The organism is Leucobacter alluvii, from assembly GCF_039530485.1.
Lineage (GTDB): Bacteria > Actinomycetota > Actinomycetes > Actinomycetales > Microbacteriaceae > Leucobacter > Leucobacter alluvii.
The window spans coordinates 272,076-329,746 of the sequence record NZ_BAAAOP010000012.1; the positions used below are offsets into that span (position 1 = coordinate 272,076).

48 protein-coding genes and 1 tRNA gene (2 of these 49 cut by a window edge) are annotated in these 57,671 nt (G+C 67.8%); 14 read left to right on the plus strand and 35 right to left on the minus strand.

The annotated features are described in order from the left end of the window. From mmsB to ABFX18_RS12550, 3 genes are all read left to right on the plus strand, one after another. Window positions 1–380, plus strand: partial view of a multiple monosaccharide ABC transporter permease gene (gene mmsB / locus ABFX18_RS12540; protein WP_211650156.1) — the 3' portion only. The gene continues 1,039 nt to the left of window position 1, outside the view; only the last 380 of its 1,419 coding nucleotides appear in the window; its start codon lies off the left edge, out of view; it ends in the stop codon at window positions 378–380. A gap of 36 nt (window positions 381–416) precedes the next feature. Further along, window positions 417–1,547 carry a substrate-binding domain-containing protein gene (locus ABFX18_RS12545; protein ID WP_090146844.1) on the plus strand — a complete coding sequence of 377 codons (1,131 nt, stop codon included), beginning with the start codon at window positions 417–419 and terminating at the stop codon, window positions 1,545–1,547. An 89-nt stretch (window positions 1,548–1,636) separates the two neighbouring features. After that, entirely contained in the window at window positions 1,637–2,884 is a 1,248-nt protein-coding gene (locus ABFX18_RS12550; RefSeq protein WP_090146843.1) for an AGE family epimerase/isomerase, read from the plus strand. A gap of 85 nt (window positions 2,885–2,969) precedes the next feature. Here ABFX18_RS12550 and ABFX18_RS12555 read toward each other — a convergent pair whose 3' ends face one another. The 6 genes from ABFX18_RS12555 to ABFX18_RS12580 form a co-directional block, all read right to left on the minus strand. Beyond that, window positions 2,970–4,001 carry a zinc-dependent alcohol dehydrogenase gene (locus ABFX18_RS12555; RefSeq protein WP_346058491.1) on the minus strand — a complete coding sequence of 344 codons (1,032 nt, stop codon included), beginning with the start codon at window positions 3,999–4,001 and terminating at the stop codon, window positions 2,970–2,972. Further along, window positions 4,001–4,759: an SDR family NAD(P)-dependent oxidoreductase gene (locus ABFX18_RS12560; protein ID WP_346058492.1), complete on the minus strand. Its 759-nt coding sequence runs from the start codon at window positions 4,757–4,759 to the stop codon at window positions 4,001–4,003. Before ABFX18_RS12560 ends, ABFX18_RS12555 begins: the two co-directional genes overlap by 1 nt. A gap of 70 nt (window positions 4,760–4,829) precedes the next feature. Beyond that, window positions 4,830–5,867, minus strand: a complete 1,038-nt coding sequence (locus tag ABFX18_RS12565; RefSeq protein ID WP_346058493.1) for an NAD(P)-dependent alcohol dehydrogenase — start codon at window positions 5,865–5,867, stop codon at window positions 4,830–4,832. Next, a complete protein-coding gene (locus tag ABFX18_RS12570) occupies window positions 5,864–6,607 on the minus strand; it encodes a beta/alpha barrel domain-containing protein (RefSeq protein ID WP_346058494.1) in 744 nt (247 codons plus the stop codon). The genes ABFX18_RS12565 and ABFX18_RS12570 overlap by 4 nt, the downstream gene beginning before the upstream one ends. Further along, window positions 6,604–8,061, minus strand: coding sequence for a xylulokinase (xylB, locus tag ABFX18_RS12575; RefSeq protein WP_346058495.1), 1,458 nt, complete (start codon window positions 8,059–8,061; stop codon window positions 6,604–6,606). Before xylB ends, ABFX18_RS12570 begins: the two co-directional genes overlap by 4 nt. Beyond that, window positions 8,058–8,702 carry an SIS domain-containing protein gene (locus ABFX18_RS12580; RefSeq protein WP_090146830.1) on the minus strand — a complete coding sequence of 215 codons (645 nt, stop codon included), beginning with the start codon at window positions 8,700–8,702 and terminating at the stop codon, window positions 8,058–8,060. Before ABFX18_RS12580 ends, xylB begins: the two co-directional genes overlap by 4 nt. 133 nt (window positions 8,703–8,835) lie before the next feature. Here ABFX18_RS12580 and ABFX18_RS12585 point away from each other — a divergent pair, with 133 nt between their 5' ends. Then, window positions 8,836–9,783 carry a sugar-binding transcriptional regulator gene (locus ABFX18_RS12585; RefSeq protein WP_346058496.1) on the plus strand — a complete coding sequence of 316 codons (948 nt, stop codon included), beginning with the start codon at window positions 8,836–8,838 and terminating at the stop codon, window positions 9,781–9,783. 55 nt (window positions 9,784–9,838) lie between these two features. On the opposite strand, the gene ABFX18_RS12590 is transcribed toward ABFX18_RS12585, so the two are convergent. The 3 genes from ABFX18_RS12590 to ABFX18_RS12600 all read right to left on the minus strand — a co-directional run bounded on the left by ABFX18_RS12590 (window position 9,839) and on the right by ABFX18_RS12600 (window position 13,614). After that, a complete protein-coding gene (locus tag ABFX18_RS12590) occupies window positions 9,839–10,912 on the minus strand; it encodes a substrate-binding domain-containing protein (RefSeq protein WP_090146826.1) in 1,074 nt (357 codons plus the stop codon). Window positions 10,913–10,994: 82 nt separating this feature from the next. After that, window positions 10,995–12,008, minus strand: coding sequence for an ABC transporter permease (locus tag ABFX18_RS12595; protein WP_090146824.1), 1,014 nt, complete (start codon window positions 12,006–12,008; stop codon window positions 10,995–10,997). Between the two features lies 1 nt (window position 12,009). Continuing rightward, window positions 12,010–13,614, minus strand: a complete 1,605-nt coding sequence (locus ABFX18_RS12600; protein WP_211650147.1) for a sugar ABC transporter ATP-binding protein — start codon at window positions 13,612–13,614, stop codon at window positions 12,010–12,012. A gap of 179 nt (window positions 13,615–13,793) precedes the next feature. Here ABFX18_RS12600 and ABFX18_RS12605 point away from each other — a divergent pair, with 179 nt between their 5' ends. From ABFX18_RS12605 to ABFX18_RS12625, 5 genes are read left to right on the plus strand one after another with little or no spacing between them, the layout of a single operon-like run. Beyond that, entirely contained in the window at window positions 13,794–14,753 is a 960-nt protein-coding gene (locus ABFX18_RS12605; protein WP_211650146.1) for a sugar-binding transcriptional regulator, read from the plus strand. Then, a complete protein-coding gene (locus ABFX18_RS12610) occupies window positions 14,750–15,520 on the plus strand; it encodes an SDR family oxidoreductase (protein ID WP_211650145.1) in 771 nt (256 codons plus the stop codon). The genes ABFX18_RS12605 and ABFX18_RS12610 overlap by 4 nt, the downstream gene beginning before the upstream one ends. Next, window positions 15,517–16,458, plus strand: a complete 942-nt coding sequence (locus ABFX18_RS12615; RefSeq protein ID WP_346058497.1) for a carbohydrate kinase family protein — start codon at window positions 15,517–15,519, stop codon at window positions 16,456–16,458. Before ABFX18_RS12610 ends, ABFX18_RS12615 begins: the two co-directional genes overlap by 4 nt. Before the next feature lie 22 nt (window positions 16,459–16,480). Beyond that, complete coding sequence (locus ABFX18_RS12620; RefSeq protein ID WP_010156155.1) at window positions 16,481–17,182, plus strand: response regulator transcription factor; 702 nt, start codon at window positions 16,481–16,483, stop codon at window positions 17,180–17,182. Window position 17,183: 1 nt separating this feature from the next. Continuing rightward, window positions 17,184–18,680 (plus strand): sensor histidine kinase, encoded by a 1,497-nt coding sequence (locus ABFX18_RS12625; protein ID WP_346058498.1) that lies wholly within the window; start codon window positions 17,184–17,186, stop codon window positions 18,678–18,680. 549 nt (window positions 18,681–19,229) lie between these two features. Here the strand turns inward: ABFX18_RS12625 and groL are convergent. From groL to ABFX18_RS12670, 9 genes are all read right to left on the minus strand, one after another. Continuing rightward, window positions 19,230–20,852, minus strand: a complete 1,623-nt coding sequence (gene groL / locus ABFX18_RS12630) for a chaperonin GroEL (protein ID WP_090146809.1) — start codon at window positions 20,850–20,852, stop codon at window positions 19,230–19,232. A 185-nt stretch (window positions 20,853–21,037) separates the two neighbouring features. After that, window positions 21,038–21,880 carry a LytR C-terminal domain-containing protein gene (locus ABFX18_RS12635; protein WP_200330011.1) on the minus strand — a complete coding sequence of 281 codons (843 nt, stop codon included), beginning with the start codon at window positions 21,878–21,880 and terminating at the stop codon, window positions 21,038–21,040. Between the two features lie 97 nt (window positions 21,881–21,977). Further along, window positions 21,978–22,790 carry a heme ABC transporter ATP-binding protein gene (locus ABFX18_RS12640; protein WP_346058499.1) on the minus strand — a complete coding sequence of 271 codons (813 nt, stop codon included), beginning with the start codon at window positions 22,788–22,790 and terminating at the stop codon, window positions 21,978–21,980. Then, window positions 22,787–23,857: a FecCD family ABC transporter permease gene (locus ABFX18_RS12645; protein WP_428833679.1), complete on the minus strand. Its 1,071-nt coding sequence runs from the start codon at window positions 23,855–23,857 to the stop codon at window positions 22,787–22,789. Before ABFX18_RS12645 ends, ABFX18_RS12640 begins: the two co-directional genes overlap by 4 nt. Window positions 23,858–23,958: 101 nt before the next feature. Further along, complete coding sequence (locus ABFX18_RS12650; RefSeq protein ID WP_346058685.1) at window positions 23,959–25,068, minus strand: heme/hemin ABC transporter substrate-binding protein; 1,110 nt, start codon at window positions 25,066–25,068, stop codon at window positions 23,959–23,961. After that, on the minus strand, window positions 25,068–26,009 hold the full coding sequence (locus ABFX18_RS12655; RefSeq protein WP_346058500.1) for an HtaA domain-containing protein: 942 nt from the start codon (window positions 26,007–26,009) through the stop codon (window positions 25,068–25,070). The genes ABFX18_RS12650 and ABFX18_RS12655 overlap by 1 nt, the downstream gene beginning before the upstream one ends. A gap of 48 nt (window positions 26,010–26,057) precedes the next feature. Then, window positions 26,058–28,925: an HtaA domain-containing protein gene (locus ABFX18_RS12660; RefSeq protein WP_346058501.1), complete on the minus strand. Its 2,868-nt coding sequence runs from the start codon at window positions 28,923–28,925 to the stop codon at window positions 26,058–26,060. 207 nt (window positions 28,926–29,132) lie between these two features. Next, window positions 29,133–30,422, minus strand: a complete 1,290-nt coding sequence (locus ABFX18_RS12665) for an HtaA domain-containing protein (protein ID WP_346058502.1) — start codon at window positions 30,420–30,422, stop codon at window positions 29,133–29,135. A gap of 185 nt (window positions 30,423–30,607) precedes the next feature. After that, window positions 30,608–33,211, minus strand: coding sequence for an HtaA domain-containing protein (locus tag ABFX18_RS12670; RefSeq protein WP_346058503.1), 2,604 nt, complete (start codon window positions 33,209–33,211; stop codon window positions 30,608–30,610). 269 nt (window positions 33,212–33,480) lie between these two features. On the opposite strand from ABFX18_RS12670, the gene msrB reads away from it, so the two are divergent. Next, window positions 33,481–33,918 carry a peptide-methionine (R)-S-oxide reductase MsrB gene (gene msrB, locus ABFX18_RS12675; RefSeq protein WP_200330023.1) on the plus strand — a complete coding sequence of 146 codons (438 nt, stop codon included), beginning with the start codon at window positions 33,481–33,483 and terminating at the stop codon, window positions 33,916–33,918. Beyond that, complete coding sequence (locus tag ABFX18_RS12680) at window positions 33,915–34,472, plus strand: nitroreductase family protein (RefSeq protein ID WP_090146788.1); 558 nt, start codon at window positions 33,915–33,917, stop codon at window positions 34,470–34,472. Before msrB ends, ABFX18_RS12680 begins: the two co-directional genes overlap by 4 nt. Here the strand turns inward: ABFX18_RS12680 and ABFX18_RS12685 are convergent. The 4 genes from ABFX18_RS12685 to secA form a co-directional block, all read right to left on the minus strand. Beyond that, window positions 34,469–35,410: a DMT family transporter gene (locus ABFX18_RS12685; RefSeq protein WP_346058504.1), complete on the minus strand. Its 942-nt coding sequence runs from the start codon at window positions 35,408–35,410 to the stop codon at window positions 34,469–34,471. The genes ABFX18_RS12680 and ABFX18_RS12685 overlap by 4 nt on opposite strands. Window positions 35,411–35,550: 140 nt before the next feature. Then, window positions 35,551–35,626, minus strand: a tRNA-Thr gene (locus ABFX18_RS12690). Window positions 35,627–35,662: 36 nt separating this feature from the next. Then, window positions 35,663–36,637, minus strand: a complete 975-nt coding sequence (locus tag ABFX18_RS12695; RefSeq protein ID WP_346058505.1) for a DsbA family protein — start codon at window positions 36,635–36,637, stop codon at window positions 35,663–35,665. 62 nt (window positions 36,638–36,699) lie between these two features. After that, on the minus strand, window positions 36,700–39,441 hold the full coding sequence (gene secA, locus ABFX18_RS12700) for a preprotein translocase subunit SecA (RefSeq protein ID WP_200330029.1): 2,742 nt from the start codon (window positions 39,439–39,441) through the stop codon (window positions 36,700–36,702). 125 nt (window positions 39,442–39,566) lie between these two features. Between secA and ABFX18_RS12705 the strand changes: the two genes are divergently transcribed. Beyond that, on the plus strand, window positions 39,567–40,379 hold the full coding sequence (locus ABFX18_RS12705; protein ID WP_346058506.1) for a polyprenol monophosphomannose synthase: 813 nt from the start codon (window positions 39,567–39,569) through the stop codon (window positions 40,377–40,379). 72 nt (window positions 40,380–40,451) lie between these two features. Here ABFX18_RS12705 and hpf read toward each other — a convergent pair whose 3' ends face one another. The 11 genes from hpf to truB all read right to left on the minus strand — a co-directional run bounded on the left by hpf (window position 40,452) and on the right by truB (window position 52,989). Then, a complete protein-coding gene (gene hpf, locus ABFX18_RS12710; RefSeq protein WP_090146780.1) occupies window positions 40,452–41,081 on the minus strand; it encodes a ribosome hibernation-promoting factor, HPF/YfiA family in 630 nt (209 codons plus the stop codon). Window positions 41,082–41,177: 96 nt separating this feature from the next. Continuing rightward, window positions 41,178–41,918, minus strand: coding sequence for a ComF family protein (locus ABFX18_RS12715; RefSeq protein ID WP_346058507.1), 741 nt, complete (start codon window positions 41,916–41,918; stop codon window positions 41,178–41,180). A 115-nt stretch (window positions 41,919–42,033) separates the two neighbouring features. After that, window positions 42,034–43,683, minus strand: a complete 1,650-nt coding sequence (locus ABFX18_RS12720; protein ID WP_346058508.1) for an LpqB family beta-propeller domain-containing protein — start codon at window positions 43,681–43,683, stop codon at window positions 42,034–42,036. A gap of 29 nt (window positions 43,684–43,712) precedes the next feature. Continuing rightward, complete coding sequence (gene mtrB, locus ABFX18_RS12725) at window positions 43,713–45,413, minus strand: MtrAB system histidine kinase MtrB (RefSeq protein ID WP_346058509.1); 1,701 nt, start codon at window positions 45,411–45,413, stop codon at window positions 43,713–43,715. A gap of 7 nt (window positions 45,414–45,420) precedes the next feature. Beyond that, window positions 45,421–46,104, minus strand: coding sequence for an MtrAB system response regulator MtrA (gene mtrA, locus ABFX18_RS12730; protein ID WP_090146770.1), 684 nt, complete (start codon window positions 46,102–46,104; stop codon window positions 45,421–45,423). Window positions 46,105–46,194: 90 nt separating this feature from the next. Then, complete coding sequence (locus ABFX18_RS12735; RefSeq protein ID WP_346058510.1) at window positions 46,195–46,650, minus strand: metallopeptidase family protein; 456 nt, start codon at window positions 46,648–46,650, stop codon at window positions 46,195–46,197. Between the two features lie 18 nt (window positions 46,651–46,668). After that, window positions 46,669–48,069, minus strand: coding sequence for a DUF5719 family protein (locus ABFX18_RS12740; protein ID WP_346058511.1), 1,401 nt, complete (start codon window positions 48,067–48,069; stop codon window positions 46,669–46,671). After that, a complete protein-coding gene (locus ABFX18_RS12745; RefSeq protein ID WP_346058512.1) occupies window positions 48,066–51,143 on the minus strand; it encodes a glycosyltransferase in 3,078 nt (1,025 codons plus the stop codon). Before ABFX18_RS12745 ends, ABFX18_RS12740 begins: the two co-directional genes overlap by 4 nt. A 58-nt stretch (window positions 51,144–51,201) precedes the next feature. Then, complete coding sequence (locus tag ABFX18_RS12750) at window positions 51,202–51,516, minus strand: WhiB family transcriptional regulator (RefSeq protein WP_090146764.1); 315 nt, start codon at window positions 51,514–51,516, stop codon at window positions 51,202–51,204. Window positions 51,517–51,682: 166 nt separating this feature from the next. Further along, window positions 51,683–52,039 carry a hypothetical protein gene (locus tag ABFX18_RS12755; protein ID WP_346058513.1) on the minus strand — a complete coding sequence of 119 codons (357 nt, stop codon included), beginning with the start codon at window positions 52,037–52,039 and terminating at the stop codon, window positions 51,683–51,685. Beyond that, window positions 52,036–52,989 carry a tRNA pseudouridine(55) synthase TruB gene (truB, locus tag ABFX18_RS12760; RefSeq protein ID WP_346058514.1) on the minus strand — a complete coding sequence of 318 codons (954 nt, stop codon included), beginning with the start codon at window positions 52,987–52,989 and terminating at the stop codon, window positions 52,036–52,038. Before truB ends, ABFX18_RS12755 begins: the two co-directional genes overlap by 4 nt. Window positions 52,990–53,061: 72 nt before the next feature. Here truB and ABFX18_RS12765 point away from each other — a divergent pair, with 72 nt between their 5' ends. Continuing rightward, window positions 53,062–53,961, plus strand: coding sequence for an HhH-GPD family protein (locus ABFX18_RS12765; RefSeq protein ID WP_346058515.1), 900 nt, complete (start codon window positions 53,062–53,064; stop codon window positions 53,959–53,961). 9 nt (window positions 53,962–53,970) lie between these two features. Here the strand turns inward: ABFX18_RS12765 and rbfA are convergent, their stop codons facing one another. Then, the gene (gene rbfA, locus ABFX18_RS12770) at window positions 53,971–54,402 is read right to left on the minus strand and encodes a 30S ribosome-binding factor RbfA (RefSeq protein WP_090146755.1); all 432 of its coding nucleotides are present in this window, start codon (window positions 54,400–54,402) and stop codon (window positions 53,971–53,973) included. Window positions 54,403–54,503: 101 nt separating this feature from the next. Here rbfA and ABFX18_RS12775 point away from each other — a divergent pair, with 101 nt between their 5' ends. Continuing rightward, window positions 54,504–55,391 carry a DUF805 domain-containing protein gene (locus ABFX18_RS12775; protein ID WP_346058516.1) on the plus strand — a complete coding sequence of 296 codons (888 nt, stop codon included), beginning with the start codon at window positions 54,504–54,506 and terminating at the stop codon, window positions 55,389–55,391. Between the two features lie 361 nt (window positions 55,392–55,752). Here the strand turns inward: ABFX18_RS12775 and infB are convergent, their stop codons facing one another. Next, window positions 55,753–57,671, minus strand: the 3' portion of a protein-coding gene (gene infB / locus ABFX18_RS12780; RefSeq protein WP_346058517.1) for a translation initiation factor IF-2. It continues 832 nt past the right edge of the window; the window shows 1,919 of its 2,751 coding nt (coding positions 833–2,751); the start codon falls outside the window, past its right edge; the stop codon is at window positions 55,753–55,755.

Genomic DNA, 57,671 nt, shown 5'->3' on the forward strand with positions numbered 1-57,671 from the left:
GCGGGGCGGCGGTCTCCGGTGGCATCGGCACCGTGATCGGGTCGATCATCGGCGGCCTCGTGATGGCATTCCTCAACAACGGCATGCAACTGCTCAGCTTCGGCGCCGACACCGTGCAGATGGTGAAGGGTGCAGTGCTGCTCGTCGCCGTCGGCATCGACGCGTACAACAAGCAGCAGGGCCGCCCATCGGTACTCGGGTTCCTCACGAAACGGCGCAATCCGCCCGGTGAGTTCGCAGGTATCGACACCACCCCCATCGGCGCCCGCGCCATGGAGGCTCCCCCGGCCGCCCCGCCCGCACCGGGCCCGCGCAGCTCCTCCTCCCAAACCCCTCCCGCCGCCGACGACAGCGCGACGAAGGAACCCGGCTCTCGCTGACGAGAGTTCGACGATCACAGAAAGTGAATGGAATCCATGAATAAGAGAATCCTCCTCTCCACGGGCGCTCTGCTGGCCGCGGCCGCCCTGGCGCTCACCGGATGCTCCTCGGAGCGCGGCGGCGACGCGGGTGGCTCGGGCGGCTCCGACGCCGGCGCCACGTCAACCGGGTTCGAAGAGGGCGCCACCATCGGCGTCGCGCTTCCCGACAAGACCAGCGAGAACTGGGTGCTCGCCGGCAAGCTCTTCACGGACGGTCTCGAAGACGCCGGGTACAAGGCCGACGTGCAGTACGCGCCCGCCTCGAACACCGTCGCCGAGCAGCAGAACCAGATCCAGGCAATGGTCACGGGCGGTGCGAAGGTCATCGTCATCGGCGCGAAGGACGGCAAGCAGCTCGCCACCCAGGTGCAGGCCGCGAAGGACGCAGGCGCAACGGTCATCGCGTACGACCGCCTCATCGAGAACACCGACGCACTCGACTACTACGTCGCGTTCGACAACTTCAAGGTCGGCCAGTTGCAGGGCCAGGCGCTGCTCGACGGGCTCGAGGAGCGCACCGACCACGATGCTCCGTACAACGTCGAGCTGTTCTCCGGATCGACCGACGACGCGAACTCCGCGGTCTTCTTCAACGGCGCCATGGACGTGCTGCAGCCGAAGATCGACGACGGCACCCTCGTCGTGGGATCGGGCCAGACCGACATCCAGCAGACCGCGACCGCCGGGTGGAAGGCCGAGAACGCTCAGAGCCGCATGGACACGATCCTGACCTCCGCCTACAGCGACACCGACCTCGACGGCGTCCTCTCCCCAAACGACACGCTCGCGCGCGCCGTGCTGACCTCGGTCGAGCAGGCGGGCAAGCCACTGCCCGTCGTGACCGGCCAGGACTCGGAGGTCGAGTCGGTTCGCTCGATCATGGAGGGCAAGCAGTACTCGACCATCAATAAGGACACGGCGCTGCTCGTCGAGCAGACCATCAAGATGATCGGTCAGCTGCAGCAGGGCGAAGAGGTCGATGTGAACGACACCGACCAGTACGACAACGGCTCGAAGGTCGTGCCCGCCTACCTGCTCGATCCCGTGATCGTCACGCAGGAGAATGCAGCGGATTCGTACCAGAACGTGCCGAACCTGCTCGAGATCGTCGAAGAGTACAAGTAGCACTCGCGATATCCCCGCACTGAGCTGCGCCGGGATGCGGCAGGATCTTCCTCCGCACCCCGGCGCAGTGCCGTTTCGAAAGGCAGCGCATGACCGACACTCGCTTCTCCATCGACACCGACGCCCACCAGGCGTGGCTGGACGCCCAGACCGATCGGCTGCTCGCATTCGCAGAGCCCGCGCTCGACCCGGATGGCGGCTTCTCCTGGCTCGACGATTCCGGCGCTCCCGTCGCGTCCCAGGGCGCCCAGCTCTGGATCGCCGGCCGCTACACCTACTGCGCGGTGCTCGGGCACTTGCTCGGGTTCCCCGGTCAGGCCGAGCGCGTGGAGCACGGGCTCGCCTTTCTCCGCTCCGGCGCGCTGCGCGACGCCGAGCACGGCGGCTGGTTCGTCACCGTCGGCGCGGCCGATCCTGCGACGAATTCCGACGCGAAGGAGAGCTACGGGCACGCATTCGTCCTGCTGGCCGCAGCTTCGGCGAAACTCGCGGGTTTCGAGGCCGACGATCTCTACGCCGACGCGCTCGGAGCACTCGAGCGCTGGTGGGAGCCGGAGGCGCGCATGTACGCGGACACGTGGAACCGCGAGTTCACCGTGCTCGACCCCTACCGCGGCGCCAATCCCAACATGCACCTCGTCGAAGCTGGCCTGCTCGCGTACGAGGCTGACGGCGATCCCCGCCATGTCGAACGATCGACGGCCATCGCGCGACGCCTCATCGGCGACGTGACCGCGCGCAACGAGTGGCGCCTGCCGGAGCACTACCTGGAGGATTGGACGCCCGATCCCGAGTACGGCGCCGACTCCCCCGACAGCCACTTCAGGCCGTACGGCGCGACCGTGGGCCATTGGCTCGAGTGGGCTCGCCTGCTCATCGCGCTCGAGGCCGCGCAGCGCGAAGCCACCGGTTCGCCTGACACCTGGTTGATCGATGCGTCGCGCAGCCTGTTCGGCCGTGCGGTCGCCGATGCCTGGGACGAGGATCGCGGTGGGTTCGCATTCAGCACCGACTGGGCGGGCATCGTGTTGAACGACCACCGCTTCCACTGGGTGATCGCCGAGGCCATCGGCACGTCGGCGGCGCTCTTCCGCGCCACCGGCGACGCGTCCTACGCGAAGTGGTACGCCCGGTTCTGGGAGTACGCGGCGGCCCACCACATCGAGGCCGACGGCAGCTGGATCCACGAGCTCGACGCCGATGGGGCGCCAGCGGACGGCACGTGGAGCGGCAAGCCCGACCTCTACCATGCGCTCCAGGCAACGCTCTTCGCGCGACTGCCGGTGACGCACAGCCTGACGCACGGTCTGCGATCCGGCGCCCGCGACGCGAGCTGAGCCGCCAGCCCTCCAACGCGGATCGGGGTCGGCATCCGGGTGCGACCCCGCATACCGACCCCGACCCACAGGGAGGAGCGACGTACTACACCTCCACCAGCACCTTCACCTGCTCGGGATCGTTCGACGCGTCGAACGCCTGCTGCGCCTGGTCGAGCGGGAAGACGCCCGTGATGAGCTCGTCGAGGGGCAGGCGACGCTCGCGCAGCAGCGCGATGGCGGCCTCCACGTCCTCCCGCACGTACATCAGGTTCCCGAGCAGTGCGATCTCGCGATCCTGGATCAGCTCGAGGTCGATCGTGGTGGGCCCGGAGGGCACGCCGACGGTCATGATGGTGCCGCCCTTCTCGAGCATCTCGATCGCGAGGCGCACGGTGGCCTCCCGCGAGACGCAGTCGAACACGACGTCAGCCTTGCCGCCGAGCTCGCGCATCGCGGCTTCGGCGGCATCGGGGGCGCTCGAATCGAAGCTGCCGGAAGCGCCGAGACGCTCCGCGCGGGCGCGCTTCGACTCGAGCAGATCGGCGACGACGACGCGTTCAGCTCCCGCGTGCAGCGCGGCGATCGTCACGAACAAGCCGATGGGGCCGGCCCCGAGCACCACGACGCGAGCGCCCGTGAGATCCCCTGCGCGGCGCACCGCGTGCACGGGAGTCGCGAGCGGCTCGATGAGCGCAGCCTCTCGGTCGCTCAGGTCGTCGGGCAGCGCGATGACGCGATCTGCGGCGATGGTGAAGCGATCCGTCATGCCGCCAGGGGTCTGGCAGCCGAAGACGTCGAGCGTCGCGCAGATGTTGTACCGACCCCGCTGGCACGGCGTGCACTCCCCGCAGGCGAGGTTCGGCTCGATGACGACGCGGCGGTTCACGAGATCCGCCGGCGCCTCGGGTCCAGCGGCCTCGACGACGCCGATCACCTCGTGCCCCGGCCAGAACGGCAGGGACATGAACGGGTGTCGGCCGTGCGCCGCGTGCACGTCCGACCCGCAGATGCCGACGATGGTCGAGCGCACGAGCACCTCGCCGGCGCCAGCGGCGGGCGCCGGAATCTGCTCGACACGGATGTCATCGGCCGCATTGACGACGATGCGACGTACGGCCTCCTGCACGTCGCTCATCAGACTGCCGTGTATCCACCGTCGGCCACGAGGACCGAGCCGGTGATGAACGAGGCGGCGTCGCTCGCGAGGAAGACCACGCTCGGCGCGATCTCCTCGGGCAGGGCGAAGCGCTGCTGCGGGGCATCCTCGATCCAGTAGCGCTGGAACTCGGGGTTGTCGACGGGAGCCATCTCCGTCTTGACGTAGCCGGGCGCAACCGCGTTCACTCGGATGTTCAGGGGAGCCCACTCGACGGCGAGCGACTTGGTGAGGTGGTGCACTGCAGCCTTCGAGGCGTTGTACGCCGGCTGCCACTGCGGACGGTTGACGATCAATCCCGACATCGAGCCGATGTTCACCTGCGATCCGCCACCGATCTCGCGCATGTGCTCGCCGACCGCGACGCTCGCTTTCCAGAGGGCGCGCACGTTGAGGTCCCACACCGCGTCCCACTGCTCGTCGGTGACGCTCCACGATTCGCCGTGGAAGCAGGTGCCAGCGTTGTTGACGAGGATGTCGATGCGCTCGAGACCCGACTTGGCCTCTTCGACCATACGGGTGATCTGCGCGTCGTCGGTGATGTCCGCGGTGATGGCGACGAACTCGATCCCGCGATCCGCGGCTTCGGCGACGACCTGCGCGTTTCGCTCGGCGCTGCGGCCGACGATCGCGACGCGTGCGCCGGCCTCGGCGAGCCCGAAGGCGAATGCCTTGCCGAGACCCTGGTTACCGCCGGTGACGAGGGCCGTCTTGCCCTCGAGGCTGAACGAAGTCATGTTTCGTGTCCTTTTCATGTTGGTACATCGTGCGAGGAAGCGACGGATCGTCGCGAGAGGTGGTGGCTGATCAGCGACCCGGGTAGACGACCGATTTCAGGCTGTCCGGGTCGGTGTCGCTCTCGAGTGCCTGCTCGACCTCGTCGAGACCGAATTGCCCGGTGACGAGCGAGTCGAGATCGACCTGGCCGTTCGAGACGAGCTGGATCGCGACCGGCCAGGTCTCGGTGTAGCGGAAGATCCCGGTGACGGTGATCTCGCGGTTCTGGATGTCTTCGACGGGCAGCGTCATCTCCGGGTTGCCGAGGCCGACGAGCACGGCGGTCCCGGCAGGACGCACGGCGCGGATGCCGGACTGCACGGCGGGTGCGGCGCCGCTCGCATCGATGAAGGCGTCGATCGGCACATCGAGATCCGCGGGGTTCTGCGTGCGCGGGTCGACGACGCGGGTCGCACCGTACTGCAGTGCGCGGTCGCGGCGCGCCTCGACGAGATCGGAGACGATCACTTCGCCGGCGCCGAATGCGCGTGCCGTCTGAGCGGTGATGATGCCGATGGGGCCGGCTCCGGCGATGAGCACGGTCGAGCCGGGGACGATGCCGGCTTTGCGCACCGAGGTGATCGCGACCGACAGCGGCTCGAGCAGGGCGGCCGCCTCGTCGGTCACGTTGTCGGGCACGTCGTGCGCAAAGGCCGACTGGATGGTCACGAACTCCGCGAAGGCGCCGTCGATCGGGGGCGTCGCGTAGAACTCCATGTCGGGGCAGAGGTTGTAGGCGCCGATGCGGCATTCGCGGCAGCGCCCGCATGGCCGCTGCGGCTCGATCGCGACCCGGTGGCCGACGCGGGCCGGATCGACGTTATCGCCGACGGCGACGACGACGCCGCCGACCTCGTGCCCGAGCACGAGCGGAGCCTCGACGACGAAGTCTCCGATCCGCCCCTCGCGGAAGTAGTGCACATCTGAACCGCACACGCCGACGGCGCCGACGCGAACGAGTACCTCGTCGGCGGCGGGCACCGGCACCGGGCGCTCTTCGATCGTGAGCTCTCGCGTGCCGAGGAGCACGCTGGCGCGCATCCGCTCCGGGATCTCAGGGTGAGTCATGACTGTTCTCCTCGTACTGCTTGGGTGTGTGCGCGGCCGAGCAGGGCGCGGCCGACGATGACGTGATGGGCTCCGAGCTCGATCGCGCGGAGCGCGATGGCGGCATCGACGCCTCCGTCGACACTCACCTGCACCGCCGGAGCGAGCTGCGAAATGCGTTCGAGCAGTTCGGGGCGCGCGGGCTCCCGCGTGCCGGGCTCGATGAGCATGATCAGGGCGCCGGCAGTGCCGGCGTCGAGACTCGCCGGGTCGTCCCCCGGTTCGAGCACCGTCCAGACCTCTCCGCCGGCGGCGCGGAACGCCTCGGTCAGGGAGGCGTCCGCTGCCACGCCGGCGGGCACTGCGGCGCGCTGCGCACCGACCGAGGCGGCGGCCTCGAGTACAGCGGCGATCTCGTCGCGCAGCTCGGGGTCGTACCCGTCGACGGCGCGGCCTCGCGCTCCCGCGAGCACGATCAGGTGGACCTCGAGCAGCGAATCAGGATGCCGCGCGCCGAGGTCTCGCAGTTCGGCTGCGACGATCCCTCGATGCACCAGCTCCCCGGTGTCTTCGCGATCGAGAATCACATCGAGATGAATCGGCAGGCCGATCGCCGCGAATCGGTCGGCGACGGCTTCCCGATCCGGCGCAGGCGCGGCGTACAGGCTGCCGTACACCGATCCTTCCGGCACATCGGTGATCCATGCAGCATGGGGCGGGGCGGCAGCGGACGAGCGCTCCGCGAACTGCACCGCGCTCATCCGCGGCTCCGGTCGAGCGTGTCGATCGCTGCGACCTCGGCGTACCGCGCGAAGCGCTCGGTCGAGACTCTGGCGGGCTCGGCCGCGACCCGCCGGGCCGGCTTCCAGTGCTCCGCGAGCTCCATGATGGGCGTCTCGCTCAGCACCGCGGCGGCCTGCACGGCCGCTCCGCGCGCGACCGCCTCCGGTGCGTCGACGAGATGCACCGGCTTGCCGAGCGCATCGGCGAGGATCTGCCGCGTCGCGGCGGAACGGGCGGCGCCGCCGATGGCGATCACTTCGCCGTCGGTGCGCACCCCGCAGCGCTCGAAGTGGGACAGCCCGGCGACGAGACCGAACACCACGCCTTCGTACGCCGCACGTGCCAGTTGCTCACGGCTCGTCTCGGTGGTGAGGTCGGCGAGCAGGCCGGAGGCCAGCGGCCGGTTGGGCGTGCGCTCCCCATCGAGGAACGCCGCGAGCACCGGCCCATCGCTCCCCGCCTGCAATGCGAGGGCGGAGAGTTCGTCGTGGTTCGCTCCCATGAGTCTCGCGAACGTGTCGATCACCTTCGCTCCGTTGAGCGTGCAGACGAGCGGCAGGAAGCCGCCCGTGAGGTTCGCGACGCCGTTCACGAATCCTCGCGCATCGCGCACGGGCTCTGGTGTGGTCGAGAACACCACCCCGGAGGTGCCGAACGCGAAGACGGCGTCTCCCTCCGCGATCCCGAGGCCCAGGGCCGAGGCGTGCTGGTCGCCGCCGCCGGCGGAGACGAGTGCCGGCTCTGCGATGCCGAGCTCGGTCATGGCCGCCGAGGTCGTGGTGCCGGCCACGCCGTCGGGCGGGAGCACCTCGGGCAGCATCGCCGCCCAGTCGCGCGACTCGTCGATGAGCGCGAGGTGATCGAGCAGATAGCGGTTCGCCGACGGGTCGAAGTACCCGGTGCCCGATGCTTCGGAGCGGTCGGTCGCGAACGCCCCGGTGAGCCGGTACGTGAGATAGTCGTGCGGCAGCAGGATGGTCGCGAGTCTCGAGAAGTTCTCCGGCTCGTGATCGGCGAACCACGCGACCTTGCTCAGCGTGAATGCGGCGGTCGGGAGCGATCCGGTGGACGCGATCAGGCGATCCGCACCGATGCGCTCGGTGAGCCGGCGCAGCTCGCCGTCGGTCGTCGTGTCGTTCCAGAGCTTCGCGTCGCGAATCACCTCGCCGTGCGCGTCGAGCGGCACCATGCCGTGGCACTGCCCCGCGACGGAGATCGCGCGAACGCTCACGTCGCCCGCTTGCGCGAGCGCAGCGCGGAATGCGCCGACGAACGCATTCCACCAGGCATGGGGGTTCTGCTCGCTGCGCGGCGGCGCGACCGGCGGATGCGCGGCAGTGGCCCCCGCGATCCGGCGCCCGTCGTCGAGCGCGAAGAACTCCACCTTGCACGACTGCGTCGACGTATCGACGCCGCAGACGACGGCGATCATGCGGCGCCTCCCCGCGTCGGCGCCTCGATCGTATCCGGCAGGTCGCGCTGCTGGCCGACGATCCCGGCCGGGTGGATCTGCACGACCTCTTCCCAGCTGAAGCCGCGCAGGCCCATGAGCGTGACGGTGAGGGCGTCTCCCCACGCTCCGGCCACGAGTGTGCTGCCGAGTGCGATCAGGCCGCCTGCGTCGGCGTCGACCGGATCTGTGGTGAGGTGGACGACGCGCGTCGCGGCCGCGGCGAAGGGCGAGTCGGGTCGCTCGGTCACCGCGACGACGTCGGTTCCGCGCTCGACGAGGCGCTCGACGAGCTGGGTGAGTTCGACTGACTGCCCGCCCTTCGAGAAGGCGATCACGAGGTCGTCCGAGGTCACGGCTCCCATGCCTCCGTGGAGTGCGTCTTGCGAGGGGAGGTAGAACGCCGGCGTCCCGGAGACGGACAGCAGGTGAGCGAGGCGCTCGGCCATGATGCCCGACGTGCCGGCGCCCGTGGTCACGACTTTGCCGGTGCAGCGCTGCACGGCCGAGACCACGTCGGCGAAGCTGTCGTCGATCTGCTCGGCGAGATTCGCCAGTGCTTGAGACTCGCGAAGAATCGACTCTCGTGCGTGATGCACGAGGTCGGCGGCGGTTGCGCTCATATGATTGACCTGATCTCTCATTTGTTGCATTTATTCTATCGTCTTGCGCGATGCGAAGCGACTTCCGGCTCGACGCAGTGCGAGCCCCGGAATCATCCGGTGTGAGATGATGACCCATCGAGAGGAGACGACCATGGAACCCGGTCCCAACAGGCTGGTCGAGATGGCGCACGTCGCCCGAGAGCACTTCATCAACGACGTTCCGATGGTGGAGCTGGCCGCGCGAACCGGCATGTCCCGCTTCCGCGTCGCCCGGCTCATCGCCGAGGCCCGCGACCTCGGCGTGCTGCGCATCAGCGTCGGCGCACCGCAAGCGCTCAGCCGCGACGACGTCGCCGAACTGCGCCGACGGTACGGGCTCCGCGACGTCCGGTGCGTCACGATGCCCGACGGCGACGCCGACCCGCGCGCGCTCCGCGCCGCTCTCGGCCGCGCCGCAGCCGAGTACCTCGAGACGCAGGTCCAAGCCGGAGAGGTGCTGGGGTTCGCGAGCGGTCGAACGCTCGCCGCGATTCCCGAGCACCTCCGCGCGCTCCCGCAGTGCGATGTCGTCCAGCTGACCGGGCTCGCGGGCCCTCCAGGTGAAACGGCTGGAGATCTGGTGCGCACCGTCAGTGCGATATCGGGAGGCGAGCCCGCATCGCTGTACGTTCCGCTCGTGGCGTCCGACGCCGACGCCGCAGCCATGCTCTGCCGCCAGCCCGGCGTCGCCGAGACGCTGGCGCGCATGGGAGAGGTGACGCGCGCCGTGCTCGCGGTCGGCAGCTGGAGCCCCGTCGTCTCCCAGCTCGCGGATTCGATCTCCGACGACGATGCGGGCGGTCTGATCGCGAGCGGTGTGCGCGCCGATGTCGCGGCGTCGCTCTTCGACGGTTCGGGCGGCCGGGTTTCGGCCCTCGATACTCGCACCATTGCGATCCCCTTCGATCAATTGCGCGCGATCCCCGAGATCGTCGTCGTCGCGGGTGGAGCCGAGAAGCACGCCGCGCTCCGGGCCGTGCTGCTCGCCGGGTTCGTGACGACCCTCATCACCGACCGCGCCTCGGCGCTGTCGCTGCTCTCCGGGCCGCGCACAACCTGAACGGCGGCGGCTTCCACCCCTGCCCGGGAGGAAACCGCCGCCGCTCGATCGCTGACTACTCCTGGCCGGGCAGACCCTCGTACGCGATATCGCCGGTCTTGAGGTTCTCGGCGATCAGTTCGCTCAGCCCGTCGAGGAAGGCCGGGCGATCGTTGACGACGTGATCGAGAGCGTCCTCGACGTTGTCCTGCGTGATGGGGGGCATAGTGTAGACGAGGTTGTTGTCGACATCCTCATCGCGCGCGATGGCAGCAGCCACCGCAACGCCGGTCGCGAGCTGGACCGTGCCGTTCTGCAGCGAGGTGCCGATGAAGTCGCCGTTCTTCACAGCGTTGAGACCATCCTCGATGCCGTCGATGCCGACGACCGGAATGTCGTCCATGCCGGCCTCGCGCAGCGCCTGCTTGGCGCCGAGACCCATGTCGTCGTTCTGCGAGATGACGCCGTCGATCTCATCGCCGAAGGCGGAGATCCAGTTCTTCATCTTGTTGACGGCCTCGTCGCGGCTCCAGTTCGCGGTGTCCTTCGCGAGCACGCTCACATCGGGGTTCTCCTCAAGCACCTGGTCGATGCCGGCGCCGCGGTTGATCTCGCCCGAGCCGCCCAGCGGGCCCTGCAGGATGACGACGTTGCCCTTGCCTCCGAGCTCGTCCATCATCATCTGCGCTTCCTGCGCGCCAGCGGCGACGTCGTCGGGCTGCACGCTCCCGGCGACCTCGTCGTTGTTCAGCGTCGCATTGACGTCGAGGAAGGGGATCCCCGCCTCGCTCGCCGCGGTCACCTGCGGCTGCAGCGTATCCGCCTGAACGGGGACGACCATGATCGCGTCCACGCCGGCCTGGATGAACTGATCGACCTGGGTCGCCTGCGTCGAGACGTCCATCTTCGCGACGTTCCACAGGATCTCGATGTTGTTGTCTTCCGCGTAGCGGTCGATGCCTTCCTTGCCTTCGGTGATGAAGGAGGACATGTCGTAGACGCTCACGCCGACGGTGACGCGTTCCTTGCCGCTGTCATCGGCGCCCTGCTGCGCTGCAGGATCGCCGGCACCGCAAGCCGCGAGCGACAGCACTGCCGCGCCGGCCACGGCAACCGCGAATCCGCGGTTCATTCGGGAGGTGAACTTCATGGGGTACTCCATTTCGATGGTGAGTGGTGAGGGGAGAGTCGTGCACTGGGGGATCTCGCCGCGCCCGTGGGAGCGGCGACGGTCAAGATCGTCGACGTTTGCTGGCCCATACGTCGACCGCGACTGCGGCGACGATCAGCACGCCCTTGATCACGTCCTGCCAGTAGGCGGGGACGGTCAGAATGTCGAGACCGTTGTTCAGGGTCTGAATGAGCAGCAGGCCGAGCGCGGTGCCCCAGACGGTGCCGCGGCCGCCCATGAGGCTCGCCCCACCGATCACGACTGCGGCAATGGCGTCGAGTTCGTAGCCCTGGCCGAGGTTCGGCGACCCGCTGATCACGCGGGAGGAGAGCATGATGCCGGAGAGGCCGGCGAGCGCGCCGCTGATGGCGTACACGCTGTAGAGCACCCGGCCGGTCTTCACGCCGGCGATCTGCGCGGCGAGCGGGTTGCCGCCCACTGCGTAGACGCGCAGGCCGTAGCTGGTGCGGCGCATCATCAGCCCGAATCCGATGATCATGAGGATCATGAGGATCACGGGGACGGTGAGCCCGAAGACGCGCGTGTTCGCGAACTGACCGTACTCGGTGGGCAGACCGTTGATCGGCGCACCGTCGCCCAGCACGAAGGCGAGGCCGCTGGCCAGCGTGAGCATGCCGAGCGTCGCGATGAACGGCGGCACCTTCATGACCGAGACGACGAAGCCGTTCACCGAACCCGCGGCGAAACCGACGGCCACGGCGACGATCGGCGCGAGCCAGATCTGGTCGGGCATCTCCTTCGCCGCGACGGCGGCGGCCATGGCGCTCAAGGCGATGACGCTGCCGACCGACAGGTCGATCCCGCCGGTGAGGATCACCAGCGTCTGCCCGAGCGCGATCAGCGCGAAGGGCGCCGCCGCGACCAGAATCGTCGTCACATTGTCCACCGTGCCGAAGCGCGCGCTGCGGTACAGGAAGAAGGCGATGATGAGCAGCATCACGATGACCATCGCGTAGCGGATGGCCAGTTCGCGGAACCAGGGTCCCGAGAAGCGGCGGAGATCGCCGCTCTCGGACACCGTCCGCATCACTTCGGTCTGTGTCGGATTCGACATGTCATGCGTCCTTTCGAGGAGCGTCTGCGGGTTCGGCGGCAGCCGCGTCCGCTTCCGTGGCTTCGAGTCCGCTGGCGAGGCGGAAGATTCGGTCCTGCACCTCGGCGCGGGAGAGGTCGGCTGCGGTGAGCTCACCGGCCACCGCACCCTCTCGCAGCACGAGTGCACGGTGGGAGAGGCTGAGGATCTCGGGCATATCGCTCGACGCCATGAGCACGGCCATGCCGCTGGCGGCCAATTCGACGATGATGCGGTAGATCTCGCTTCGCGCTCCGACGTCGACGCCGCGCGTCGGCTCGTCGAGCAGCAGCACGTCGACATCCCCGGTGAGCCAGCGGGCCAGCACCACCTTCTGCTGATTGCCGCCGGAGAGCGTCTCGAGCGACTGGTCGAGATCGCGGCTGCGCAGTCGCACCGAATCCATGACCTCGCCGACCCGCTCGCGACGAGCGCGCTGACGCAGGAACCCTGCGATGGAGAATTGGCCGAGGCCCGGCAGAGTGCCGTTGTCGAGCACCGACATCGGGAGCACAGCGCCCGAGCCCTTGCGATCCTCCGGCACGAGCGCCATCTTCGCTGTGATGGCGGCTGCTGGCTCGCCCGGCTTCACGCGCGATCCGCGAACCCTGACCTCGCCGCTCTCCGACTTGCGGACGCCGAACACGGTCTCCATGAGCTCCGTGCGTCCGGCGCCGACCAGACCGGCCAATCCGACGATCTCGCCGCGGCGCACCTGCAGCGAGATGGGGGCGTTCGCGCCGCTGACCTGCAGCGCGTCCAGCTCGAGCACGACGTCAGCGCTCGGCACACCGCGCTCGGGGAAGAGGTCTTCGAGCTCTCGTCCGATCATCGCCGTCACGATGTCGTCGTCGGTCAGGTTCGCGAGCGCCTGGTCTTCGACGAGCTCACCGTCGCGGAGCACGATCACGCGGTCGGCGATGGCCCGAATCTCCTCCATCTTGTGCGTCGTGAACAGCAGCGCGACGCCGCGGTCGCGCAGCAGCCCCATGACCTCGAGCAGTCGGCCGACCTCCCGCTCCGAGATCGCGCTCGACGGCTCGTCGAGCAGGATCACGTTCGCGCCGGTGTTGGTGGCTTTGACGATCTCGATGATCTGACGGATGCCGACGGCGAGGTCGCCCATTCGCTTGCGCGGATCGATCGTGAGCCCGAAGACCGCGAGCTGCTCGCGGGCCTGCTCGATCATCGCGCCACGGCGAAGCCCCAGCGGTCCGCGCAGCTCGCGTCCGATGAAGAGGTTCTCGTACACGGTGAGCTCGAGGATCGACGCGAGCTCCTGCGGCACGATGGCGACGCCGAGTCGGTGCGCCGCTTGAGCGTTGCCCGCGGGAAGCGGGGTTCCCTGGACCTCGACGGTGCCGCCGTCCGGGCGGTACTGACCCGATGCGATCTTCATCAGCGTGGACTTGCCCGCGCCGTTCTCACCCGCGAGCGCGGTGATGGTTCCCGCCTCGAGGCTCAATGAGATTCCCCTGAGCACGGGGATCCCTCCGAAGCCCTTGACGATGTTCGTGCATTCGAGCAGCGTCCCGGTGGCCGGCACGTGCTGCGCGGAGTCGCGCGTGTGTGCCTGCTGGTTACTCATGTTGCATTCACCCCTCTCCACGGCGAGCGGAGGTTCCTCGTCGTCCCGGCATGTGGGCGCTTCGTTCGAGGCCCGTATAGGTTTTTACCATGACTTGTAACATCTGAGAAACATGCCCGCACATTTGAGCGATGCTACAGTCTCTGTGTCCCACTGCGCCAATCCGATGGAGGAGCCCCATGAGCGAGGTCGAACGCCGCATGGCCCTCGTCGCAACGCGGCACTATCTCGATGGCTTGTCTCGCATAGAAATCGCAGATGAGCTCGGAATTTCCCGGTTTGCCGTCGCGCGCCTGCTCGAGCAAGCGCGCGAGCGGGGAATCGTGCGATTCGAGATCGCCTCACCCGACGATCTCGACCTCGGGCTCTCCGCTCAGTTGCGCGCAGCCTTCCAACTTCGACACGCAATTGTTGTACACGCACCCGGCGGCGCGGAGGACACGTTGAAGCGGCGTCTCGGTACCGCCGCGGCGCGACTCGTCGAAGAGGTGATGACGCCCGGCGAGGTGCTCGGCCTGGCCGCAGGCCGCACCTTGCGCCAGATGGTGATGGCGTTCCAGTCGCTCCCGCCCGTCGATGTCGTCCAATTGGAGGGCGTCGCCGCAGGTTTGCAGGAGAGCGGCGTCGAACTCGTGCGGCACGCCGCGAGGGTATCCGGCGGCACCCCGCATGCGCTGCTCGCTCCGCTCCTGACACGCAGTGACGAGACCGCCGAGCTGCTCCGCGACGAGCCCGCTGCTCGCGAGACGTTCGCCCGATTCTCAGAGGTCACCACCGCGGTCGTCGGCATCGGAAGTTGGAATCCGGAGGATTCGCAGGTCTCGATGCTCGCGGGGCAGCTCGGGATCCGCGAATCGCTCCTCGACGCCGGCGTGCGCGCCGACCTCGGCGCCGTACTGCTCGACATCGACGGTGCGGTAGTCGAGAATGCTGTGGGACGGAGCGTCGGCATCGACGCCCCGGGGCTCCGCAACGTCCCCCATGTGCTCGCCGTCGCCGGCGGGCCGCTGAAGTTCGTTGCGGTGCGCGCGGCGCTCCGCAGCGGGCTCATCCACTCGCTCGCATGCGATGCGAGCACCGCCCAGGCACTGCTCGCAGATGCCTCACGTACCGACCCGCACCGAAGGAGCGATTCATGAAGTTCGAAGACCTGCAGGGCCGCACAGCTGTCGTCACCGGCGGCGGACGCGGCCTCGGCTACTCGCTCGCGGAGGCGCTCGCGGGGCAGGGTGCGAATGTCGCACTGCTCGATGTGCTCCCCGACGTCGACGCGACGGCTGTCGCTCTCGGCGAGCGATTCGGCGTGCAGGCAGTCGGCATCCACACCGACGTCACCGACCCCGAGCAGATCAGCGTGGCGTTCGACCGGATCGGCGCTGCCGTCGGCACCCCCCAGATTCTGCTCACGGCCGCCGGCATCACCTTGCTCGAAGCCGCCGTCGATATCGACCCGGCGCAGTGGCGCCGAGTGCAGTCGATCAACGTCGACGGAACCTTCTTCGTGGCCCAGGAGTTCGCGCGACGGGTGCTGGCCGAGGGACTCGCGGGCTCTGCGATCCTCGTCTCGTCGATGTCCGCGAAGATCGTCAACGTGCCGCAGCAGCAGACGGCGTACAACACGTCGAAGGCCGCCGTGGACCACCTCACGAAGTCGCTCGCCGTGGAGTGGGCCGCTGCAGGCATTCGCGTCAACGCCATCTCCCCGGGCTACTTCCTCTCCGACATGACGAAGCAGTTCACCGAGAGCAACCCGGAGCTCGCCGCCGAGTGGACGTCGCGCATTCCGATCGGCCGCATGGGCGATCCCAGTGACCTGCATGGGCTCGTCGCCTACCTCGCATCCGACGCGTCCTCCTACCTCACGGCCCAGTCGATCGTCATCGACGGCGGATACACCGCGCTGTGAAGCACGCGACGACCGGGGCGCCGCGCGCACTCGTCTTCGGCGAGGCGCTCGTCGACGTCATCGACGGCACCGCGTTTCCCGGGGGTTCGCCTCTGAACGTCGCCGTCGGCCTGAGCCGGCTCGGCGTTGCCACGACGCTGGCCACCCGGTTCGGCGACGACGCGCACGGCGCGCAGATCGCCGATCATCTGCGCGCCTCCGACGTCTCGTTCGCCGAGCCCGTACCAGGCGCGGAGACCTCTCGTGCCGAGGTGACGCTCGACGCCACCGGGCAGGCGCAGTACCGCTTCGTGCTCGACTCGGAACTCCCGGCGACCCCGCTCGACGGCATCGGCCTCGTGCACACGGGCTCGCTCGGCGCGGTGCTGACACCCGGCGCTGCCACCGTCGCGGCCGCATTCGACGATCCAGGATCGCGGCTGCGCAGCTACGACCCGAACATCCGCCCCGATCTCATGAAGGATCACGGCGCGACGCTCGACCAGGTCGAGCGCCTCGCCGCGCGGAGCCACATCGTGAAGATGAGCGATGAAGATGCGGAATGGCTCTACCCCGGGCAGGACCTCGATGCAGTGCTCGCACGCATGGTCGCTCTCGGCGCGTCCCTCGCCGTCGTCACGCGTGGTGCGGCCGGTTGCATCGCACGGTTCGCCGACAGCGGGGCTGCTGCCCCCGCGGATCGGGTCGCGGTGGTCGACACGGTCGGCGCAGGCGATTCGTTCATGGCCGCGCTCCTCGCGGCCGTGCTCGACGGTCCGCTCGCCGCTTCCCTGCTCGCGGGTGATCCGCCCGCACCGCACGACGTCGAGCACGCGCTGCAGTTCGCCGCACGAGCGGCGGGCATCACCGCCTCTCGCGCTGGTGCCAATCCGCCGTGGACGCGCGAACTCGCAGGCGAGGCGCACGGAGAGCCCGCCACATTTCCAGCCACTTCATAGCAAACCATCAGAGACTGGGTGCATGAACACTCAGCCAAAAGGACCCCGGATTCTCATCGTCGATGACGAGCCCAGCATCCGCGAGCTGCTCAGCACGAGCCTCCGCTTCGCCGGGTTCGGCGTTCGCGCGGTCGGCAACGGCGCGCAGACGATCTCAGCGGTGCTCGAGGAGGAACCCGACCTCATCGTGCTCGACGTGATGCTGCCCGACATGAACGGCTTCAGCGTGACCAAGCGCCTGCGATCCGCGGGCTACACCGCCCCGATCATCTTCCTCACCGCGAAGGATGACACGGAGGACAAGGTCGAAGGCCTCACGGTCGGCGGCGACGACTACGTCACGAAGCCGTTCAGCCTCGACGAGATCATCGCCCGCATCAAGGCCGTGCTGCGCCGCACGATCCAGGAAGACGAGGATTCGGTGCTCAGCGTCGGCCCCATCACGATGGATCAGGACACGCACGAAGTGACCGTGCAGGGCGCGTCGGTCGAGCTCTCCCCCACCGAGTTCAAGCTGCTCCGCTACCTCATGCAGAACGCGAACCGAGTGCTCTCGAAGGCTCAGATCCTCGACCACGTCTGGGAGTACGACTTCAACGGCGACGCCGGCATCGTCGAGTCCTACATCTCGTACCTGCGGCGCAAGCTCGATCCGCTGACCGAAGAGTCGCTGATCCAGACGAAGCGCGGCTTCGGGTACATGCTGAAGACCGAAGTCAAGTAGCGTGGCTCGGCCCAACTGGTCGGAGCGTTGGGCCGACGTCTCGCTGCGGGCGAAGATCACCGGCGTCACGGTCTTCATCCTGTTCCTCGGGCTCATCGTGGCGGGCGTCGGCACCCTCGCCGTGCTCCACCCCATGCTCACTGCGAATCAGACGCAGGCGCTCGAACGCCTCCGCGACAATCCCGCGCCGGCCCTGCGTCCCTACGCCAACTTCAATGGACTGACGTCGGAAGACATCACGCAGGCTCCGAGCGGGTACTACGTCGCGCTGTTGAATGCCAACGGCACGGTGACGCGCGACAATACTCGTGACCAAGACCCCAAATCGCTGCCTGAGGTGGAAGGCATCACACTCGATGATGTGACGACCCGCTATCAGGACGCCTTGATTAGCTTGCGGGCTGCCGACGGCGTCAAATGGAACGCGATCGTCATGCCGATCAACGAGAAGGGACAGCCCGCAGGCACGCTGCTCATCGCCTCTTCCACGGCACCGGTGACTCAGACGGTTGCGCAGTACATCATCATCTTCACCGGGTTCGGCATCGCCGTCATCCTGCTCGGCGCCGCACTCACCCGGCTGCTCGTCACTGCCACCTTCCTTCCACTCGCGGAGGTCGAGCGCACGGCGCTCGAGATCGCACGCGGCGATTATTCCAAGCGCATCATGATCTCGAGTCCCCATACCGAGGTGGGGCACCTGGGCCAGTCGCTGAACATCATGCTCGATCGTCTCGACGGGTCACTGGAAGACCAGGCGCGCACGATCGAGCGCATGCGCCGGTTCATCGGGGATGCGAGCCACGAACTCCGCACCCCGCTCGTCTCGGTGCGCGGGTACGCCGAGCTCTATCGGATGGGTGCGTTGCAGGAGGAGGAGAACGTCGCCCAGGCGATGGAGCGCATCGAGAAAGAGGCGATCCGCATGACCTCGCTCGTCGAGGATCTGCTGGCGCTCGCCCGCCTCGATGAACGGCGGCCGCTCGCGCTTGCGACGCTTCCGCTCAACAAGCTCGCCACCGACGCGGCGCTCGATGCGCGGGCACAAGCGCCTGACCGCGAGGTCGCCGTGATCACGGATCCCGCGGAGCCCGCGGTCATCGGTGACGAGCACAAGGTGCGGCAGCTCATGACCAACCTGCTCGGCAATGCCATGCGGCACACACCGGACGGCGGCCCGATCGAGCTCGTCGTCTCCAGCCCCGAACCTGCGCCCGGTGCGAAGACGTTCACGCGTTTCGAGATCGTCGACCACGGCGAGGGCGTTCCTGAGCAGATCAGGGACAAGATCTTCGGCCGCTTCTGGCGCGCGGACACCTCCCGCAATCGTGAGACCGGCGGTTCCGGCCTGGGCCTCGCCATCGTGAAGTCCATTGTCGACGCCCACGGCGGCACGGTCAGCGTGCATGAGACGCCCGGCGGCGGGGCGACCTTCCGGGTCGATCTGCCAAGCGCGGAGGCCTCCGACGACACGGTCCCGGTACCGCGTCTCACCTGACCCGCTTCCGCGCTCGCAGCCGCGGGTGCTTCCACGTGCTGCTGCGGTCGCCCGCCTCTTACGGCCGTGCGCCTCGAGCAGCCGCGCGTCCAGCAATGGATCCCGAGTGGTGCGGAGCGTATCCTCCGTACCGGCTCCGCTCTGCCCAGGACCGCCGGCGCGACGACGTTCGGTCCGTATGCTCATAGCTCCATCGTGGTCGCTGTCTGCATCGGTCTCCCGTTCGAGGAGCGCGTCTGTGAGCAATACGGCGAAATGACCGAGAGCCACAGCACCTGTGAGCGAATGACGCACTGCGCGGTGCCGACACCGTGGCGCAGCGATCGCCGCACCCAACATCTCTGTTGCGCTCGCGCAGTGGATTCCGTGTGGCGCAGTGCGCGATTTCAAGATGCGTCCGCCGGTGACCGGGTCCCCTGCAGGACTCGCGGTACCGGACTCGCGGGGAAAGCACGAACAGGGGCCGCACCGGACCCCCGCGAAACGCGAACAGGGGCCGCGTCCGAAGACGCGACCCCTGTTCGGGTATCTCTGTTGGAGGCTGAGGACTTAGAAGTCCATGCCACCGGTCGGATCGCCGGCGGGAGCGGCGGATGCCGGCTCCGGCTTGTCGGCGACGACGGCCTCGGTGGTGAGGAAGAGCCCTGCGATCGACGCTGCGTTCTGCAGTGCCGAGCGGGTGACCTTCGCCGGGTCCAGGATGCCCTGGGCCACCAGGTCGCCGTACTCGCCGGTTGCGGCGTTCAGGCCGTGACCGATCGGCAGGTTCGCGACGCGATCCGCCACAACACCCGGCTCGAGACCTGCGTTGAGCGCGATCTGACGCAGCGGCGCCTCGATAGCGGTCTGCACGATCTTCGCGCCGACAGCCTCGTCACCCGAGAGCTCGAGGCCCTCGAAGACGTCCTTGCCGGCCTGGATGAGCGCGACGCCACCGCCGGGGAGCACGCCCTCGTCGACTGCAGCCTTCGCGTTGCGCACTGCGTCTTCGATGCGGTGCTTGCGCTCCTTGAGCTCGACCTCGGTCGCAGCGCCCGCCTTGATGACGGCGACGCCGCCCGCGAGCTTCGCGAGGCGCTCCTGCAGCTTCTCGCGATCGTAGTCGCTGTCGGTGTTCTCGATCTCGCGACGGATCTGCGTGACGCGACCCTGAATGGCTTCGTCGTCGCCGCCGCCCTGGACGATGGTGGTCTCGTCCTTGGTGATGATGACCTTGCGAGCGGTGCCCAGCATGTCGAGGGTCGCGTTCTCGAGCTTGAGGCCGACCTCTTCCGAGATGACCTGGCCGCCGGTGAGGATCGCGATGTCCTGCAGCATCGCCTTACGGCGATCGCCGAAGCCCGGAGCCTTGACGGCCGCCGACTTGAAGATGCCGCGGATCTTGTTGAGCACGAGGGTTGCGAGAGCTTCGCCCTCGACGTCCTCGGCGAGGATGAGCAGCTGCTTGCCCGACTGGATCACCGGATCGACGACGGGGAGCAGGTCCTTGATGTTCGAGACCTTGCTGTTCACGATGAGGATGTAGGGATCCTCGAACACGGCTTCCTGGCGATCGGTGTCGGTGACGAAGTACGCAGACAGGTAGCCCTTGTCGAAGCGCATGCCCTCGGTGAGTTCCAGCTCGGTGCCGAAGGTGTTCGACTCCTCGACGGTGACGACGCCTTCCTTGCCCACCTTGTCGATGGCCTCGGCGATGAGCTGACCGATCTGCTCGTCAGCTGCCGAGATCGATGCGGTAGCCGCGATCTGGTCGGTGGTCTCGATCTCCTGAGCGTTCTCGAGGAGCTTGGCCGACACTGCCGCGACGGCCTTCTCGATGCCCTTCTTGATCGCGATCGGATCGCTGCCGGCCGAGACGTTGCGCAGACCCTCGCGCACGAGTGCCTGTGCGAGCACGGTCGCGGTCGTCGTGCCGTCGCCTGCGACGTCGTCGGTCTTCTTCGCGACCTCCTTGACGAGCTCGGCGCCGATGCGCTCGTAGGGATCGTCGAGTTCGATCTCCTTGGCGATGGAGACGCCGTCGTTGGTGATCGTGGGGGCGCCCCACTTCTTCTCCAGCACGACGTTGCGGCCGCGGGGGCCGAGCGTCACCTTCACAGCGTCAGCGAGCGTGTTGAGACCCCGCTCGAGTCCACGACGCGCTTCCTCGTTAAACGCAATGATCTTTGCCATGTATTTGCCCCTCCGGAGGTGTTTCGATGTGGTGAGCATCGTGCCGACGCATAGCGCCGTCGCACGAATGTTTAGCACTCAGTCGGATCGACTGCTAACACTCATTTTGGCACTCTGACCGGGCGAGTGCAAGCGTGTCTGCTCGCGCGCAGCGAACAACGCGGGAATGGTCCCCGCCCCGCAGGTCAGCCCGAGATCGAGCCGCCCACTGCGGGGTCGCTCGGCGGGATCGTCGCCGGGTCGGTGGGCAGACCGGTCGCCGGATCGATCGGGAAGCCCGTCGTCGGGTCGATGTCCCATCCGGTCGCCGGGTCGATGTCGAGGCCCGTCGTCGGGTTGATCTGCAGACCCGTCTCGGGATTCGTCTCGGGTTCCGGTGCACCGTCGGCATCGGCATCGGCATCGGTCGCGTTGTCGGCGGAGCCGTCGGTGATCTCGGCGGCCTCTTCGAGGCCTGGTCCCTTGTAGTCCGCGCCCAGAAGCACGACCAGACGCACTCCGTACGATTCGTACTCGGTCGACGTGTACGTCGAGACGCCGCCCAGCTTCTCGGCGAGGCCGGCGGCGGCGGCGGCATCGTCGGGGTTCGAGTAGAACACGGCGGAGATCGCGACATCGGTCGTCTCCGCGCTCCCCGAGAACTGAATCTTGCCCCACTGCTCGGTCGTGACGATCGCGTCGAGCGCCGCCGCGAGATTCTCCGTCGGGGTTCCATTGAGGATCGCGATCGTCGCCTCGGGATCGAGCTCCGCCTTGACGGTCGGCGCCGCTGAACCGGAGGAGTCCCCGGAGGAGGCGAGCGGCAGCTTGCCGGTGGCGCCGATGCTCTGCACGGCGAGGATCCCGGCGGTCGTGAGCAGGGCGAACCCGAGCAGACCGGCGATCAGGTACTGCCAGACGTATCGTGGGCGCGCGGTGACGCGGTGCGCTCCGATCCGACCCGTGTGATGCACGCGGTCGAATCGGTCCTCGGGGTATGACTGACGGGCCGAGGGACTTTTCGTCCCTGCTTCGGTCGGTCGCGCCACGCGGTACCCCTTCAGATGTCGCCGATATGCAGCAGAACTTGCGCACTGCGAGATTCTGCCACACTACCGTGGCAGACCTGCCAGAACGGTGACAGGATCAGCGTTCTCGTCGCGGAATGACGATCGGTCTCCCGGTGTCGGGATCCTGCAGTACGCGCACGGGGGCCCCGTACACCTCGGCGATGCGGGCTTCGGTGAGCACCTCCCCCGGGGCGCCGCGGGCGACGAGCGCGCCATTGGCGAGGATGGCGACTTCGTCGGCGTACGCCCCGGCGAGCGACAGATCGTGCAGCACGACGATGACGGCTCTGCCGCGTTCGGCGAGCCCCCGTGCGATCTGCAGCACTGCCTCCTGGTGCTTCAGGTCGAGGGCTGCGGTCGGCTCATCCAGGAGCACGATCCGTGTCTCCTGGGCGAGCACGCGCGCCAGAGAGACTCGCGCTTTCTCACCGCCGGAGAGATGCGGAAATCCGCGCTGGATCAGATGCCCGACGTCGGCCGCGGTCGTCGCATCGCGAATGGCTCGTTCGTCATCGTCTGCGTCCGGTGTCCCGATCCAGGGTGCGCGCCCCATGTCGATCACCTGCTGAGCGGTGAACGAGAACGCGACCTGATTGGCCTGCAGCAGTACCGCGCGGGCACGTGCGAGGTCGCGGGCCGGCCAGCTTCCGAGACCCCGCCCGTCGAGAGCGACCGAACCGCTCGACGGAACGATGTCGCCAGAGAGCACGCTGAGCAGGGTCGACTTCCCGGCACCGTTCGGGCCGACGAGGGCGAGCACTTCGCCGTATCGCACCGCCATCGTGACGTCGGTCAAGATCGGGACGGAACCGACGTGATAGCTCACGCCGTCCACCTGCTGGGCGACTGCGCCGGCTTGCTGCGAGACGGCGGGCTCCTCGACATTCATGCCCAGCCTCCCGAGCGACGACGGTTGCGACGGATGAGCCAGAAGAAGAACGGCCCGCCGACGAGCGATGTCAGCATGCCGATGGGCAGATCCGCGCCGTCGACCAGTGTGCGTGCCAGGAGATCGGCGTAGATCAGCAGCACGGCTCCGCCCAGCAGTGAGCAGATGAGCAGCAGGCGGTGCGCGGGACCGAGGATCATGCGCATGAGGTGGGGCACGACGAGGCCGACGAACGAGATGACGCCGACGAAGGCCACGCCGACGCCGGTCAGCAGCGCGACGAGCACGATCGACACGATGCGCAGTCGCTCGACGCGCACCCCGAGGTGCGCTGCAGTGCGGTCCCCGAGCGACAGGAGATCGTATTTCTGGGCGAACAGGATCGCGATGCAGGCGGCGACCGCGGCGACGACCGCCACGATACCGACTTCGTTCCACCGGGATCCGTTGAGCGAGCCGAGCTGCCAGAAGACGATCTGCTCGCGACTGGCGGTGTCTCCGATGAAGGTGAACAGCGCGAGGCCTGCACCGGCGAACGCGTTGATGGCAACGCCGGTGAGCAGCAGCGTGACGATCTCGGTGCGACCCTGCGCGCGTGCCGTCAGGTACACGATGAACGTCGCTGCGAGGCCGCCGAGGAAGGCGAAGATCGCGATCGTCCACCCGCCGAACGCGGTGATGCCGAGCGTGATCGACGCCGATGCGCCGAGCGCCGCACCTGACGAGACGCCGACCACACCGGGCTCGGCGAGCGGGTTGCCGAAGATCGCCTGCATGACGGCGCCGGCGACCGCCAGTGCGGCGCCGACGAGCAAGGACATCATGACGCGCGGGAAGCGGATCTGCCACAGCGTGCGGTCCAGCAGCTCGTCGGTGGGAGCCCAGGAGTTGGCGATGCCGATCCGTCGCAGCACGGACCCGACGACCTCTGTCGGCCCGATCGAGAGCTGACCGAGCCCTGCCGAGAGGATGATGCCGACGATCACCAGGATCACGGCAGCGGTGATGACGATGGCACCGCGGCCTGCACTGCGGCGGCCGAGGGTACTCGGTGTGGCGTTCGTCACGTGATGCTTTCTCTGCGCTGGTGAGTACCGCTGCGACCCGGGGCCCCGGGGCCGGCACGATCACCTATTGTATCGGCGTTCGCCGCGCCGGAGCGCGGCAGCTACTGACCTTCCGGCGCGTAGATGGCGCGCGCGAGCGCGTCGAGAATCTCGGCGGATCGCGGGCCGAACGAGAGCACCGTGCCGTCCTCCATGTCGACGAAGCGGCGGTGCTCGCCGGCGGTGGTCACGGCGATCGCGGGCTTCTCCTCGAGCAGCCCGTCGACGCCGCCGACCGACTCGATGCCGTGCGACATGACGAGAATGAGGTCTGGGTTCGCTTTTACGAGCGCCTCGTCGGTCATCGGTTTCATGCCGTCCCAGCCCATGTCGGTGGCGACGTCGACCCCGCCGATCGCCTCGATGAGCTGATCGGCCCCTGATTCCTTGCCGAAGAGGTAGTAGACGCCCGCCGATCCGCGAAGGTACACGAATGCGATGCGCAGCTTGTCGGCGGGGGTGCCGGGTGCGATCTCCGCGATCTCCGCGATCTTCGCCTCGACTTCGCTCGCGATGCGCTCGGCCAGCTGCTCGCCCGCTTCGGGGCTGCCGTAGATCGCGGCGACTTGACGGGCGAGCTCCTCGGCTCCCTCGAACGACGGGTCGTTCTCGACGAAGACGACCTGGATGCCGACATCCTGCAATTGCTCGATGACGTCTCGCGGACCCACAGACCCGTCGGTCACCACGACGTCCGGATGCAGGTCGATGATCGCCTCGGCGTTCACCGTGTGCCCCCCGCTCGTGACGCGAGGAAGGTCGGCCAGACTCTCGAGCGTGGTCGACTGGTCGACGCCGACGAGGCTGTCGGCGAATCCGAGCCCTGCGATCGTCACGGAGATGTTGCCGCCGAGATCGGCCGCCACCACCTTGTCGGCCCGTTCGACCGTGACATCCGTGCTGGAGCCGTCGGTCGCGAACGAGGGTACGGTCGCCGGCAGCGACTGCACCGGATTCTCAGCCACGGGCTCGATGGTGGAGTGCTGCAGCACCGCCGTCGACGGGCCGACGTAGGCCTTGGGATCTTCGAGGGTCGCGAGCTCGGCGAGCGGTGTCGTCGACACCGCGGCGGGCGCATCAGTGCCGGTCGAATCCGACGGAGCAGCACAGCCGGCGAGCAGCAGAGAACCTGCGAGGAGGGCCGCGAAGCCGGCGGCGACGCGGTGGCGCATCACCGAGTCTCCCCGGAAGGACGATGGTCAGCTCCCGCGTCGGATGCCGGCTCGGACGGCTGCGCGGGATCCGGGGTCGGCGTCGTCGCCGCCTTGCCCTTGCGCCCTGCGAGCAGCATGCCTCCGGTCACTCCGATCACCAGGATCGCGATGCCTCCGATGATGATCGGGAGCCACGGGATCGCAGCGGGCGACGCCGCGGGCGCGGCAGTCTCGGCGGCGTCGGGGGCGGGGAGGATCTCCTCCGAGGCCCCATCCGAATCGGAGGGAGCCGCGCCGGCGCCGGCCGCACCGGCATCTGCGCAGCTGGCGAACTGCAGGTCGAGATCGACCGGATCGAGCTCTGCGCCCGCTTCGTAGAAGCCCGCGAACGCTTTGGCGCCCGTGTTCGTGAGTGTCGTCGAGAGCGCGTCAGCGACGAGCGCGTCGTCGGAGACGGGCAGCTGATCCGGCACGATCACGTCGCCGACCCACTCCTGCTGGGTGTCGATCGCGACCTCGCCCTCCATGTCGGTGCTCCGCGCGTCGAGCAGCAGAGCCGCTTTGCCGTCGCCCTCGAATTCGAGGGTCGGGTTCGCGATGGTCAGATCGAGCACCCCGTCATGGCCGGTGAAATGCACGGTTCCCGTGAATGAGACGCTTCCCTCGCCCGTCCCCGTGTCGATGCTGCCGGTCGCACCGCCCCACGCGAACTGGGGCGTCTCGTACGTCGCACCGTCGCTCGCCTCCCACGATCCGTTCGCAATGCTGCCGCTGATGTACGCGCGGAAGCTCTCTTTGACGCCCCACGACAGCTCGCCGCCCGTGATCTCGCACACGCCTGCTTCGCCTTCGGCGCGAACCGGTTGCTGCGCCTGCGCCGCAGTGGGAGCGAGCAGCAGCCCGCCGATAATCGCAGCGCCTGCGAGCAGTGCGCCGGAGCGGCGGATTCGGGCGTTCACTGATGAACCTCCTGGAGATCGTGGGGTGGGACGGGAATGGGAGGATCGCTAGGCCGAGTCACGGCGCTGGCGAATCGTGAGGAGCGTCATGCAGGCAGCGATCGCTGCGAGCCCGGCCGCACTCGCCCACCACTCCCAGAGTGCCATGCCGCCGGCAGGAATGATCGCCGCTGAGGTGACGCGATCCTCGGCGACTGCGCCGGAGAGCGCCTCGGTTTCGACGTCAGCCGAACGCGCCGACTTCTTCTTCTTCGGCTCGACGATGTCGATGACGGCGCCGGCATTCGTGCTGCCCTGGATGGTGATGGTGTGCGTGCCGCGCACGTCCTTCGGGAGCGTGCCCGACCAGCGCACGACGCCGTTCTTGTCAGCGGTCGCGGCATCGTCGAGCACGATCGGATCGGAGTAGAGCACGACCAGCACGCCCTCGTCGTCGGGGTCGAAGCCCGACGCCTCGATCTCGATGCGCCCGCCCGGTGTGAGTTTCTCGGCGTCGGTGAGCACGGTCACACCGGTCGTCGCCGGGGGCGTATCGGCTGCGGTGTACTGCTTCTTCTCGCTGCCGGCCGCGGTGGCGCCGAAGCTGACCTGGGACTCTGCGCCCACGGTGAAGGTGAGGGGATCGAGCCCGATCGACTGGCTGCCGCTGCCCCCGGCGCCTCCGCTGCTCAGCGTGCCCAGAACCGGCACATTGCTCCAGGTGACCTCTCCGCCTGCACCGACCGATTTGCTGCCGCTCGCGAGATCGAGCTGGTAGGTGCCGGAGCCGAACGACGTCGAGTTGCCGGTGCTGAGCGTCGCGCTCGCAGGGCCCGAGATGGTGATCGAGGGGTTGGAGACGTTGTACATGGTCATGCCGTAGCCCGTGAAGGCGACCGAACCGCTGTAGCTCACCGTGCCGGTCTGGCTCGCTCGATCCCAACTCGAGCTCGCCGCCTGCGGGAAGAGGTAGCCGGCGCCGACGCCGTTCGTCTCGATGCTCCCCTTCGCGCAGTGCGCGTATCCGTACGCCTCCTTGTTGGTGCACGTCGTGTACGCGGCGAACGCGTTCGACACGCTCCACGAGAGGGATCCGGCCGCGGCGCCGTCGGTCGGCGCCGGCGCAGCCGGGGTCTCGGGCGTGCCAGCGGGCTTCGGCTTGCTCGCGGGATCGGTGGGCTCCGCGGGCTTCGTGCCGCTATCCGCTCCGATGATGAAGGTGATGTCGTCGAGCTTGGTTCCCGCGTCGTAGAAGGTGCCGGTCGGCCCCGCACCAGTGCCGTTCACGAAGAAGCGCTCCGCGCCGGCCTTCGAGAGAGTGGTCGGCGCCTTCGTGAACTTGACGGCGTTCCCCTCGAGCTTCTGCGGCTTGATCTGTGTCAGATCGATGTGCGCGAGCGTGAGCGTCGTGCCGTCGAAGGGGATGCGCACCTCTGCGCTCGTCGCGTTCTTCACCACGATGGTGGGGTTGAGGAGATCGACGTTCATCTGCCCGTGGTGCCCGAAGAAATTCACCTTTCCGGCGTACTGCACCGAGCCAGACGCTCCGTTCCAGTTCTGGGTCGACGACTGCGGAAAGGTGAAGACGCCGTTGTTCTCGGCCTGTCTCGCTCCAGCGGATGCCTTGATCTTGCCGCCGGCGATGGGGCCTACAACGTAGTCGCGGAACGACTCCTTCACTCCCCACTGCAGCGTGCCGGCGGTGCCCGTCACCTCGCGCTCGAGCTTCACCGTTTTGGGCGCCGACTTCGACGCCCGGAACGATTCGGGGTCACTCGGCGTGAAGACCGCGCCATACGAGTAGGACCCGGGCTTCGACGGCTTGGCAGACGTCTCAGCGACGCCATTCTTCACAGGCTTCGCGTCTCCGAGGTTCTCGCCGTTCTGCGTGAACTGCACGGCCCCGGAGGCATCGGCGGGGCCGACCGCTGCGGTGAGCGCGACATTCGCCCCGACATAGGGTGAATTCGACTTGGCCGTCAGGGAGGTGGTCGTGGCGGTCGGGCTCGGTTGCTCCGGCTGCTCCGTGATGTCGGCGGAGAACGTGATGGGGTCGAGACCGGCGTCGTTCGCGCTGTAGAAGCCGCCGAACGCTTCGAGACCGGCAGCCGTCATCTCCGCGGTCGCGTTCTTCCAGGTGTACCTCGTGCCTTCGATCGCGGGCTTCGATAACTGGATATCGGCGAAGTGCACGTCGTCGAACGTTTGCATTTCACCGACGGTCACGGTGTCGACGAATTTGCGGCTATCGACGTCGACATACAGTTCGGCGGTCTTCGACGAGGTGACGGTGATTCTCGGCTCGGTGATCCTCAGGTCGAGAATGTGCACCTCGCCGCTCTCATGGCCTTGGAAGTGCACCCCATCGTTCTCGCCGAAGGTCACTTCGAGGTCGGTGCCGTCGGCCTGGGCGATGCCCGTTCCGGTTCCACCGGTCCATGTGTAGGGCGCGGGTGCGGTGGTTCCACCCACCGGTTCGATTGAGCCCTTCGCGATCGGCCCCGTGATGTAGTTCCGGAAGGATTCGCGCACACCCCAGGACAGCGTCGCATTCCCCGCGCCGGTCTCGACGGCGTCAGACGCAGCTTCCACGGCCTGCTCACCAAGCTGCGGCGCGGCAGCTGCGGCTTCGCTCACCTGCGGGTCGCTCTCGACCAGCACTTCCTGATCCTCCGACACCTCGGGCGCGGGTGCCTCCGTCGGAGCCGACGGAGCCTCAGGTGCCGGCGAAACGTCATCCGCATCGTCCGCGACTTGGGATCCGCCACTCGTCTCGTCGCCGCTCTGCGCTGACTCCTCCGACTCGATCGCACTGATCGACCCGGCGACCGCCTCATCGGCATACGCGGCCGAAGCGCCGCCGAACACAGCGCCGACCACAAGCATCCCGACGATGCCGAGGGAGCTGGTTCTGGCGATGCGCGCGCGAGCAGACACAAATAATCCTTTGGTGAGACGACGTCGATCTGAAGTACTTGAGCCTCGTCACGCAGTGCAAGTCTGCCCAAGGTGAGGGTTACCTAAGTTCTCCGACTTCTAGTCTGGTCCGGATCATCAGATGTTGCAAGTCAGACGAGGAAATCACTGCCGAAACGCAACGGGCGGCCCTCCCCGAGGAAGTCCGCCCAGTGCGCTTCGCATCGACTACTGGCGATCTGCGCGGTAGAGGAACGCCGCCATCGCCTCTCGCGTCACATTGCTCTTCGACGCGTACGCCGGCTTTCCCGACGGCTGCTTGATGCCGGTCGAGAGCCCTGTGATCGACATCCAGGCGATCTCTTTGTAGAACTTATCCGTCGGCTTCACGTCGACGAATGGGGACGTTCGCGGCGTCGCCGGCTTCGAGCGGGTGTCGAGACGATACATGAATGCGGCCATGGCCTCTCGAGTGATCCCGGCCTTCGGCTGATAGGCACGCGTGCCGTTCGGCTGCTTCACGCCCGTCGAGATCTTCTGCGCGTACATCCAGGAGATCTCTTTGTAGAACTTGTCGCCCGGCTTGAGATCGGAGAAGTACGACTTCGCGGGGGCGCGGTAGTTCTGATTGGTGTTGTACTGGCGGAAGAGGAACGCGGCCATGGCCTCTCTGGACACGTTGCTCTTCGGCTCGTAGGTGCGGGTGCCGTTCGGCTGCTTGACGCCCGTCGAGACACCCTCCGTGTACATCCACGTGATCTCCTTGAAGAACTTGTCGCCCGACTTCACGTCGGTGAACGGCGCCTTGGTCGGCTGCGGATCGACCGGCGGCTTCGGGTCGACCGGCGGCTTCGGGACGGTGATCGGGAGAGAGAAGGTCACCGGATCCAGCACATCCCCCGCGGCGTAGAACGTGCCGAACGCCGCCGAACCCTCTTCGGTGAGCGTCGCTTGCGCATTGTTCCACGTGCGCACCCCACCCGAGGTACTCGAGGCGGGAAGCTTCAGGGTGGCCATCTTCACATCGGCCAGTTCATACGTCTCGCCGACGGTCGTCACTCCGGAGAACTCCCGGCCGACGACGTCGAGGTGCAGCACACCTGTGGTCGCCGAGGTTACCGTCACGCGAGGGTTCGTGAACTTCAGGTCCAGCGCGTACGTCTCCGCACCAGTCGAATCCGTCATGGGGTGCGACTGGAAATGAACGCCATTCCCTGCCCCGAATGCCACATCGGCGACGGCCGCCGTGTTGTCAGCCGTTCCCACCCCGCCGGACCAGGTGAACACTCCTCCGCTCTGCGGTTGCGCAGTGGTTCCCTGGAGGCTCGTTCTCCCCTTGAACACACTGTTGCCGATGTAATTGCGGAACGACTCCTTCACGCCCCAGCTCAGCGTCGCGTTGGCGACCGTGCCGGGCGCCGCGGTCGCCGCGGCCGGAGCCAGCGCGACACCGCTTGCCACCAGCAAGGCTGCCGTGGCGGTGGCGAGCAGTCGGCGCACGCTCTTTCGTACAGTCATGGCGGGCGTCAACCTTCGTGTCAGGTGATGTGTCGCGAGGGCGCGGACGCGAAGTCTCAGTCGTCTGCCCTCGTCGGTCGAAGCCGGGCTGCCTGCGCAGCATCCGAGCACTATTCGACTTTACAGCGCAGAATGGCCTCCCTCCGCCGAGCAGCGAAGAGAGGCCATTCGTGATGCGGGCCGTATTAGTTCGAGGTCGCCCGTCGGCGAGCGACCATCAGGGCGGCTCCGAGCAGCAGCGCAAGCGCGCCGCCGGCGAGAAGACCGGTGAAGTCGGCGGCGCCAGTTGAAGCGAGGCCCTGTGCACCGGCTGCGGGAGCCGAAGCGATGGAACCGATAGTGCCCGTCCCGCCGCCAGTGCCGTTGCCGTTCGCGCCGCTCCCGCCGGCTCCGGTGCCATCGGCACCGCCGTCTGCAGCGCCACCACCGGCTCCGGTTCCGCCACCGGTGACGGTGATCGTGAGCGCGTCCGAGACCGAGTCGGAGACGGTGTCATCGCCCGACACGAACGTCGCCACGATCTCGTTCGCGCCTGCGGCGAGGTCAGCCGTGGCAGTCGCGGTGCCATTGGCCACGGCAACGGTGGCGAACGGGACGCCGTTGTTGGTGAAGGTGACTTCACCGGTCGCAGTCTCAGGTGCGATGGTCGCAACGAATTCCACGCCGTTCGGGCTCCCACCGACACCGGCCGACGAGGTCAGCGTGGTCGTCGAGATCGTGTACTCCGAGACGGTGAAGTCCGCCTCGAGGTACTCCTCGACATTGGTGCCCGCGAATGAAACCACGTAGTCTCCCGCTGCGAAGTCAGCGGGAACATCCCACGTGATTTCGGCCGAGCCAGAATCGTCGACGGTCACGTCGCCGACCTTCAGCGGTTCTGCAGCTGCCGGGGCGGCGTCACCTGCTGCAAAGGACTGCATCCGCCCGGCGGGGTTGATCCAGACCGCAAATTCGCTACCCTCGGCGAACGGGCCAGCTGCGAACTCGATGGGTTCGCCCTGGCGGACCTGGGCAGCTGACGGCTTCTCGCCGTCGATCGAGATCGCGGGCACCGCTGCGACGGTAACCGTGACGGCTGCCGACTTCGAGCCGACGACGTCACTCGTGTTCGCGGGAACGAACTCGGCGGTGATCTCGTTGGCCCCGACCGGCAGCTCCGAGGTCTGCAGCGTTGCGACGCCGTTCGCGACCTCAACGGCCTCGCCCAGAGCGGTCGAGCCGTTCGAGAACCGCACGGACCCTGCCTGGTCCGCGGGGGTCACGTTCGCGGTGAGAGTGACCTCATCGCCGGCTCGTACGCTGGCGACGTCGGACTTCAGCTCGGTCGAAGTCTCCACGACCGGTGCGCCGTAGTTCACGCGCGCTTCCTGCTCCTGCGCTGCGTTCTTCACGCCGCCTGCGGCGTAGGTGAAGACACCGTAGCTGCCGTTCTCGGGTGCGGGCTTGGACGCATCGCGATCCTGCAGCGTCGTCGTCCACTCGAACGAACCGTCGGCGTTGATCGGCACCCACTGCGCGCGGATCGTGCCCTGGTACATCGCGGGAACCTGGTCGAGCGTTGCTTCAGACAGAGCCCAACCCTGAGTCGCGATCAGGCGCTGAGTCGAGGCAGCAGTCTCTGAGGGCTTCCAGTTCTCACCGAACTCGCCGAAGACGACGTAGGTGCCCTGCGGCAGGGTGTTCGGGATCGGCACGCCGCGGCCACCGATGTTCGCCTCCGGATCGTAGCCCTCTCCCTTGACCACGATCTCATCGCCTGCAGACACTCGGGTGTCGCCCACCGGAGTCACACCGTCTTCGAGGAAGACCTCGATCTTCGGCGTCCACACCTTCTGCTCCTCGACGGTGACCGTGGTGCTCGTCGAAGTGGAACCGGCGAATGCGGATGCATCCGTCGGAGTGAACTTGGCCTCGACCTGGTTCGCGCCGGCCGGAAGGGCATCGGTGGTGAACTTCGCCACGCCGCTCTCAACCGGAATCGCGGGCGAGATCTCGCCGGCTCCGTTCGCGGTGCGGTTACTGAAGACCACGGCACCCGCGGCCTCTGCCGGAGCGACCGTTGCGGTGAACTCGACGCTGTCGCCTTCGGTCGCGGTGACCGCGCTCGCGGCGATCGACGTCGTGGTCTCCGCGGCGGGAACCGATGCGATCGGAGCCGAGAACGTGATCGGATCGAGGCCCGCCGTCGAAGCGTTGTAGAAGCCGCCGAAGGCGTCCAGGCCATCAGCGGTCATCGTGGCGGCGGCATTGGTCCACGTGTAGGTGGATCCGGAGACCGTCGGAGCCGGGAGCGTCACATCGGCGAAATGGACGTCGTCGAGCGAGTAGAACTCGCCGAGCGTCGTCGTGTCGACGAACTCGCGCCCATCGACGTCGAGGTACAGCTCCGCAGTCGTCGGCGAGGTGACCTTGAGCTGCGGCTGCGTGAAGGTGAGATCGAGAATGGACTCTTCGCCCTCGGCGTGCCCCTGGAAGTGCACGCCATCGTTCTCGCCGAAGGCGACGTCGACGCCGGTGCCGTCGAGATTCGCCGTTCCCGTTCCCCCGGTCCACGAGTACGGACCCGAGCCGGTGGTGGCTCCCAGGTTCGTGACGCTTCCCTTGGCGATCGGGCTGGTGATGTAGTTGCGGAAGGAGGTCTTCACGCCCCAGTCGAGCGTTGCGTTCGCAACCTCGCCGTCGCCTGGAGCCGCGTTGGCCACGGCAGGCGCAATCGCCAGGCCGCTGGCGACGAGCAGCCCCGTCGTCGCCGTGGCGAGCAGGCGCCGCCACTTCATCTGTGCAGTCATGAAGATTGCACTCCTTTTCTCTTCGGATTCGGCCGCCGCGCAAGCAGCAGCCCGCTCATCGGACTGAACTGAGGCTCCCCTAACCTGCAGCACCAGCAATAGTCTGACGATTTTCATCTGACCTTGCAACTCCCACCTCTGATTCGGCGCGCTCCCAGGTGCCGCACACGTACGCGACGCGGCTTCGCGCCCGGCGAACGCCGCACCCTGCGGCTGCTCATGCCACCGGCGTACACTGGGCGAGCCAATCCACGACACCGGAGGTCGCCATGAGCAAGCCCATCGATTCGGCCGACTACCCGTTCCAGCTCAGCGAGAGCGAATGGCGCGAACGACTCGCACCGGAGGAGTACGCCGTGCTGCGCAACCAGGGAACGGAGCGCGCGGGTACCGGGGAGCTGCTGGACGAAGAACGGGACGGCCTGTACCGGTGCCGTGCCTGCGGCAACGAGCTGTTCATCGCTGGCACGAAGTTCGACTCGGGCTGCGGCTGGCCGAGCTTCTACGAGAGCGTACGGCCCGGTGCCGTCGAACTCCTCGACGACACGAGTCTCGGCATGGTGCGCACCGAAGTGCGCTGCGCCCAGTGCGGGTCGCACCTCGGGCACGTGTTCCCCGACGGCTTCGGCACTCCGACCGGCGACCGCTACTGCATGAACTCGCTCTCGTTGAGCTTCGAACCCGGCGCACGCCCCTCTGACGCATGACCGCGCACGGCGGCCCGGCGTACCGCGCGCTCAAACGTCGTCGGTCCCATTCGAAGGTGACCGACGCGGCGCCCAGCCGCGAGGAGCTCGAGGAGTACGTGGCCGTCATGGCGAGCGTCTCGGATCATTCCCGCATGCGGCCGTGGCGCATCATCGAGCTGCGCGGCAAGGACCGCAAGAAGCTCGCGAAAGGTCTGGCGAAGGCTTCGGGTGAGGATCGCGGCAAGCACATCGCCAAGATGACGCGAGCACCGCTCGTCCTCGTCATCGTGGTCAGCCCCGGCAACACGAGCAAGGTGCCGTTGTGGGAGCAGGAGGCTGTGGCGAGCGGCGTGACGCACTTCCTGGGACTTCTCCTGCATGAGTCCGGGTGGGGATCCATCTGGAAGAGCGGCACGCACACCCGCAGCAAGGCCGTGCGCAAGGCACTCGGCGTGCAGAAGCCGGAGTATCTGCTCGGCTGGCTCCTCGTCGGCGGCATCCCCGAGCGCGACCGCGGTGAGAAGCCCCGCAAGCCTCTGGATCTATCGCGGCACCTCTCCGGCCCGGGCTAGTCCGGCAGCCCGCGTCTCCGGGAGGGAAGCGCCGCGACGACGACCGCGAGCAGCGCCACAGCCGACCCGGCGATCATGCCCTGCGTCAGGCCTCCGGCGAGCGGCGCCCCCGCCTCGAAAGCGACGGAGGCCAGCAGTTGCCCCGCGACGTTCGACATGCTGAGCAGCAGCACCCCGGCAGTGCGCACGAGCATTGCCGCCACGGCGATGAACAGCGTTCCGATGATGCCCCCCAGGTAGAAGTAGGGAGCTGAGGGCCAGTTCGTCGGCCATCCGTTCATGGCTACCGACACCGCCGCGATGATCGCGAGGATCGCCGTGCCCACGACGAAGTTCACGAATGTCGAGGTGACCGCGCTCTGAGCGGCCGCCCGCACGAGCCCGTTCACCATGGATTGCGCTGAGACGCACACCCCGATGATCACCGGGAACACGATCAGCCATGCGCCGTGCACCCCGCTGAACCCGACGGACAGAGCGACCGCGACGATCGCCAGCACGGTGCCGGCGACCCGCATGAGCGTCGGATCGATGCGGCCTCCCGGCCCCAAGCCGGCGCGATCCAGCACCAGGCCGCCGAGCACTTGGCCGGCGACGATGCCAACGGTGAACAGCGCGAGTCCCATCGTCGGGGCGATCAGCCCCTGCGCCAGCACGAAGAAGGCGCCTCCGGCCCCGCCGAAGAGGGTCCACACGGGGAGCGAGCCCGAGCGCACCTCGCCGCGCAGCCGGGTGAGGCCGGTTCGGCCGCGACGCGTTGCGAGCACCGCGACGCACATGACGATGAGCCCGGAGCCGAACGACGCTGCAGCCGTGACGTATCCGTTGCCGAGTTCTTGGCTCAACCCGCCGTTGATGCGCGATTGCACGGCGACGAGGACGCCCGCGAGCCCCGACCCGAGGAGGGCGGCCCAGATGGGGAACTTGGAATGCGGCACTCCCCCAACCTTACTCCGGCTGACCGGCTCGCTCGCCGCACACCACGGCAACGCGTCGGCGTTGCGTGCGGCGAGCCGATGGAGCCTGCGACATCGGAGTCGGTTCGCAAACCGACTCGCGGCGCAGTGAGCGAAGCGAATGGAGCCGCCTGTCGGACTCGAACCGACCACCTGCGCTTTACAAGGGCGCTGCTCTACCAGATGAGCTAAGGCGGCATGGGGGCGGACGATTGCTCGACCGCCCCGACTATCTTACTCGGAGTCGGCCGACTCGTCGTCAGCCGATGCGTCGTCCGACGAACCGTTCTGCTCGAGCTCGCCCTTCACCTTCAACAGGTACGACTCGAGATCGCCGTCGCGACTCTGACTCCACTGCTGACCGTTGACGATCACGGTCGGCGTGCTGACCAGTCGTTGCGGCTCGTCAGCATTCTGGGGCGTGACGCCGTCGGCGCCGAGCAGCTGGGCTCCCTTTGCGAGGCCCTGCATGCCCACTTCGCTGACCTGCTTGTAGTTCGCGGAGATGAAGCTCGCGAAGGTGCGATCCTTCACGCACTGGCGCAGCTCCGTCGTCGCTTCAGCACCGGCGGCTTCCGCCTGCTCGATGAGCTGGGCGTCCGTCAGGCCGGTGGTGCTCTCAGCCGGCTGGACCTCGGCGCTGAGCAGCGCGTTGTTCAGCTTGAAGGCGTGGTCGGGCTGCTGGTCGACGACGCAGGCGAACAGGTTCGCCGCTCGGGTGGAGTACTTCGAGCCGAGCGATGCGTTGTCGAGGAAGTTGAGCGGGTACACCGTGAGCTCGACATCACCCGCACCGACGTAGTTCTCGAGCATCGTGCCGTACTGCTGCTCGAACTGACCGCAGAAGGGGCACATGTAGTCGGAGTAGACCGTGACCTCGACCGGGAGCTCATCGAAGTTCGCCTCGGGAGCGACGCGTTCGTCACCGGGCTGCAGAGCGGGGCCGGTGACGACCTTCAGATCCTTGCCGAAGACGGCGCCGCCCGACGCCATGTTCTCGGGGCCGGGGCCTGCCGGTTTGATCGACTGCGTCAGCACGAGCGCGATGATCGCGAGCACGGCGATCACGCCGACGGCGATGCCGCCCTGCAGGAAGAGGCGGTTCCGCTTCTCGCGCTTCTTCTCCTGCTCGCGCGCAGCGGCGGCCTCGACGCGCGCCTGGGCGCGCCGCTCATTCTTCGTGGGACGTGGACTCGTCTCGTTTGCCATGGAAGTTCTCTCAGTCGGTCCGCCGGAGCGGATCACGGGTCAAATCGGTAGGCACGGTCGCCTTACTTGTTCTTCGAGGAACGGCGGTCGGCGCGATTGGTCGCCCCGTTGCCGGACTGCTGCCCGAACGCGCCGCGTGCCTGACCCTGCTGGGCGGGCTTGCCTGCTGCGCTCTTCGGCGGCTCGGCTCCGCTGACCGCGGGAGCCCCGTCTTCGTCGGGTGCGCTGTAGCTGAGCTTCGACTGATCCGTCGCCTGCTCGGCCTCGAGCCCACCGCCTTCGAGATGGACGTGATCTTGCGGGCCCTCTGCCGGACGAACCTTGACCTCGAGGTTGTAGAGCAGCCCCATGGACTCCTCCTTGATCTGCCCCATCATGCCCTCGAAGAGGGTGAAGCCTTCACGCTGGTACTCCACGAGCGGGTCGCGCTGCGCCATCGCGCGCAGTCCGATGCCCTCCTTGAGGTATTCCATCTCGTAGAGGTGATCGCGCCAGCGGCGATCGATCGTGGCGAGCACGACGCGGCGTTCGAGCTCGCGCATGGCCTCCGCACCGAGCGTCTCTTCACGCTTGGCGTACGCGACCTCGGCGTCGGAGAGGATCTCCCGGCGCAGGAACGCGCGATCGACGCGGCGGGCGCCTCCGGCCTCGGCGACGAGCTCATCGACCGTGAGTCCTACCGGATACACCTGGCGCAGATCATTGAAGAGCGCGTCGAAGTCCCAGTCGCCGTCGTGGCCGTGCGAGTCGAGGATCGCGTCGATCGTCTGCTGGCGGAAGGTGTCGATGCGCGGCTCGATCTCTTCGCCGTCGAGGATCTGCTGACGATCGCTGTAGATCGCCTTGCGCTGGCGGTCGAGCACGTCATCGTATTTCAGCACGTTCTTGCGGATCTCCGCATTGCGCTGCTCGACCTGACTCTGAGCGCTCTGAATGGCGCGCGAGACGACCTTCGACTCGATGGCGAGGTCGTCGGGGAAGCTGTCGCGGTTCATCAACGCGGCAGCGGCGCCCGAGTTGAACAGCCGCATCAGATCGTCGCCCAGTGAGAGGTAGAAGCGGCTCTCGCCCGGGTCGCCCTGACGGCCGGAGCGGCCGCGCAGCTGGTTGTCGATACGGCGCGACTCGTGGCGCTCGGTGCCGAGCACGTACAGGCCTCCCACCTCGATGACCTTCTGGGCTTCGCCGTTGACGGTCTCCTTGACCGCTGCGAACACGTCGTCCCACGCAGCCTCGTAGGCATCGGGATCGTCTTCGGTGGAGAGTCCGCGAGCCGCCATCTCCTGGACTGCGAGGAACTCGGCGTTTCCGCCGAGCATGATGTCGGTGCCGCGACCGGCCATGTTCGTGGCGACGGTCACCGACCCGAGGCGACCCGCCTGGGCGATGATCGCGGCCTCGCGAGCGTGGTTCTTCGCGTTCAGCACCTCGTGGCGCACGCCGGCCTTCGCGAGGAGGCGCGACAGGTACTCGCTCTTCTCGACGCTCGTCGTGCCGACGAGCACCGGCTGGCCCTTCTCATACCGCTCGGCGATATCGACGACGACCTGCGCGAACTTCGATTCCTCGTTCTTGTAGACGAGGTCCGGTTGATCCTTGCGCTGCATCGAGCGGTTGGTCGGGATCGGCACGACGCCGAGGCCGTAGGTCGACATGAATTCGCTCGCCTCGGTTTCGGCGGTACCGGTCATGCCGGAGAGCTTCTCGTACAGACGGAAGTAGTTCTGCAGCGTCACCGTGGCGAGCATCTGGTTCTCGGCCTTGACCTGAACGCCTTCTTTGGCCTCGATGGCCTGATGCATGCCCTCGTTGTACCGGCGCCCCGCCAGGATGCGCCCGGTGTGCTCGTCGACGATGAGCACCTCGCCGTTCAGCACGACGTAGTCCTTGTCGCGGGTGAACAGCGCACTCGCCTTGATCGCATTGTTCAGGAACGAGATCAGCGGTGTGTTCACGGACTCGTAGAGGTTCGTGATGCCGAGGTGATCCTCGACCTTCTCGATACCGGGTTCGAGTACACCGACCGTGCGCTTCTTCTCGTCGACCTCGAAGTCGACGCCCGGCTCGAGCTTCCGCGCGATCCGGGCGAACTCGGCGAACCAGCGGTTGGCCTCGCCCGAGGCGGGACCGGAGATGATGAGCGGCGTGCGCGCCTCGTCGATGAGGATCGAGTCGACCTCGTCGATGATGGCGAAGAAGTGCCCGCGCTGCACGCGCTCCGAGGAGGCCGATGCCATGTTGTCGCGCAGGTAGTCGAACCCGAATTCGTTGTTCGTGCCGTACGTCACGTCGGCGTTGTACTGCTCGCGACGCGTCGCCGGGTCCTGGCCCGAGACGATGCACCCGGTCGTGAGCCCGAGCGCGCGGAACACGCGGCCCATGAGTTCGCTCTGGTACGTCGCGAGGTAGTCGTTCACGGTGACGATGTGCACGCCCTTGCCCGCGATGGCGTTGAGGTAGGCGGGCATCGTCGCCACCAGGGTCTTGCCCTCGCCGGTCTTCATCTCGGAGATGTTGCCGTGGTGGAGATTCGCTCCACCCATGATCTGCACCGGGAAGGGATTCAGACCGATGGTGCGCTTCGCAGCTTCGCGCACCGCCGCGAATGCTTCGGGGAGCAGGTCGTCGAGCGTCTCGCCCTTTTCGAGCCGCTCGCGGAACTCCGTGGTCTCCTCGCGCAGCTCCTCATCGCTCAACTCCGCGAAGGTGCCTTCCAGATTCGCCACGAGCTTCGCCTGCCGCTCGAGCTTCTTCAGGATGCGCCCTTCGCCGACGCGAAGAAGCTTCTCGAGAACTGTCGCCACGTTGTCTCTCCTGTACGTTCGGCGCGGTGTGGTTTCCCATGATTCGGGATCACCGCCGTTGCCACATTGTGACAACTCCTCAGCTTAGCAATTGCATGCTCACTCCCGGCTGAGGAGATGCCAATATGGAGGAACCATACGTCTCGGCCTCCCCGCGTGCGGATGCTCGCGTCGCTCATCACCAGAGAAAGGACGCCATGCCGCCTGCAGCGGTTGAGCTGCTCGTCGTGCTCCCCACCTACAACGAGCGGGACTCGCTGGCCGCAGTGGTCGCCGGCGTGCGGCGGTCGCTTCCGGAGGCCGACATCCTCATCGTCGACGACGGGAGCCCGGACGGGACCGGCGCCATCGCCGACGCGCTCGCTGCTGACGATTCCCATGTCTCCGTTCGGCACCGCGCTGGAAAATCCGGCCTGGGAACCGCGTACGTGCTCGGATTCGCTGCAGCGCTCTCCGACGGGTATCGCACTGTCGTCGCGATGGACGCCGACGGATCGCATCGGGCGGAGGATCTGCCTGCGCTCGTCGCGGCCTCACGCGCTGGGGCCGGGCTCGTGATCGGCACGCGCTGGATGGAGGGCGGACGGATCGTCAACTGGCCGGCCTACCGCAGGTGGATCTCCCGCGGCGGCACATGGTTCGCCCGCGCTCTGCTCGGTTCGCGACTGCGCGATCTCACCAGCGGATTCCGAGTCATTCAGCTCGAATGGCTCCGCCGGATCGATCTCGAGGCGCTCGACTCGCAGGGGTACGGATTCCAGGTCGAGACCGCGTGGACGCTCGAGCGGATGGGCTGCCCCGTCACGGAGATTCCCATCACCTTCGTGGAGCGCGCCGATGGCCGTTCCAAGATGTCGCTCGGCATCGTGCTCGAGGCATTCGCCAACGTGGTGCGATGGTCATGGAGATCGCGAAGCAGACGCACCACCGCCGACTGAGCGGAACGCGGCCGCGCCGTTCGAGAACGGCGCGCTGCATCCGCCCAGCCGGCGGCTGGCGGCGCGGTGGATCTACTCGACTTCGGAGAGCGAGATCACTCCGTAGTTCCACCCCTTGCGCCGGTAGACCACGCTCGGATTGCCGCCGACCTCCTCGATGAAGAGGAAGAAATCGTGGCCGACGAGCTCCATACGATCGACGGCGTCTTCGACGGCCATGCGCTCGGCGGGGAACTCCTTGGTGCGGATGACCACCGGCGAATAGTCCTGCTCGCCGGAGTCGACGACCGGTACTTCACCGGTCGCGACGGCCTCGAGCACTTCGAGGGGCGCTGGGGTGACATCGATCATCTCGAAGTCGTTGGCGGCAGCATCCGCCAGTGACGTGCGGCCGCGGCCGCGGCGATCCTGTCGCTTATCCTTCATGCGACGGATGCGTTCGAGCACTCGCCCGTACGCGATGTCGAACGCCGAGTACTTGTCGCCTCCGGCGGACTCCGCGCGAATCACGGGCCCCGGCCCGATGAGGGTGATCTCGACGTGATCGCCGTGTTGAGGGCTCCGGTCGCTCTGCCGAGAGACTCTCACTTCGAACGCCTGGGCCCGGGGCAGCAGCCCCTCCACTTTGTCCGTTTTCGCTTCGACATAGCTTTCGAAACGATCGGTAATCCCGACGTTCTTGCCGCGGATGTTCACGTCCATGGTGACCTCCCTGGAGACTCGGGCGGGTGTGCCATCTGGCGCACCGTTACGCCTTTCTCGAACTCTACTCCACTCGCGCGACGCGTTTCCACCGGATCAGGGATTCTCCCGCGACTTCGCAGGAACACCTCGCGCATCGCGTCGCCCGGCCACGCACAGCGCCACCATCGCCACGACGTTCGCGCCCGCGTGCTCGAGCGCTTCCCGTGCCGCGCGCATGCTCGCCCCGGTCGTGATGATGTCGTCGACGAGCACGACGCGGCGCCCGCGAACGAGGTGCCGCGCCGAATGCCGCACCGCGATGCGCCGCGCGTTTCGTTCACGTGCCGAGGCCGAGAGACCGACCTGCCCGACCCTGCCCCGCGTCGTCCGGAGCGCGCGCAGGCGCAGCGACGGAATGCGCGAGCCCCGGAGCGCTGCAGTGACGAGCAGCTCGAGGTGTCGGTACCCCCGCTTGCGCACCCCGTTCGGTCGCGATGGCATCGCGACGATGAGCGGAGCCGATGGCCCACCGCCCTCGGTGCGAGCCGCGCACCGGATCGCACTGAGCAGGGGGTCGCGCAGCACCGCTCCGAGCACTCGGCGAAATCCCACCCGCCCATCGTGCTTGAACGCCACGAGCACCGAGCACAGTGGCCCTTCGTAGCTGCCTCCCGCGAAACAGGGCACCCCATCGAGCTCCCGCTCGTGCACGGCGGGCAGCTCGCCCAGCGCTGCGAGACAGACGTCGCAGCAATCGCGATCCTCTGCACCGCACCCCACGCAGGCGGTCGGCCACACGAGCGCCGCGAGATCGAGCACCAGCTCGCGGAGGTGCTGAGCGCGGAGAGTGGGCATGCGTCGAGTATTCCGAGACGGACTCCCGCATGCCGCGAGGACGGACACTCGGTGGAGAACCGCGGTGCGCGCCGCTCTGCCAGAGATCTGTGAGCGACGGCGGCGCGGCCCTCCCCTACCCGTGCTTCGCGAGCAGCTCGATGCCCGTCACGGCCCGCTGCCATCCGCTCCCCTGCGACGCATACAGGTCGCCCTTCGAACTCAGCACGCGCAACTGCGAGCGGGCCGAGCCGCCGGCGAGCTGCACACCCCCCTGCACGGCGCCCTGCTCCGCAGAGATGAGTCCGATACCGCCGATGGTGACGCGACTCGTCGAATCGGCCTTCGAGAGCACCGCGAACCGTGTCTGCCCCACCCAGTCGAGGTCGACGGGCGCACCACTCGTCCACAGGTGAACGTCGGCCTCGTCGGTGGTGCGCACCGGCAGTCCTTCCGCGTCCCGCTCCACACCGGCGACCAGCACCTGACTCCCCTGCTCGTCACGCACGAGTGCCGCGATCCGCATGCCATCGGGCGACAGGCGCACGGCGACCGGGGTCCGTCCGGCGAGCCACGGAGCGGCGATCTCGATCACCGAGCCCTCCCGGGTCGTCGCTCGGAGCGTCTGAGGCGCCGACGCCTGCACGGTCCAGATGAAGTCGAAGGCGTCGAACATCGGATCGAGCAGCCCGTCGCGCTCATCGATCGGAACGACGCCGAGTGCGTCCACTCGCGTCACGCCCTGAGCGTTGAGAATCGCTGCCGCGTCCCCTTCCGGGTTGAGCGTGATCGCGCTCGGCTCGTAGTCGCTGAGCGAGGTCGCGAACCCCGGCGCGGCGACGAACTGACCTGCGACGATGGCCCCGAATTGCTCGTCGACGAGCACCGCAGGATCGGTGACGTCGTTCAGCAGGCGCGGTTCGACGGCGTCATTCCTGGCCTCCGACCGGATCTGCGTGCCCTCTGCCGACAAGTCGTATCCGTTGACGCTCTGCACCGTCTGCAGGCTCAATCGCAGCTGCTGCCGAATCTCGGCCATCGCCGTCGTTCCGGCTTCGAGCAGGTTCCCGGAGAGATCGACCTGAGCTCTGCCGTTCTCGATCGGCACCGAGTTCATCACGAGCGTCGTGCCAGAGGGGAATCCGCTGTGCAGCACCCCTGACATGCGCTCGCCGGGCCCTTCGAGGAGGGCGCTGACGATCTCCGTCGGCAGCGCGGAGCGCGTCATGAACCAGCGCGTCTCCGGCACCATGATGCCTCCCGGCCCGACGAAGTACAGCTGATGCGGGGCCCAGATCGTGGTGAACGTCGTCGTATCGAGGATGATGCCGTTCGGAGCCGACGAGATCCGCCACTCGCCGCCGACGCGTTCGAGTTCGAACCGCAGCTCGGTGCTCGCACCAGGTTCGACCGGCAGCATGAAGCCCTCGGCATCGACGGTTGCGAGAGCCGAGATCTCGAGCGTGCCGGAGCCGTCGTCGTTCTCCGTGTACGGCCGGCTCCCATCGTCGACGAGGACGTTCGACGACGGATCCCACTGCTTCGCATAGTCCGGCGAGAGGAACTCTCGCGCGGTCCCGTAATCGTCGGCGCTCGAGACCGCCGCGAGCACGAAGCCGCGCACGACATCCTCCTGGGAGGATCCCGAAGCCGGCCCGGCCGCGTTGAACTGCACCGGCTGCTCGGCCTGCTGAAGGTCCTGGGCGCCGACCTGCACCGGGCCGGAGCTCGGGATGGCGGTGCAGGAGGTGAGCGCCAGCGAGGCTGCGGCGGCTGCCGCGAGCACCAGGGCCCTCGTCCGTATGCGGAATCGTCTCACTTCCGACCTTCCTTCCGGATGCGGCGGCCCGGGCGCCTGAGCCAACCGCCCGTGGCCTGCGGATCGGTCTGCTCCGGTGTCACGTCTTCGGGGACGAGCGGCAACGGCGACATGAAACTCGTGATGCCGTCGCCACGAGGCAGCGTGAGCCTGAAGTTCGTACCGACACCGAGCTGCGACCAGGCCTCCAGGATGCCGCCGTGCACTGCGGCATCCTCCTGTGCGATCGCCAGCCCCAGGCCCGTGCCTCCGAGCGTCCGCTTGCGGGACGGATCGGCGCGCCAGAAGCGGTCGAAGACGTGGGCGAGATCCTCCTCCCGCATGCCGATGCCCCAGTCGCGCACCGACAGCGAGATCGCGGCAGCGTTCGAGTCGATGGACACCACGATGCTCCGCCCCTCGCCGTGTTCGATGGCGTTGCCGACGAGGTTCGAGACGATGCGCCGAATGCGTCGGGCGTCGACATCGATCGGCGAATAGCCTCCCAGAGCGCGCACCTCGATGATGCCCTCCGACAGCGGCTGCAGCCCTTCGACCACCTCGGTCGCCAGGGTGACGAGGTTCGTCGGCTCCGTCTCGAGTGTGACGCGGCCGGCGTCGTAGCGGGAGATCTCGAGCAGATCTTCGAGGAGCGTCTCGAACCGGTCGATCTGACCGCCGAGCACCTCCACTGCGCGCCGCTGACCCGGCTCGAGCCCGTGCGTGCTGCTCTGGAGCACCTGGCTCGCCAGGCGCACGGTCGTCAGCGGTGTGCGCAGCTCGTGGGAGACGTCCGAGACGAAGCGCTGCTGCATCTCGGAGAGCTGGTCGAGCTCCTCGATGCGCATCTGGAGCGTCTCGGCCATCTCGTTGAAGCCCTCCGAGAGCACGTCGAAGTGCTCATCGTTCTGCAACGGCATCCGCGCGTCGCTCTCACCTGACGCGAGACGACGGCTCGCGGCTGCGGCGGAGCGGATCGGCCGGAAGACGATGCGGGACATGATCCAGACCAGGATGCCGATGAAGGCCATCATCGCCGCGGCTGTGATCAAGAGGGTGCGCTGCACGAACGAGAGCGTGTCCTGCGTGTCGGCGAGGTTGTATCCGATGAAGAGATCGTAGGTGCCAGCTCCGGCGGGGAAGGTGACGCTCGAACCGACCACGATGCCGGGCGACGGCGAGCCATCCTCCTCGATGAACGTGACGGCCTGCCAGTACTGGGCCGCGGTGCCCGCTTCGACGGCGTGCGCGAGCTCCGGGGTCACCGCCTCCGGCAGCAGCGAGCTCGTGAATGAGGGCGGCGGTGCGTCGGCGAACACCTCCTGACCGGCCTGCCTGCGCAGGTAGACCATCTGGCTCGAGGTCGTGTCTCGCACGGTGCGCCGCACCGAGGCGGCCAGCGTCGAGAGGGCGCCACGATCAGACGCATCCGAGGCGTCGATCTGGCGCTGCGCCGCGAGCGTCGCGCGCGCCGAGTCCTGCAGCGCCTGCTCCTGCCGGGAGGAATAGAGGTCGCTCGCGACGCTGCCGAGGATGAACAGGCCGGCGGTCAGCACGATGAACCCGGTGACGAGCCCGGTCACCGTCATCGTGCGCACCATGAGCGACCGCCGCCAGCGTGCGCGGAATCCTCCGAGCACCGGCTCGGAGAATCGCAACCAGCGCACTCGGATCCGCCGGAGCGCGGTGACGAGGCGGGAACGGCGGGAGCGCGTCATGGCGCTCCTACTCGACGGGCGTGCCGGCCCGGTACCCGACGCCCCGCACAGTGGTGACGATGGTCGGGTGATCGGGATCCTGCTCGATCTTCGCGCGCAGGCGCTGCACATGGACGTTCACCAGACGGGTGTCGGCCTTGTACTGGTAGCCCCACACCTTCTCGAGGAGAACCTCGCGAGTGAACACCTGCTGCGGCTTGCGCGCCAGGATCGCGAGGAGATCGAACTCGAGCGGCGTCAGCGGGATGGACTGGGATCCTCGGCGCACCTCGTGCGCCGACACATCGATCGTCAGATCTCCGATCCGCAACGACTCGGCGCTCTCCTGCTGCGGCTCGCGCAGGCGGGCTCGGATGCGAGCGATGAGTTCGGCCGGGTTGAACGGTTTGACGACGTAGTCGTCGGCCCCGGCTTCGAGGCCGCGCACCACGTCCCGCGTATCCGTGCGAGCGGTCAGCATGATGATCGGGGTACCCGACTCGGCTCGAATCTTCTCCGCGACTTCGATGCCGTCGAGTCCGGGCAGCATGACGTCGAGCAGCACGAGGTCGGGGCGCATCTCACGGAATCTCTCGACCGCATCGGCCCCGTCGGCAGAGTGCTCCGTGACGAACCCTTCGGCCTGCAGCACCATGCCCAGCATCTCCGCCAGAGCCCTGTCGTCGTCTACCACCAAGATACGCGCGCTCATAGTCTCCATTATGTCTGCAAAGCATCGGGATACGCGGAGCATCGCGCGGCCGCCCTCGTGGCGAGGTTCGGCGTACCGATGGCGGCGACGTCAGTAGTGCTCGAAACGACCGGGAATCAAGTCCCACGGATCCGCGCCGAGATACTCGCAGACGGCGCGATACACGCAGTACTCGAGAAACGCGCGCCGGTGCTCGGCGTCATCGACGTGCAGCGTCTTCGCGCGCTGGATGGGCATCCGATAGAGCACGATGCTCTTCGACGGCCGGTCGATCATGTAGAGCAGCGGGAGCTGGCTCTCGCCACCGCTCGTAGGCGCGGTCTGGAAGCCGAATCGCACCCCGTGCAACTCATCCGGGAGATACCCCTGCACGACTGCGATGGCAGCGCGGGCATCGGCCTCGAAGCGTCGAAAGCGACCCTCGGGATCGGGGAGCGCCGGGCCCGTGAGCGAGGATCGGATCGGACGCCGCCCGTGCCGCGACGCCCGCGCCCTCGACGGCATTGCGGGAGCATCCCGAGAAGGAGCACGACGACGACCGAACATGCCCACAGTCTACGTCGGCTAGCGCGGGTAGACCGTCAGCGTGCCGTCCCGCGGATCGGGTGCGAGGATCGGGTACCCGGCGATCGCGGAATCGGACACGTACCGCACGCCTGCATGGACGGGTGCCGAACTCGTGAGGATGGCGTTCGCCGGAGCATCCAGCACGACCGCTGCGCCCGGCCGGACGGTCTCGGTCGTGTCCTTGCCCTTGCCATCCGCGCGCGCGATGGTGATCTCTGCTTCAGTGTCCGCTGGATTCACGACGACCAGACGCCCACCGGCCACGACGGGCGCGGCGACCTCGGCGTCGGCGGCGATGACGGGAGCCGGAGCGAACCACTCGAAGTCGTGCTCCCGGGTGTCAGCATCGTCGGCTGAACCGGCAGCGCCCGCGATGATGGGAACGTCGGCGTCGATGACGAGCGCGTTCGCACCGTCCGGCAGCGTCCCGACCCTCAGCTCTCCGACCGCGTTCGGCGCCAGTTCGATCTCGCCGACCTCGGTGCTCTTCCCATTCTTGTCGAGCACGCGCACTGATGCGGTGCCGGCGAGCTCCCCCGGGGCGAGCGCGCGGACGATGAAGGGGAACGCGTCCCCCTCACCCGAATCGTTCGGGCCGCGGTCGTCTCCGTCCGCATTCTCGATCGCCGGGATGACGAGCGAAGTGGACGGTTCGACCTGCGGTGTCGCCCCGGAGACGCCGAACGGGGTGATGCCCGAGCTCTGCGCCACCCCGACGTGCGCGGTGACCGGAGCTCCCGTGCTCACAACGCGCACGGCGAGCCGCTCGCGATCGGGCGCGTACCCGTTGAGCGACACCGTTTGCTGGGTGCCTGGAGCGACGATCACTCCGGCCGTCTGCACCGAGTCGACTGCGCCGTTCTCGTCGTACACGGCGATCGAAACCGTCGCCGGCACCGTGCCCGGGTTCCCGAGACTCAGCGTCGTCGAGAAGCCGAGCGACGAAGCGCCGCCCATGATCCACTGCTCATTGCTCGGTTCCGCGCAGCTGCTCGCCGCTGCGCCCCGCAGATTCTCGGTGTCGATCGCCTGGAACTGCGCCGCGGCGAGCGGCTGCGACATCGGCGCGAAGACGACACTCGGAAGGCCCGTTCCCTCACCGCGCGCGAGCGTCGCAGTGCCCGATGCTTCTCCGGATACCGCGGTCGTGGCTTCGCCGACGGGGATCGCGACTCCCGGCCGCGCAGGGTCGGCGCCGAGTTCGGAGAAGGACCCGGCGCACGCAAGCGTGCGCGCCGTGTCCTGCGTCGTATCGACCGTGAGCGCGAGCGGTTCGTGCACCACCGACGGCAGCGGAACATTGCCCATGAGCACGACGCCGCCGACGGCCGCCGCCGTCACCAGCAGACCGGTGACCGCCCGGGCGCCGCCGCGCAGTAGCCGTGAACGATCGGTCATCGTCCGTCTCCGTTCGTCTCATCGGTCGTCCGCTCGCCGGGCGCATCAGCGGTCCGGTCCACTGCCGGCTCCGCTGTGGGCTCCGCTGCCGGCTCCGCTGTGGGCTCCGCAGGGTCCGTCTGCGCGTCGGCCGTGTCAGCCCGAGACTCGGCCGGCGCGGCGGGCGCGGTCGCCTCGGTCGCCGCGGTCGAACGTGCACGAGTGGCGCGGTTCTTCCGGCGCGATGGGCGCCTGCGCTTCTCGGGCCGCCAGGTCACTTCGGCGGTGGGAAGCGCGAGCAGGATCACGCCGAACAGCACCGCGAGCTGCACCGCCCAGACGGTCGTGCCGCTCAGCGAGGTGCCTCCCAATCGAGTTGCGGAGTCGCCGACTTCGGCATCCTGGCCAGGCGCCTGCTGAACGCGCCAGAGCAGTCCTTGATCGGTGAGTCCGGCGTTCGCGAGCGCCTGATGCTGATCGAACACCCGCTGCAGCTCCGAGCGCTCCGCGTCGTCTCCGCCGACGGGCAGCAGCACGAAGCCGACACCCGCTGATTGCAGCGCTTCGGTCACGTCGCGCCCGCCGACGCTCGCGAGACCTGCGACGAGTTCGGCGACCTGGCGGTCGGCTTCCCGCTCCTCCGGCGTGGTCAGCGCGGTGCGGATCTCGTCGAGACGCAGGCCGCTCCCGGTCACGAGCTCGGCGCGGACGGCATGATCGCCCTCCGCGGTGATCACGAGGGTGCGCACTCCGGAGTCCGTCTCTCCCGCGGCCTGCACCAGCGCCGGCATTTGGGAGCTCGCCGGAGCGAAGGGCACGCGATTCAGCACGAGCTGCGCTGAGACCGGGAGCACCGCGATGATCGCAGCGGCGAGAGCGACGGCGACGACCGGAGTCGCGCCGCGCCGCAGTGCGGCCGCGCCGACCGCTGCGAGTCCGAGGAGCGCGATCCAGTACAGCGCGAGCCCGGAGCCCGTCCAGACGGCGATGCTCGAGCCTCCTGCCGCGGTGAGCTGCAGCTGCCCTGCCGCGACGGCCGTCGCGAGCCCGAGCGCGCCGAGCGCCGAGTGCAGCAGCGTCACGGCGACGCGCCCGGCGAACAGGCCCAGCAGGGCGAGCAGCGCGAGCGGGAGCATCAGTACTCCGATGAGCAGCGTGGCCGGAGGCCCGCCGAGGCCGATGCCGTCGAGAATGCCGGCCCAGCCCTCGAGCCCGAACTCGGGGTAGCCGATCAGCAGATGCCAGGTCGTGCCCGGCTGGAAGGGAGAGTTGATGCCCGGATCGAGGAGCACGTCGAGGGGGCGCCCCGAGACGATGCTCGCGAAGAACTTCGGCGCGAAGAGGATGGCCGGCACGAGAGCGGTCGTCAGCACGCGGGCGACGCCGCGCAGGGTTGTGAACAGCCCCAGAATCAGCATGATCACCGCTGCGGGAATGAGGATCGGCGCGGAGGCCAGCGCGGCTGCGGCGAGCAGTGACGCCGTTCCGGCCCAGCTCCACGACTCCCGGCAGCGGGACGCCGCGAGCAGCAGCCACGGGAGCACGACGGCGAGGACGAGGGTCTGCAGCCGGCCGGCTTCGATGGATCCCAGGAGCACGGGGCTCAGCGCGAACCCGAGACTCAGGAGGGCTCGCCCCGCTTTCGACTCGGTGAGCTGAGCCGCCCAGATCCAAGCGCCGAGCGCTGTGAGCGGGATCGAGACGATCATCAGCAGCACGACCGCGTGCGACGGGTTCCAGAACGTCAGCGTCCCGATCAGCGCGAGCACCCAGGTGAACGGATCGGCTGGAATCCCATCGATCGGGCGCGTATTCGCCCAGAGCTGGTCGAGCGGGCTCAGCGGAGCGAGACCGCCCCCGAAGAGGCTCGTCTGCGGGAACGCCCACCACATCAGCACGACGGCGGCGACCGCCGCCGTGGAGAGGACTGCGAGTCCGCCCATCGAGATGAAGTGCATCTCGCGTCGCTGCCGCCCGGAGGACGCAAGGATCGCTTCACGGTCGATCATGCGTGCGGTGCGCACGCTCTTCGGGTCGATGCGCAGCTGCCGCACGGCCGACCAGCCTGCCGACGAGTGCGCTGCGATGCGGCGACGGGAGGCGAGGATCGCGTGCGGTCGGAAGAAGACGGCGAAGGCCGCCACGAACTCGCCGACCATGTACCCTGGCTGCTCGCGGATCAACGCCCACAGCACCCGCAGCAGCGCGTATACCGGCAGGCACAACCAGGTGAGAAACGCGACGACGGGCGAGGCGTAGGCGATCCGGCGATGCAGATGCGCGGTGCGCGCCTGGCGGTGCGCATGACGGAGCACGGAGCGCCTGCGATCGATGCGCGGGCCTGCCACACCGCTCTGGGCGAACCGTACGCGCGACGCGGGGGCCACCTCGACGCGGTGACCGGCGAGGCGGGCGCGCACGCAGAAATCCAGGCCGTCGTCGTACACGGGAAGGGCGGGGTCGAAGCCGCCGAGCTCGTCCCAGACGTCGCGGCGCACGAGCATGCCGACGGGTCCGACGCCGAGCACGTCTTGCATGTGGTCGTACTGCTGCTGGTCGAGCTCCTGGCGGCGGAGGGTCCACCGCGAGCCGTATCGAGTGAGACTCTGGCCGAGTTCGATGATGCGGTCGGGATGATCCCAGTCGACCAGCTTCGGCCCGGCGACGACCACCGATGGCGAGCGCTGCACGCTGCTGACGATCCGCTCGAGCGCTGCAGGTTCGGGGCACGAATCCTCGCTGAGCAGCCAGATCCACTCATCGGGAGCCGTCCCCGGCAGCAGTTTCGGCTGTCCCTCCCCCTGCCTGGTGAGGGGGGCGTCCGCTCGTACGCCGGCATTGCCCTCATCGGAGGCCGGAGCCATTGCTTCCACGGCGCGCGCGACCGCCTCGCCGAACGGCAGCCGCGATGGGAGGCCGACCACGCGGTCCGCGCCGCTCGCAAGCAACTGCTCTCGAACGTCGTCAGAGCCGCCGTTGTTGACCGCGATGATGTTCGCGGGCGCGAGCGTTTGCCCGGCGATGCCGGCTATCGTCTGGTCGAGCCAATCGCCGCCCCGCTGGGCGACCAGGATGGCGGTTACTCGGGTGCGCATCACTCGGCAAGTCTAGGCGCGGATCATGTGCGCGCCCCGGAGCCATGCCGGGCGCTGATCAGATCGCTTCTCGGCGGAGCTTGCGGCGCTCGCGCTCCGAGAGACCGCCCCAGATGCCGAAGCGCTCGTCGTTCTCGAGCGCGTACTCGAGGCACTCCGACCGGACTTCGCAGCCCTCGCAGATTCGCTTCGCTTCGCGCGTCGATCCGCCTTTCTCGGGGAAGAACGCCTCGGGGTCGGTCTGCGCGCACAGGGCGTCCGTCTGCCAGGACAGTGCCTCTTCGTCATCGCGCCGGATCCCGGGAGTGCCGAGGAAGACCGGGTCCACGAACCAGTTGCCGGGTACCGGCGTGTGCGAAGTGTCGCTCAACATCCCGTCCCTTCCTCGACTTCAGCGGCTCGTGCTCGCAACCGCGCTCACATAATTACACCGTTGTGATTCCCTCAAGTCAAGCTGAGGATTCTAAACCCTCAATCACGCATTGAGGGTGGAGGACACGCCAGCGAGTCGCAACTGTGCGCGAAACCGCCATCCGAGGTCAGCCCCAGATCACCAGCATCCGGTACGTCATCACGCCGACCGAGAGATGCACGACGGCGAGCACCAGGTTCGCCCAGCGCGTGCGGTCGACCAGGGCCCAGAATCCTGCCCCCAGCGGAAGCATCAGCGCGACGATGAGATACATCCAGAACTCGAGCGGATCCCCCGCGGGCGCGTTGCCGGCGGCCGGTGCCGCGATCGCCACGACGACCTGCGCGATCAACACCAGAGCGACGAGGAGCGTGGCGCCCATCGTGAAATCGTTCGGCGCGCGTCGGCGCAGCGCCTCCACCAGGCAGAGCACCGCGGCGGCGAGAGCGACGACGATGACCGCGACGCCGTACCAGGCGATCATGGAGCGCCTCCCGTCTCCACCGGGAAGTTCGTGACGACGCGCACTCGACCGCGCTTCACCTGCACCAGACCCACGAGACGCTCACCGGGCCCCACGGCCGCCGCGATGGAGGCGTCGGGGACGACGGAGGGATCCACCTCGAGTTTCTTGCCGTTGCCGAGGTCGATCGTCTGCTCTGCACCGAGATCCAGGCGCGGGAACAGCGACGTGGCCACCGACGTCGGAGCGAGGAGCGGCAGCGCGCCGCCCTGCGCGAGCGCCTCCGTGCCGACAGCGTCCGCGACATCGAACGGGCCGACGCGCGTGCGACGCAGCATCGTCAGATGACCGCCGACCCCGAGTGCCTTTCCGAGATCCCTCGCGAGGGCTCGGATGTAGGTGCCGGTCGAGCACCGTACCGTCGCGTCGATGTCGATGACAGGCGCCCCGGTGTCGTCGACCCCGTGACGAGCTTCTCCCAGTTCGAAGGCGTGCACGGTGACCGGTCGCTGCTGCAATTCGACCGCCTCGCCGGCGCGCACCCGATCATAGGCGCGCTGCCCGTTCACCTTGATGGCGCTCACTGCACTCGGCGCCTGCATGATGTCCCCCGTCAGCTCCGCCGCAGCGGCGCTGATGCGCTCGGGCGTCACCTCGCCCATGGCTCCCGCATCCGCGGTGCTGATCCGCTCGCCCTCGCGATCGTCGGTCACAGTCGCGTACCCGAGTCGAATCGTCGTGAGGTAGGTCTTGTCGAGCCCGACGAGATGCGTCAGCAAGCGCGTCGACGGCCCCGCCCCCAGCACGAGGAGGCCCGTCGCCATGGGATCGAGGGTGCCGGCGTGCCCCACCTTGCGTGTGCCGAGCGCACGCCGAGACTTCGCGACGACGTCATGGCTCGTCCAGCCCTCCGCCTTGTCCACGAGCAGAATGGCGCCCTGCGCGGGCAGAATGGCTGGGTCGTTCGTCACCCGTTCAGCCTACCGGCGGCGGCAGCGCCCTCCCGCCGCCCCGCATCCGAGAGGCGGCCTACACTGGAGCCGATGAACCCGACCGAAGACGTCGCCTCCGAGATCGCGGCGGCGCTGAGCGCCTGGTTCGCGCGCGCAGCGCGAGACCTGCCCTGGCGTGGCGCCGACGTGACGCCCTGGGCGATCCTCGTCTCTGAGTTCATGCTGCAGCAGACCCAGGTGGAGCGCGTGCTCCCCCGCTGGGTCGCCTGGATCGAACGCTGGCCGACACCCTCTGCGCTCGCCGCCGACGAGCCGGGCGAAGCGGTACGGGCGTGGGATCGCCTGGGGTATCCCAGGCGCGCGCTCTGGCTGCATCGTGCCGCCGTCGAGATCAGCGAGCAGCACGGCGATGCGGTGCCGTCGAACGTCGACGACCTGCTGGCGCTCACCGGCATCGGCCCGTACACCGCCCGCGCGGTCGCCGCCTTCGCGTACGGTGAACGCCATCCGGTCGTCGATACCAATACCAGGCGCGTGATCGCGCGGCTCGTGCACGGCCGCGCAGCCGCCGGCATGCCTGCACCGGGCGACCTCACCGATATGGAAGCGCTCCTGCCCGAATCTCGCGAGTCGGCCGCCGTGTTCAACGCGGCAGCGATGGAGCTCGGCGCAACGGTGTGCACCGCTCGGGCTCCGCGATGCGGCGAGTGCCCCGTGGCCGCATGGTGCGAGTGGCGAGGCGCCGGCTACCCCGACAACGCACCTGAGAAACGACCGAGGCAGGCGAAGTTCGACGGAAGCGACCGCCAAGTGCGGGGCCGGATCATGGCGCTGCTGCGTCGCTCGAGCACGTCCGTCGACCGCGAGACCGCGCTCGACGCGGCAGCCGAGGGAGGCGTCCGCGATCCGGAGCAACCGCGTCGCGCGTACGACTCGCTCCTCGCCGACGGCCTCGTCATCGAGCTCGACGGGCAGGCGCGCCTGCCCTAGGGAGTGCCCCTAGCGGTCTTCGTCCTCGCGCGGCTTCACATACGGGTCCTCTTCACCCGCGTACTGCGCCTGAGCTGCGAGCGCCGCGGCCTCATCGTCTCGCCGCTTGGCCTCCGCGAGAAGCTCGTTGAGGTGCTGGGCGCTTTCGGGAAGTTCGTCGTGAATGAACTCGAGCACCGGGGTCAACCGCGTGCCGAGCTGCTTGCCGACCTCGGTGCGCAGCATTCCCGTCGCCGCCTTCAACGCGGCCGCCGTGTCCACCTGCTCCTGCTCGTCGCCGTACACCGTGTAGAACACGCTCGCCTGCTGCAGATCGCCCGTGACACGCACATCGGTGATCGTCACGAAGCCGAGGCGCGGATCACGGAGCCCCTTCTCGAGGCGCCGTGCGATGATCTGCTGGATGCGCTCGGCGACTTTTCCCGCCCGTGGATTGCTCATGCACCCAGACTACCGCCGGATTTCTCTCAGACGATGCGTACGCATGCCCCTACGATGGATGCAGTCAGACGTACGCGACGAACAGTTGAGGAGGCGTCTTCATGACGTACCCACCCACCCCCGAGAACCCGGAACAGCCCGAGAGCCACGATACGGGCAAGTCCGTGCCGGGCTCCGCGCCGACCGACGACCAGCCGACACCCCCGAACACCGCGCCTCCGCAGTACCAGGCCCCGCAGTACCAGGCCCCGCAGCAGCCAGAGCAGCCGCAGTACGGAGCACCGCGGTACCAGGCCCCGCAGCAGCCAGAGCAGCCGCAGTACGAGGCTCCTCAGTACCAGGCCCCGCAGCAGCCCGAGCAGCCGCAGGCGCCCTACGCCCCTCCCGCAGCCTCGCTGTACCCCAGTCAGCCCCAGCCGCACTACGCCTCGGCTCCGGCCTACGCAGCCGGCATGACGGGCGTGCCGGGCCCGGGCGAGCCGTTCAACGGCGCGACCGACCCTGAAGATCTCAGCCGCCCGCTCTACGGGGCGACCTTCGGCCAGGCGATCCGCCGCTTCCTCAAGAATTACGCCGGCTTCAGCGGGCGCGCATCCCGGAGCGAGTACTGGTGGGTCGCACTGTTCAGCTTCCTGGTCACGCTCATTCCGCTGGCGCTCTACATCATCGGCGTCGTGATGCTCGCGGTCGCGAGCGACAATTCCTCCACGTACGACGACGGCTTCGGCGACGGATACGGTTCGGCCGCCGTCGCGCCAGCGGCAGGCCTGGGGCTCACGCTCCTCTTCGTCGGCCTCGGGCTCCTCATCGTGATCGGGCTCGCCCTGCTCGTGCCGAGCATCGCCATCAGCTGGCGCCGCTTCCACGATGCGAACTTCGCCGGCCCGTTCTACTTCTTGAGCTTCATCCCCTACGTCGGCGGCCTGGTCGTGCTCGTCTTCATGGTCTTGCCGCCCAGCCCGCTGGGTCGGCGCTTCGACCGCGTGTAACTGCTCGCGGCCGTCTCGAAGGCCCGCGCCCGCTTCGGCGGCGCGGGCCTTCGTCGTACCTGCTCGCTTACGCGCGGCCCCGCACTCGGGCTCACGCAGGAGATCCGCGCTCCAGCAGGATAGCCGCGCTCGAGCAGTAGCTCATCGCTCGAGCAGGGGATCCGCGCTCCCCGGGCCCGATCGCAGCAACCGGCCCGCACGAGCGCGGATCTCCTGCACGGCGACGCCCCGCCCCCGGAGGAGCATGACGGCGTGGGCTCCTTCCTCCCACGGGCCGAGAACATGTTCTGCGCACGCAACAGGGGCGGGGCGGATCAACCGAAGCTGATCCTCCCCGCCCCTGTCAGGCGAGCACCGCGTGTCAGCCGCGCGGCTTCTCCACCATCTCGGTCGTCTCGATCTCGTCACCGATCTGGATGTCGTTGAACTTGCCGAGACCGATACCGGCCTCGTAGTCCGTCTTCACCTCGGTGACGTCATCCTTGAAACGACGCAGCGACTCGATGGCCAGGCCATCGGCGATGACGACGCCCTCGCGGATGACACGAGCCTTCGCGTTGCGCGTGATGGTGCCACTGCGCACGATGACACCGGCGATGTTGCCGACCTTCGAGGAGCGGAACACCTCGCGGATCTCGGCGACACCCGAACGGACCTCTTCGTACTCCGGCTTGAGCATGCCCGTGAGCGAGTTCTCGATGTCATCGAGCGCGTTGTAGATGACGTTGTAGAACCGAATGTCGATGCCCTCGCGCGCTGCGCGCTCGCGAGCCTTGACATCGGGGCGCACGTTGAAGCCGATGACGATCGCGTTGTCGATCGTGGCGAGATCCACGTCGGACTCGGTGATCGCACCGACACCGCGGTGCAGGATGCGGAGCTGGACCGAATCGTCCACCTCGATCTTCATGAGCGATTCCTCGAGCGCCTCGACGGCACCCGACACGTCACCCTTGATGATGAGGTTGAGCGACTCGACCTTGCCATCCTCGAGCGCCTTCGTGAACTCTTCGAGGCTGATGCGCTTGCGTGCCTTGGCGAGCATCGCGTTGCGCTCTGCAGCCTCGCGCTTCTCGGCGATCTGACGGGCGGTGCGATCCTCGGAGGTGACGATGAAGTTGTCACCCGCGCGCGGAACGCTCGAGAGACCCTGCACCTGCACCGGACGCGAGGGAACGGCTTCGAGCACGGGATCGCCGTTCTCATCGCTCATCGCACGAACACGGCCGTAGGCCGTACCCGCGACGATCGCGTCACCGACGCGCAGCGTACCCGACTGGATGAGCACGGTCGCGACGGATCCGCGGCCCTTGTCGAGCTTCGCCTCGATCGCGACACCGCGTGCGTCCTTGTTCGGGTTCGCACGCAGGTCCAGACCTGCGTCAGCGGTGAGCAGTACCGCATCGAGCAGGTCGTTGATGCCGACGTTGTTCTTCGCCGACACATCGACGAACATGACGTCGCCGCCCCACTCCTCGGAGAGCAGACCGAACTCGGTGAGCTGCTGACGCACCTTCTCCGGGTTCGCGCCTTCCTTGTCGATCTTGTTGACCGCGACCACGATCGGCACGTTCGCCGACTGCGCGTGGTTCAACGCCTCGATCGTCTGCGGCATGATGCCGTCGTCAGCTGCGACCACGAGGATCGCGATGTCGGTGACCTGCGCACCACGGGCACGCATGGCGGTGAACGCCTCGTGGCCCGGAGTATCGATGAAGGTCAGCGCGCGCTCGATGCCATCGTGCTCGGTGTGCACCTGGTACGCACCGATGTGCTGCGTGATGCCACCGGCCTCGCCGCCACCGACGTCTGCCTTGCGGATCGCATCGAGCAGGCGGGTCTTACCGTGATCGACGTGACCCATGACGGTGACGACCGGCGGGCGAGCCTGCAGCACGTCGTCGCCCTCTTCTTCGAGCTCGGCATCGATGTCGATGTCGAACCCTTCGAGGAGTTCGCGATCCTCGTCCTCGGGAGAGACGATCTGGATCTTGTACCCCAGTTCGTCACCGAGGATCTGGAACGTGGCCTCATCGAGCGACTCCGTCGCCGTTGCCATCTCTCCCAGGTGGAAGAGGACGGTGATGAGGTTCGAGGCATTCGTGTCGATCTTGTCCGCGAAGTCGGAGAGCGATGCACCGCGACGCAGACGAACCGGCGTGTTGCCGTTACCGCGGGGAACGCTGACACCGCCGAGCGACGGGGCCTCCCGCATCTCGAACTCTTGCCGCTTCGCCCGCTTCGACTTGCGCGCCTTGCTCTTGGAGCCGCCACGGCCGA

Coding starts and splice junctions, on each gene's coding strand:
- ABFX18_RS12545 (WP_090146844.1), top strand. CDS start 417: ATGAATAAGAGAATCCTCCTCTCCACGGGCGCTCTGCTGGCCGCGGCC.
- ABFX18_RS12550 (WP_090146843.1), top strand. CDS start 1,637: ATGACCGACACTCGCTTCTCCATCGACACCGACGCCCACCAGGCGTGG.
- ABFX18_RS12555 (WP_346058491.1), bottom strand. CDS start 4,001: ATGAGCGACGTGCAGGAGGCCGTACGTCGCATCGTCGTCAATGCGGCC.
- ABFX18_RS12560 (WP_346058492.1), bottom strand. CDS start 4,759: ATGACTTCGTTCAGCCTCGAGGGCAAGACGGCCCTCGTCACCGGCGGT.
- ABFX18_RS12565 (WP_346058493.1), bottom strand. CDS start 5,867: ATGACTCACCCTGAGATCCCGGAGCGGATGCGCGCCAGCGTGCTCCTC.
- ABFX18_RS12570 (WP_346058494.1), bottom strand. CDS start 6,607: ATGAGCGCGGTGCAGTTCGCGGAGCGCTCGTCCGCTGCCGCCCCGCCC.
- xylB (WP_346058495.1), bottom strand. CDS start 8,061: ATGATCGCCGTCGTCTGCGGCGTCGATACGTCGACGCAGTCGTGCAAG.
- ABFX18_RS12580 (WP_090146830.1), bottom strand. CDS start 8,702: ATGAGCGCAACCGCCGCCGACCTCGTGCATCACGCACGAGAGTCGATT.
- ABFX18_RS12585 (WP_346058496.1), top strand. CDS start 8,836: ATGGAACCCGGTCCCAACAGGCTGGTCGAGATGGCGCACGTCGCCCGA.
- ABFX18_RS12590 (WP_090146826.1), bottom strand. CDS start 10,912: ATGAAGTTCACCTCCCGAATGAACCGCGGATTCGCGGTTGCCGTGGCC.
- ABFX18_RS12595 (WP_090146824.1), bottom strand. CDS start 12,008: ATGTCGAATCCGACACAGACCGAAGTGATGCGGACGGTGTCCGAGAGC.
- ABFX18_RS12600 (WP_211650147.1), bottom strand. CDS start 13,614: ATGAGTAACCAGCAGGCACACACGCGCGACTCCGCGCAGCACGTGCCG.
- ABFX18_RS12605 (WP_211650146.1), top strand. CDS start 13,794: ATGAGCGAGGTCGAACGCCGCATGGCCCTCGTCGCAACGCGGCACTAT.
- ABFX18_RS12610 (WP_211650145.1), top strand. CDS start 14,750: ATGAAGTTCGAAGACCTGCAGGGCCGCACAGCTGTCGTCACCGGCGGC.
- ABFX18_RS12620 (WP_010156155.1), top strand. CDS start 16,481: ATGAACACTCAGCCAAAAGGACCCCGGATTCTCATCGTCGATGACGAG.
- groL (WP_090146809.1), bottom strand. CDS start 20,852: ATGGCAAAGATCATTGCGTTTAACGAGGAAGCGCGTCGTGGACTCGAG.
- ABFX18_RS12640 (WP_346058499.1), bottom strand. CDS start 22,790: ATGAATGTCGAGGAGCCCGCCGTCTCGCAGCAAGCCGGCGCAGTCGCC.
- ABFX18_RS12650 (WP_346058685.1), bottom strand. CDS start 25,068: ATGCGCCACCGCGTCGCCGCCGGCTTCGCGGCCCTCCTCGCAGGTTCT.
- ABFX18_RS12665 (WP_346058502.1), bottom strand. CDS start 30,422: ATGACTGTACGAAAGAGCGTGCGCCGACTGCTCGCCACCGCCACGGCA.
- ABFX18_RS12670 (WP_346058503.1), bottom strand. CDS start 33,211: ATGACTGCACAGATGAAGTGGCGGCGCCTGCTCGCCACGGCGACGACG.
- msrB (WP_200330023.1), top strand. CDS start 33,481: ATGAGCAAGCCCATCGATTCGGCCGACTACCCGTTCCAGCTCAGCGAG.
- ABFX18_RS12680 (WP_090146788.1), top strand. CDS start 33,915: ATGACCGCGCACGGCGGCCCGGCGTACCGCGCGCTCAAACGTCGTCGG.
- ABFX18_RS12695 (WP_346058505.1), bottom strand. CDS start 36,637: ATGGCAAACGAGACGAGTCCACGTCCCACGAAGAATGAGCGGCGCGCC.
- ABFX18_RS12705 (WP_346058506.1), top strand. CDS start 39,567: ATGGAGGAACCATACGTCTCGGCCTCCCCGCGTGCGGATGCTCGCGTC.
- hpf (WP_090146780.1), bottom strand. CDS start 41,081: ATGGACGTGAACATCCGCGGCAAGAACGTCGGGATTACCGATCGTTTC.
- ABFX18_RS12715 (WP_346058507.1), bottom strand. CDS start 41,918: ATGCCCACTCTCCGCGCTCAGCACCTCCGCGAGCTGGTGCTCGATCTC.
- mtrB (WP_346058509.1), bottom strand. CDS start 45,413: ATGACGCGCTCCCGCCGTTCCCGCCTCGTCACCGCGCTCCGGCGGATC.
- mtrA (WP_090146770.1), bottom strand. CDS start 46,104: ATGAGCGCGCGTATCTTGGTGGTAGACGACGACAGGGCTCTGGCGGAG.
- ABFX18_RS12735 (WP_346058510.1), bottom strand. CDS start 46,650: ATGTTCGGTCGTCGTCGTGCTCCTTCTCGGGATGCTCCCGCAATGCCG.
- ABFX18_RS12740 (WP_346058511.1), bottom strand. CDS start 48,069: ATGACCGATCGTTCACGGCTACTGCGCGGCGGCGCCCGGGCGGTCACC.
- ABFX18_RS12745 (WP_346058512.1), bottom strand. CDS start 51,143: ATGCGCACCCGAGTAACCGCCATCCTGGTCGCCCAGCGGGGCGGCGAT.
- ABFX18_RS12750 (WP_090146764.1), bottom strand. CDS start 51,516: ATGTTGAGCGACACTTCGCACACGCCGGTACCCGGCAACTGGTTCGTG.
- ABFX18_RS12755 (WP_346058513.1), bottom strand. CDS start 52,039: ATGATCGCCTGGTACGGCGTCGCGGTCATCGTCGTCGCTCTCGCCGCC.
- ABFX18_RS12765 (WP_346058515.1), top strand. CDS start 53,062: ATGAACCCGACCGAAGACGTCGCCTCCGAGATCGCGGCGGCGCTGAGC.
- rbfA (WP_090146755.1), bottom strand. CDS start 54,402: ATGAGCAATCCACGGGCGGGAAAAGTCGCCGAGCGCATCCAGCAGATC.
- ABFX18_RS12775 (WP_346058516.1), top strand. CDS start 54,504: ATGACGTACCCACCCACCCCCGAGAACCCGGAACAGCCCGAGAGCCAC.